The sequence below is a fragment of the Pseudoalteromonas sp. MQS005 genome (assembly GCF_001661605.1).
Classification (GTDB): Bacteria; Pseudomonadota; Gammaproteobacteria; order Enterobacterales; family Alteromonadaceae; genus Pseudoalteromonas; species Pseudoalteromonas tetraodonis.
In genome coordinates this window covers 1-50,824 of sequence record NZ_LYRQ01000032.1, presented here as the reverse complement: position 1 = coordinate 50,824, position 50,824 = coordinate 1, and the positions used below count along the sequence as shown (strand labels likewise).

At 38.1% G+C, this 50,824-nt stretch carries 46 protein-coding genes, 2 pseudogenes and 1 riboswitch; of the genes and pseudogenes, 13 read left to right on the top strand and 35 right to left on the bottom strand.

All coding sequences use genetic code 11. From position 1 onward, the window contains the following. Positions 1–136: 136 nt before the first annotated feature. Positions 137–1,231: an NADH:flavin oxidoreductase/NADH oxidase gene (locus A9479_RS12295; protein ID WP_064663561.1), complete on the top strand. Its 1,095-nt coding sequence runs from the start codon at positions 137–139 to the stop codon at positions 1,229–1,231. Positions 1,232–1,307: 76 nt separating this feature from the next. Here the strand turns inward: A9479_RS12295 and A9479_RS12290 are convergent, their stop codons facing one another. The 3 genes from A9479_RS12290 to A9479_RS12280 all read right to left on the bottom strand — a co-directional run bounded on the left by A9479_RS12290 (position 1,308) and on the right by A9479_RS12280 (position 4,411). Then, positions 1,308–2,177 (bottom strand): DMT family transporter, encoded by an 870-nt coding sequence (locus A9479_RS12290; RefSeq protein WP_016899600.1) that lies wholly within the window; start codon positions 2,175–2,177, stop codon positions 1,308–1,310. Between the two features lie 193 nt (positions 2,178–2,370). After that, the gene (locus tag A9479_RS12285; RefSeq protein WP_064663560.1) at positions 2,371–3,372 is read right to left on the bottom strand and encodes a Gfo/Idh/MocA family protein; all 1,002 of its coding nucleotides are present in this window, start codon (positions 3,370–3,372) and stop codon (positions 2,371–2,373) included. A 37-nt stretch (positions 3,373–3,409) separates the two neighbouring features. Continuing rightward, positions 3,410–4,411: an AraC family transcriptional regulator ligand-binding domain-containing protein gene (locus A9479_RS12280; RefSeq protein WP_033103062.1), complete on the bottom strand. Its 1,002-nt coding sequence runs from the start codon at positions 4,409–4,411 to the stop codon at positions 3,410–3,412. A gap of 89 nt (positions 4,412–4,500) precedes the next feature. Between A9479_RS12280 and A9479_RS12275 the strand changes: the two genes are divergently transcribed. Next, on the top strand, positions 4,501–6,111 hold the full coding sequence (locus A9479_RS12275; RefSeq protein WP_064663559.1) for a GMC family oxidoreductase: 1,611 nt from the start codon (positions 4,501–4,503) through the stop codon (positions 6,109–6,111). Here the strand turns inward: A9479_RS12275 and A9479_RS12270 are convergent. The 3 genes from A9479_RS12270 to A9479_RS12260 all read right to left on the bottom strand — a co-directional run bounded on the left by A9479_RS12270 (position 6,108) and on the right by A9479_RS12260 (position 7,809). Further along, positions 6,108–6,917: a class I SAM-dependent methyltransferase gene (locus A9479_RS12270; RefSeq protein ID WP_064663558.1), complete on the bottom strand. Its 810-nt coding sequence runs from the start codon at positions 6,915–6,917 to the stop codon at positions 6,108–6,110. The two genes, A9479_RS12275 and A9479_RS12270, sit on opposite strands and share 4 nt — an antisense overlap. 6 nt (positions 6,918–6,923) lie before the next feature. Further along, positions 6,924–7,322 carry a hypothetical protein gene (locus A9479_RS12265; RefSeq protein WP_028834167.1) on the bottom strand — a complete coding sequence of 133 codons (399 nt, stop codon included), beginning with the start codon at positions 7,320–7,322 and terminating at the stop codon, positions 6,924–6,926. 67 nt (positions 7,323–7,389) lie between these two features. After that, positions 7,390–7,809 carry a DUF3429 domain-containing protein gene (locus A9479_RS12260; protein WP_064663557.1) on the bottom strand — a complete coding sequence of 140 codons (420 nt, stop codon included), beginning with the start codon at positions 7,807–7,809 and terminating at the stop codon, positions 7,390–7,392. Between the two features lie 298 nt (positions 7,810–8,107). On the opposite strand from A9479_RS12260, the gene ahpC reads away from it, so the two are divergent. Both ahpC and ahpF read left to right on the top strand, forming a co-directional pair. Next, positions 8,108–8,677: an alkyl hydroperoxide reductase subunit C gene (gene ahpC / locus A9479_RS12255; RefSeq protein WP_008115650.1), complete on the top strand. Its 570-nt coding sequence runs from the start codon at positions 8,108–8,110 to the stop codon at positions 8,675–8,677. 164 nt (positions 8,678–8,841) lie between these two features. After that, complete coding sequence (gene ahpF / locus A9479_RS12250) at positions 8,842–10,419, top strand: alkyl hydroperoxide reductase subunit F (protein ID WP_064663556.1); 1,578 nt, start codon at positions 8,842–8,844, stop codon at positions 10,417–10,419. Between the two features lie 95 nt (positions 10,420–10,514). Here the strand turns inward: ahpF and A9479_RS12245 are convergent, their stop codons facing one another. From A9479_RS12245 to A9479_RS12230, 4 genes are all read right to left on the bottom strand, one after another. Then, positions 10,515–10,706, bottom strand: a complete 192-nt coding sequence (locus A9479_RS12245) for a DUF3185 family protein (RefSeq protein ID WP_013463077.1) — start codon at positions 10,704–10,706, stop codon at positions 10,515–10,517. 48 nt (positions 10,707–10,754) lie between these two features. Next, positions 10,755–12,779 (bottom strand): ATP-binding protein, encoded by a 2,025-nt coding sequence (locus A9479_RS12240; protein WP_064663555.1) that lies wholly within the window; start codon positions 12,777–12,779, stop codon positions 10,755–10,757. 206 nt (positions 12,780–12,985) lie between these two features. Next, the gene (locus A9479_RS12235; protein WP_082918331.1) at positions 12,986–13,843 is read right to left on the bottom strand and encodes a patatin family protein; all 858 of its coding nucleotides are present in this window, start codon (positions 13,841–13,843) and stop codon (positions 12,986–12,988) included. Between the two features lie 59 nt (positions 13,844–13,902). Continuing rightward, the gene (locus A9479_RS12230) at positions 13,903–14,877 is read right to left on the bottom strand and encodes a GlxA family transcriptional regulator (RefSeq protein ID WP_064663554.1); all 975 of its coding nucleotides are present in this window, start codon (positions 14,875–14,877) and stop codon (positions 13,903–13,905) included. 151 nt (positions 14,878–15,028) lie between these two features. Between A9479_RS12230 and A9479_RS12225 the strand changes: the two genes are divergently transcribed. After that, a complete protein-coding gene (locus A9479_RS12225) occupies positions 15,029–15,616 on the top strand; it encodes a cysteine hydrolase family protein (RefSeq protein ID WP_064663553.1) in 588 nt (195 codons plus the stop codon). Positions 15,617–15,685: 69 nt separating this feature from the next. On the opposite strand, the gene A9479_RS12220 is transcribed toward A9479_RS12225, so the two are convergent. Next, positions 15,686–16,138 (bottom strand): NfeD family protein, encoded by a 453-nt coding sequence (locus tag A9479_RS12220; RefSeq protein WP_036983833.1) that lies wholly within the window; start codon positions 16,136–16,138, stop codon positions 15,686–15,688. A gap of 17 nt (positions 16,139–16,155) precedes the next feature. Continuing rightward, positions 16,156–16,605: pseudogene (locus tag A9479_RS12215) on the bottom strand (band-7 C-terminal domain-containing protein); the annotation flags it as partial. Positions 16,606–17,203: 598 nt separating this feature from the next. Here A9479_RS12215 and A9479_RS12210 point away from each other — a divergent pair. Together A9479_RS12210 and A9479_RS12205 are read left to right on the top strand one after the other, a co-directional pair. Continuing rightward, the gene (locus tag A9479_RS12210; RefSeq protein ID WP_064663552.1) at positions 17,204–17,854 is read left to right on the top strand and encodes a hypothetical protein; all 651 of its coding nucleotides are present in this window, start codon (positions 17,204–17,206) and stop codon (positions 17,852–17,854) included. Positions 17,855–17,918: 64 nt separating this feature from the next. Next, positions 17,919–18,269, top strand: a complete 351-nt coding sequence (locus A9479_RS12205; protein ID WP_064663551.1) for a hypothetical protein — start codon at positions 17,919–17,921, stop codon at positions 18,267–18,269. On the opposite strand, the gene A9479_RS12200 is transcribed toward A9479_RS12205, so the two are convergent. The 8 genes from A9479_RS12200 to A9479_RS12165 are packed head-to-tail and all read right to left on the bottom strand — an operon-like array spanning position 18,266 to position 26,536. Further along, positions 18,266–18,739 (bottom strand): hypothetical protein, encoded by a 474-nt coding sequence (locus tag A9479_RS12200; protein ID WP_064663550.1) that lies wholly within the window; start codon positions 18,737–18,739, stop codon positions 18,266–18,268. The two genes, A9479_RS12205 and A9479_RS12200, sit on opposite strands and share 4 nt — an antisense overlap. Then, a complete protein-coding gene (locus A9479_RS20105; RefSeq protein WP_064663549.1) occupies positions 18,739–19,020 on the bottom strand; it encodes a hypothetical protein in 282 nt (93 codons plus the stop codon). Before A9479_RS20105 ends, A9479_RS12200 begins: the two co-directional genes overlap by 1 nt. Before the next feature lie 26 nt (positions 19,021–19,046). After that, on the bottom strand, positions 19,047–19,490 hold the full coding sequence (locus tag A9479_RS12190) for a hypothetical protein (protein ID WP_064663548.1): 444 nt from the start codon (positions 19,488–19,490) through the stop codon (positions 19,047–19,049). A 3-nt stretch (positions 19,491–19,493) separates the two neighbouring features. Continuing rightward, positions 19,494–19,979, bottom strand: coding sequence for a TIR domain-containing protein (locus A9479_RS12185; RefSeq protein ID WP_064663547.1), 486 nt, complete (start codon positions 19,977–19,979; stop codon positions 19,494–19,496). A 12-nt stretch (positions 19,980–19,991) separates the two neighbouring features. Further along, a complete protein-coding gene (locus tag A9479_RS12180; protein WP_064663546.1) occupies positions 19,992–20,519 on the bottom strand; it encodes a toll/interleukin-1 receptor domain-containing protein in 528 nt (175 codons plus the stop codon). 25 nt (positions 20,520–20,544) lie between these two features. Continuing rightward, positions 20,545–23,631 (bottom strand): type I restriction endonuclease subunit R, encoded by a 3,087-nt coding sequence (locus A9479_RS12175; protein WP_064663545.1) that lies wholly within the window; start codon positions 23,629–23,631, stop codon positions 20,545–20,547. Between the two features lie 36 nt (positions 23,632–23,667). After that, a complete protein-coding gene (locus tag A9479_RS12170; RefSeq protein ID WP_064663544.1) occupies positions 23,668–24,981 on the bottom strand; it encodes a restriction endonuclease subunit S in 1,314 nt (437 codons plus the stop codon). Beyond that, complete coding sequence (locus A9479_RS12165) at positions 24,971–26,536, bottom strand: type I restriction-modification system subunit M (protein ID WP_064663543.1); 1,566 nt, start codon at positions 26,534–26,536, stop codon at positions 24,971–24,973. The genes A9479_RS12170 and A9479_RS12165 overlap by 11 nt, the downstream gene beginning before the upstream one ends. 180 nt (positions 26,537–26,716) lie before the next feature. Here A9479_RS12165 and A9479_RS19960 point away from each other — a divergent pair, with 180 nt between their 5' ends. Beyond that, a complete protein-coding gene (locus A9479_RS19960; protein WP_197487254.1) occupies positions 26,717–26,881 on the top strand; it encodes a hypothetical protein in 165 nt (54 codons plus the stop codon). Between the two features lie 181 nt (positions 26,882–27,062). Here the strand turns inward: A9479_RS19960 and A9479_RS12155 are convergent, their stop codons facing one another. The 12 genes and pseudogenes from A9479_RS12155 to A9479_RS12105 all read right to left on the bottom strand — a co-directional run bounded on the left by A9479_RS12155 (position 27,063) and on the right by A9479_RS12105 (position 39,212). Then, positions 27,063–27,245, bottom strand: a complete 183-nt coding sequence (locus tag A9479_RS12155; RefSeq protein WP_064663541.1) for a hypothetical protein — start codon at positions 27,243–27,245, stop codon at positions 27,063–27,065. Positions 27,246–27,279: 34 nt separating this feature from the next. Then, positions 27,280–27,453, bottom strand: coding sequence for a hypothetical protein (locus A9479_RS19860; RefSeq protein ID WP_156520095.1), 174 nt, complete (start codon positions 27,451–27,453; stop codon positions 27,280–27,282). 4 nt (positions 27,454–27,457) lie between these two features. Continuing rightward, positions 27,458–27,676: a hypothetical protein gene (locus A9479_RS12150; RefSeq protein WP_064663540.1), complete on the bottom strand. Its 219-nt coding sequence runs from the start codon at positions 27,674–27,676 to the stop codon at positions 27,458–27,460. Positions 27,677–27,710: 34 nt separating this feature from the next. Beyond that, positions 27,711–28,100 (bottom strand): hypothetical protein, encoded by a 390-nt coding sequence (locus A9479_RS19855; protein WP_064663539.1) that lies wholly within the window; start codon positions 28,098–28,100, stop codon positions 27,711–27,713. Then, positions 28,097–28,744 (bottom strand): hypothetical protein, encoded by a 648-nt coding sequence (locus tag A9479_RS12140; protein ID WP_064663538.1) that lies wholly within the window; start codon positions 28,742–28,744, stop codon positions 28,097–28,099. The genes A9479_RS19855 and A9479_RS12140 overlap by 4 nt, the downstream gene beginning before the upstream one ends. A gap of 69 nt (positions 28,745–28,813) precedes the next feature. Further along, a complete protein-coding gene (locus A9479_RS12135; RefSeq protein WP_064663537.1) occupies positions 28,814–31,012 on the bottom strand; it encodes an ATP-dependent RecD-like DNA helicase in 2,199 nt (732 codons plus the stop codon). Beyond that, positions 31,009–31,449 (bottom strand): VPA1267 family protein, encoded by a 441-nt coding sequence (locus A9479_RS12130; protein WP_231893564.1) that lies wholly within the window; start codon positions 31,447–31,449, stop codon positions 31,009–31,011. The genes A9479_RS12135 and A9479_RS12130 overlap by 4 nt, the downstream gene beginning before the upstream one ends. Before the next feature lie 2 nt (positions 31,450–31,451). Then, a complete protein-coding gene (gmtX, locus tag A9479_RS12125; RefSeq protein ID WP_064663536.1) occupies positions 31,452–32,138 on the bottom strand; it encodes a gamma-mobile-trio protein GmtX in 687 nt (228 codons plus the stop codon). Further along, entirely contained in the window at positions 32,138–35,509 is a 3,372-nt protein-coding gene (locus tag A9479_RS12120; protein WP_064663535.1) for a VPA1269 family protein, read from the bottom strand. Before A9479_RS12120 ends, gmtX begins: the two co-directional genes overlap by 1 nt. A 73-nt stretch (positions 35,510–35,582) precedes the next feature. Beyond that, entirely contained in the window at positions 35,583–37,007 is a 1,425-nt protein-coding gene (gene gmtY, locus A9479_RS12115) for a gamma-mobile-trio recombinase GmtY (protein WP_064663534.1), read from the bottom strand. A 150-nt stretch (positions 37,008–37,157) separates the two neighbouring features. Beyond that, a pseudogene (locus tag A9479_RS12110) lies at positions 37,158–37,661 on the bottom strand (paraslipin); the annotation flags it as partial. Between the two features lie 126 nt (positions 37,662–37,787). Next, on the bottom strand, positions 37,788–39,212 hold the full coding sequence (locus tag A9479_RS12105) for a diguanylate cyclase (protein WP_064663533.1): 1,425 nt from the start codon (positions 39,210–39,212) through the stop codon (positions 37,788–37,790). 224 nt (positions 39,213–39,436) lie between these two features. On the opposite strand from A9479_RS12105, the gene A9479_RS12100 reads away from it, so the two are divergent. After that, a complete protein-coding gene (locus A9479_RS12100; protein ID WP_013463085.1) occupies positions 39,437–40,330 on the top strand; it encodes a cation diffusion facilitator family transporter in 894 nt (297 codons plus the stop codon). Positions 40,331–40,372: 42 nt separating this feature from the next. Here the strand turns inward: A9479_RS12100 and A9479_RS12095 are convergent, their stop codons facing one another. Then, positions 40,373–44,872 (bottom strand): EAL domain-containing protein, encoded by a 4,500-nt coding sequence (locus A9479_RS12095; RefSeq protein WP_082918332.1) that lies wholly within the window; start codon positions 44,870–44,872, stop codon positions 40,373–40,375. Positions 44,873–45,030: 158 nt separating this feature from the next. Here A9479_RS12095 and A9479_RS12090 point away from each other — a divergent pair, with 158 nt between their 5' ends. The 3 genes from A9479_RS12090 (at position 45,031) to A9479_RS12080 (ending at position 47,690) form a co-directional block, all read left to right on the top strand. Further along, the gene (locus tag A9479_RS12090; RefSeq protein WP_016899612.1) at positions 45,031–45,585 is read left to right on the top strand and encodes an isochorismatase family protein; all 555 of its coding nucleotides are present in this window, start codon (positions 45,031–45,033) and stop codon (positions 45,583–45,585) included. Between the two features lie 130 nt (positions 45,586–45,715). Further along, positions 45,716–47,182, top strand: a complete 1,467-nt coding sequence (locus A9479_RS12085) for a methyl-accepting chemotaxis protein (RefSeq protein ID WP_064663532.1) — start codon at positions 45,716–45,718, stop codon at positions 47,180–47,182. Next, the gene (locus A9479_RS12080) at positions 47,166–47,690 is read left to right on the top strand and encodes a DUF6436 domain-containing protein (protein ID WP_033104126.1); all 525 of its coding nucleotides are present in this window, start codon (positions 47,166–47,168) and stop codon (positions 47,688–47,690) included. Before A9479_RS12085 ends, A9479_RS12080 begins: the two co-directional genes overlap by 17 nt. Positions 47,691–47,796: 106 nt before the next feature. Here the strand turns inward: A9479_RS12080 and A9479_RS12075 are convergent, their stop codons facing one another. Further along, positions 47,797–48,354, bottom strand: coding sequence for a TMEM165/GDT1 family protein (locus A9479_RS12075; RefSeq protein ID WP_024601069.1), 558 nt, complete (start codon positions 48,352–48,354; stop codon positions 47,797–47,799). An 84-nt stretch (positions 48,355–48,438) separates the two neighbouring features. Continuing rightward, a riboswitch (yybP-ykoY riboswitch) is annotated at positions 48,439–48,540 on the bottom strand. 178 nt (positions 48,541–48,718) lie between these two features. Here A9479_RS12075 and A9479_RS12070 point away from each other — a divergent pair. Further along, positions 48,719–49,030, top strand: coding sequence for a hypothetical protein (locus A9479_RS12070; RefSeq protein WP_064663531.1), 312 nt, complete (start codon positions 48,719–48,721; stop codon positions 49,028–49,030). A 95-nt stretch (positions 49,031–49,125) separates the two neighbouring features. Here the strand turns inward: A9479_RS12070 and A9479_RS12065 are convergent, their stop codons facing one another. Then, a complete protein-coding gene (locus A9479_RS12065) occupies positions 49,126–50,751 on the bottom strand; it encodes a methyl-accepting chemotaxis protein (RefSeq protein ID WP_064663530.1) in 1,626 nt (541 codons plus the stop codon). Between the last annotated feature and the right edge of the window lie 73 nt (positions 50,752–50,824).

The window sequence follows — 50,824 nt, the reverse complement described above, 5'->3', positions numbered from 1 at the left end:
CATTACTTATATTTTTATAAACACTATAAAAATGAATATTCCCCCCCCATAACCTTTATAAATACATGTTTAATTATTGATAACAACAACAGCACAGTTTAGCTGTGGCTGTGAGTCAGTTATATGAGGATTTATAATGTCAAAGCTGTTTTCACCATTGTCACTTGGTAAATTAAGCCTAGAGAATAGAATTATTATTGCACCCATGTGCCAGTACTCGGCCAACAATGGGGCTGCAAGTGACTGGCATACCATTCATTTAGGGCAATTGAGTTTAAGTGGAGCGGGTTTACTTATTTTAGAAGCGACGGCCGTTAATCCCGAAGGGCGAATTAGTTACGCCGATTTAGGATTATGGGATGATACAACCCAAGCTGCATTAGCAAAAAGTTTAACGGCCGTAAGACAATACAGCCCAATGCCTATTGGTATTCAATTAGCCCATGCAGGTCGTAAAGCGTCAACCGATAAACCATGGGATGGCGGTGGGGCACTTATACCCGATCACCTCAATGGTTGGCAAACGGTTGCGCCATCAGCCATTGCCTATGATGAAAACAGCCCCATTCCCAAAGCGATGAACCAAGATGATATAGATTCGCTCATAAATGACTTTGTTAATGCGGCAAAGCGCGCTGACGAGTTAGGCCTTGATTTAATTGAAATACATGGCGCGCACGGTTATTTGCTACACCAGTTTTTATCGCCGCTGGCAAACAAACGTGATGATCAATACGGTGGTAGCCTAGAAAATAGAATGCGATTATTACTCGACGTATTTAAAGCTGTAAGAACGGCATTTCCAAGCAATAAAGCGGTGGGTGTACGTATTTCAGCAACCGATTGGGTAGATGGTGGTTGGGATTTACCGCAATCAATTGAACTGGCAAAAGCGCTTGACGCGTTAGGGTGTGACTTTATTCATGTAAGCACTGCGGGTTTAAGCCCTGAGCAAGATATACCTGTTGCTAAGAATTTTCAGGTGCCGTTTGCAACCGCCATTAAACAGGTTGTGAATATGCCAGTGATAGCAGTGGGTTTAATTACCGAGGCGCAGCAAGCTGAAAGTATTATTAGTGATGAACGTGCTGATGGTGTCGCTTTAGCGCGGGGGATTTTATATAACCCACATTGGCCTTGGCATGCTGCGGCCGAGTTGGGCGCGCAAGTGCAGGCACCAAAGCAATATTTGCGCTCAAGCCCACATGGCAAGCCATCCCCTATAAAATAGTGAATGACTTAACTACAAAACCCAAGCAAATAGCGTGGGTTTTGTGTGTCTCGGTAGTTTAATATTTAATTAAATATTAAGCAGGAACTGGCTGCTTTTTACTGTTTGACGTTGAGCTGCCAACCGAGGCAATAATAACTAATAAAATAGCGAGCCACTGCCAAATGCTAAGTAGTTCACCTAAAATAACTAAGCCAGCGAGTGCTGCAATAGCGGGTTCAAGGCTCATCATAATGCTAAACCCTTGCGGCGACATATTCCGCAATGTGATCATTTCTAAAGTGTAAGGTAGGGCACTTGAAAGTACCGCAATGGCAATACCTAACGGAATAATATCCCAAGTAAATGCGGCACTTTGTGATATGCCACCATAAGGTACAAGCACAATAGCTGAAATGGTCATGCCCATCGCTACCGTTGCGCCACCAGAGCTTTGGCTGCCGGTTTTTTTACCAAATAAAATATAACCTGCCCAACACGCACCCGCTGCAAGCGCTAAAATCACGCCAATTGGATCTAAACTTTCTTGGCCTTTCATATCGGGTAACAGTAATAATATTCCGGTAATTGCGCAAGCAACCCAAAATAAATCACGCTTTCGTCTTGATGAAAATAACGCAACGGCAAGTGGCCCGGTAAATTCAAGCGCAACACCAATACCCAGTGGAATACGTTCAATGGCGTAATAAAATAGAATGTTCATGCCGCCTAGGCTCAAACCATAAATTAAGATGGGTAAACGCTGGCTTGCAACCGGAAAGTGTCTCCAAGGTTTAAAAATTAAACAAAGAATAGCGGCAGAAAAACCTAAACGTAAGGCCGTTGTGCCCTCAGGGCCAACAATAGGGAAAAGCTGCTTAGCCAGTGAAGCCCCAGACTGAATAGTGATCATTGCAAGCAATATGCATAAAATAGCCAGTAATAGCTCTTTGGTTGATTTTTGCATGGTCGTCCTTAAATATTGCCATTTAATTGCGGCGCATATTACCTGCTTTTACCTACGCAGGTAAATGTAAATTAACGTTTTACATGGAGTCCCCAGTGATGAGAGGCTATCACTGGGCTGAATGAAAAATAAGCGTTACTCTTTTTTAAGATTGAGGTGGCAGGTAATGAGGGCTGACTGATTGAGTAAAAATTTATAGTTTAGCTTTACTATCTGCAGGGTATATAACGCCTAATTGTGCGCGGGCGGTATCGAGTACCGTCATCACATCGCGTGAAAGCTGGTGGTTGTTAATATGTGACTCTAATGCACTTTGCTCAATCATTTCAATAAAGTGCGCCACTTCATACTTCATAAAATGCTCATCAAAATCTGTACTTATTGTTTCTTTTTGGCCATTATTAGCGATGAATTCCACTTTTTTAAGTTGCGATACAGCTTCAATACGAATACGGCCTAACTCACCTTGTATTTCGGTTATGTTCTCGCCTTGCGATATTTTTGAATAACTAATTACCGCTTGTTTATCTGCATAATTTAAAAGTACATCGCCGGCACCATCAACACCGGTTTCTAGTAATACGCCACTGGCGTGCACACTGTTTGGTGCGCCCCACAGTGCTATAAGTAAATAAAGTGGGTAAATACCCAAGTCTACTAATGCGCCATTTGCAAATTCAGGCAAAAAGGTATTAGGGCGCTCGCCGTTTTTGAGCTTATCGTAACGAGACGAATATTGGCTAAATTGGCCAATAAATTTACGCGGTGTACCGATTCTTTTTAATGCGTTTTTTAAAACAGCAAAGTTAGGTAAATGCGTTGTCATCATCGCTTCCATGTACAAACGTTGATGTTTTTGAGCAGCCGTTAAAATAGCAGTAAGCTCATGACTATTTGCTGCTGAGGGTTTTTCGCCAAGTACGTGTTTGCCCGCAGCTAAACATTGCACAGCATAGTCTTTATGCAGGCTATTTGGTGCGGCAATATATACTGCCTCTACAAGCTCGTCTTGGCAAACAGCGTCAATGGAGGTAAATATTTTTGCTTGAGAATGAGTGGGGTGATTAGCTAAAAATCGCTCAGCGCTACTTTCTGCCCGAGAACACACACCGTATAAATTAAAATTACTCAGAGTACTTGCCGCATCAAGTAGGGTGTCGCTAATAAAATTGGTACCTACAATCACAAAATTCATGTTTAGCCTTTTTATGTATTTTACACAGCTCTGCAGTTTAACAATATTTTGCTCTAAATGCGCGGGCAGAGCAGTTAAACCAGCGTTTTACACTGGCACTTAATGTGGCTTGTTCTTGATAACCTAACAGCTCGGAAATATGTGAAATAGAAAATTGGTTTTGCATTAAATAGTGTTCACATAATGCGCGGCGAGTGGCATCTTTTAGTTTTACAAAGCTGGTGTTATGTTTTTTAAGTTCACGATGTAAGGTGCGAGGATGCATATTAAGTGCCGTTGCTATCGTTTGGTTTGAGCATTGAAAAAGGGGCAGCATGGGTCGAATAAGTGCACTTACTTGCGAAGGTAACGACTGAGTATGCGCATTATTAGCGGCTAAAAAGTTTAATGCAGCTTGTACTTTGTGTTGATCAGAAACATTAAGTGGCAATAATAAATCGTTTTTGGCGATTAAAATACCGGCGCTGTTTCTGTGTTCAATAACGTTGCAGCCAAAGTGCTGATGGTAAGCGCGCAGATTTGCATCAAGCTTTTGCGGTAAAAATACCTTAATGGGTTTACATTGATTTTGGCTCACTTTTTTTAAGGTGGCGAGCGCCAGTGCAATTGTTAATTCAATAACTTGATTTATAACAGGTAAAGGCTTGAGTTTTATTTCGAATGATAAAAATATATTTTGGTCATCTTCAAGTGTATGCGTGGTTAAATTAAGTGCGGGTGTATGTAAGTGCAGGTATTTAATTACCCATGTAAGCGCTTCACCTAAATCAGTTCCACTTTTAGCGGCGATAGCGATATGCCCTAAAATATCAAAACTTTGTTTGCTAGCGAGTTTAAGACCAAAACTTGGGCAGTTTAAGCTATGAGCGCAGTATTCTAAAAGTTCGGCATAATGGCGATAAGTTAAGCTTTGGGTTTCAAGGGAGTTTAACGTTACCTCAATGGCGCAATGGCGCATAATGCTTGCTGTATCACCACCTAGTTCGGTAATTAATGTATCAATTCCCTGTAAAGAAGTGGCTTTAATTAGGCTGCTCATAACAATTGCATTAGTGAAGAGGTGTCTAAAAATATCAAGTTTTTAGTAGATAATCCATGCAAAGTAGTTTTTTTAATGGGAGATATTTTATGCATACTACCTCATTTGATTACATTGTGATTGGCGCAGGCAGTGCCGGCTGTGTTGTTGCCTCGCGATTATCTGAAAATAAAAATGTGAGTGTGTGTTTAATTGAAGCCGGTGGCTGTGACCAAAGTGCTATGGTGCAAATGCCTGCGGGAGTTGCAGCTAGTGTGCCTTATGGCATTAATAGCTGGCATTACAATACGGTGCCACAAAAAGAGCTTAATAACCGCTGTGGGTTTATGCCCAGAGGTAAAGTGCTTGGTGGTTCAAGTTCAATCAATGCCATGGTGTACATAAGAGGGAATAAAAAAGACTACGACAACTGGGCCGCTATGGGAAATACCGGCTGGGATTATACCAGTTTGCTGCCTTATTTTATCAAAGCTGAAAACAACAAAACCTTTACCAACAGCCCATATCATGGTGTAAATGGCCCCTTACATGTGCAAGAGCTAAGTTTACCAAGCCCAGTTAATCAGCTGTTTTTAAAAGCATGCCAAGAGCAAGGCGTAGCCCTTAATGACGATATTAATGCGCAGCAACAGCTAGGTGCGCGGTTATCGCAGGTCACTCAACATAAAGGGGAGCGTTGCAGTGCGGCAAAAGCGTACTTAACACCTAATTTAGCTCGTAAAAACTTAACCGTGCTCACTGATGCGCAGGTAAATAAAATTAATTTTTGCGGGAGAGCTGCAACTGGTGTAACAGTTGCAGTTAATAATAAAAGCTATGTGCTAAATGCCCATAAAGAAGTTATTTTAAGTGCCGGTGCGATTAACTCTCCCCAACTTTTAATGTTATCGGGAGTGGGGCCTGCAGATCATTTAAAGCAGCATAACATTGAGCTTGTAACCCCATTAGAAGGTGTAGGCAGTAATTTGCACGATCACTTAACCGTTGTGCCATTATACAAAGCAAAATATTCGCAAGGCACATTTGGAATAAGTGCCAGCGGTGCGTTTAATATTGCAAAAGGATGCGTTGATTGGTTTGCCAAACGTGAAGGAAAGCTAACCAGTAACTTTGCCGAATCACATGCGTTTATAAACTTATTTACAGATTCTATTGTGCCCGATGTGCAACTTGAATTTGTTATTGGACTGGTGGACGATCACAGCCGTAAACTGCATTATGGCCATGGATACAGTATTCATAGCAGCATAATGCACCCTAAAAGCCGCGGCACTATTCGTTTAGCGGATGCCAACCCTTTAAGTGCGCCACTCATTGATCCTAATTATTTAAGCCACCCCGATGATTTACAGGTTATGCTACTTGGGCTTAAAAAAACATTAAGCATAATGCAAAGCAAAGCGTTTGATATTATTCGTGCAGATATGGTGTATCCGCTTGATATTAATGATGATGCGCAGCTTATTGAGTTTATTAGGCAAACAGCCGATACAGAATATCACCCCGTAGGAACCTGCAAAATGGGCCAAGATGATATGGCTGTGGTTGATAGCGAATTACGTGTTCACGGTGTGCAAAATTTACGGGTGGTAGACGCCTCTATTATGCCCAGTATTATTACCGGAAATACCAATGCTGGGGTAATAGCAATTGCAGAAAAAGCAGCTGACTTAATAAAGCAAGCTGCACTTTGTGATTAACTTGACTTATAAAACGCCGTTAACCATTGCTGCCAGTCTTGCTCTAGTTTGACCATTTGTAGGTGCTTTTTAGCGGCAAAATGTTTACTTTTATCCTCGTCAGCTAAAAACGGCCCCACACGGCAAAGCGGGCAATAATTATCAGTTAGATAATTAGGGGTTGTTAACATATCACTTAGTTCGGGTAGTGTATTTTCACTAAATACATAAGTAATACCGCTGGTGTCTTTGACGTGTTTGTCACGGTCGACATTGCGAATTTTATAGCCATCAAAGCGACTGATATCGAATGGCATTTGTCCTTGGCATGCCGCGTTTAAATGGGTATTTAAACTCCCCTCAATATTCCACTCACGATACGGTTTAACATCTTTTGAGGTTATATAACATAACCCAGGGCCTTGTGGGTTCAAGGCAAACTCATTGGCATATTTTATAAATTGATGCAGTAACGCACGGTTAAGCACGTTCATGCTGTTATTACGTGTATTTTTCTCAAATGCGTCGCGACCAATAAACGCAGGAATAAGTGGGAATTGAAAAATCACTACATCAAAGCTGTTTAGGTGCTCGGCTAGTTGTTGCCAACATTGTGTGTTGGTGACATCAAATTCATTAAGCACATCAATTTTATGTGCTTTAAGTGAGGCAAGCGCGTTATCGGGGTATTTTTCTGTAAGAGTTGCAGCTGCATCATAGGTTGAGGCAACTAACTTTTGCGGTTTAATGTGGTTGTAAAGCGCGTTTGAAAACGATAAGTCGCCATCACCTACCGTGAGTATGTTCCAATTTGGGTTTAAATACATATTAAATTATATGTTTTTATTAGTAACAGGCGATGTGTCAGGATGCGGTGTATTAATCAGCTGTTGATGCAACCTATACATAGCTAAACGCGTTTTTAACCCTTCAATGGCAACTTGTTTAAGAATTAAGTTAAAGGTAATCAAAATAGCAAACACAATATGAATAGGGCCATGAGTAAAACCGGCTTGAGGGTCGTAAATGGCTAAGCCAAATAAAACAAACAACACCACCATAAATATTTCAATGAGCTGATTTGAATAAAAAGAAAGACGCCCCTCACTTTTATGATCTTTTTTTATGCTAATAGCGCAAAAAAACGGGATAACTTTAATTTTAAAAGCCGCGTTTTTTTCTACAAAATTCTCACCAAGGTCAGTAAGCTGTTGGCGTAATTGGTCTATCATGGTGTGTCCTCTCAATACAGTGCGCGGATGTTACCCTATTACAGACCAATGGTTAAGCCATGGCGTGTTATTTAGGGTAAATACTCATACCAATAATTAAGATATGACACACAAATACCACTGATGTGAGCACAAAACGCATTTTTTGATAATCTTTATGATAACCCTGCCACTGTATTGTGGCCTTTTCAAAAGTCAGTACTAACCAAAAACTCGCGCCTAACCAAGCAAGCATCCACTCAATCGGCAAGAATGATAAAAACGGAATAGGAATGACCGGTAGCACTGCTTTAATCGCATCGGCAAAGCTTTGTTGGCCTGCATGCCATAAATTACCCGCCATAAACGCTAAAATAGCAATGCTGTAAAAACTAAAAAACTCTAAATTTACACTGTTACTGCCAACCATAAGTGGCCAGCCCACACAGCCTAAAAATGGCAATAAGCCCAAATAGCCAAGTTGAATGTGATTGACGAATTTTTCCATAAATGAAATGCCTTTGAAGGTTGTGTAATGTAAACCACGTTATTGTAGCAAGGATGTGCAGTGTAATCTTATTAAAATCAATATAGCGCAACTGACTATGAGTGGTAGCTGAGTTGTAACTGCTTTAACGCTTAAAAGTAAGCAGTAGATCACTCCTTGGATTTGTAATCTTAAAAATCGATTGTTTTAATCTAAACAATCAATTTTATTTAATTTCTCAATGGCCTTATTGTATTAATCAAGCCAACGCATACAGCGTTAACTTTTATAAATACACTAAACATAAATGAGGAATACTATGAGCACTTCATTGATTAACACAAAATTACAACCTTTCAATGCAACAGCTTACCACAATGGTGACTTTGTAGAACTCACTGAAAAAGACGTATTAGGTAAGTGGTCTATCTTTTTCTTTTACCCTGCAGATTTCACATTTGTATGCCCAACTGAATTAGGTGACCTTGCAGATCATTACGCACAGTTACAAGAAATGGGCGTTGAAGTTTATTCAGTATCAACAGATACACACTTTACGCACAAAGCATGGCATGACACGTCAGACACCATCGGTAAAATTACTTACCCAATGATTGGTGACCCAACAGGGCGCATTACACGTAACTTTGGTGTCATGATTGAAGATGATGGTTTAGCACTTCGCGGTACATTTGTAATGAACCCTGAGGGCGAAATTAAAGTTGTTGAAACACATGACTTAGGCATTGGTCGCAGTGCTAAAGAACTTGTTCGTAAAGTACAAGCAGCGCAATACATTGCAACACATGATGGCGAAGTTTGTCCTGCATCTTGGCAGCCAGGTGAAGACACATTAGCACCTTCACTAGACCTAGTTGGTAAGATTTAAACCTTACCACTATCTAAATTTAGAGTAGAACATGACTCTAATACCAGTGAGCCTGTATAGGTTCACTGGGCACTCTCCCACGCCATCACACGTTTCTAAAATTTCGCACATGCACTGATGGCATGGGAACCTTGCTGTTTTAATTTTCCTTAAGGGGCTAAGCCATGTTAGACAACAACATAAAGAACCAACTAAAAAGCCATTTTGAATCGCTGACTCAGCCTGTTGAGCTGCTTATCGCCTTGGACGACAGCAAAAAATCAACAGAAGTAGAAAGTCTAGCAAGCGATTTAGCGTCACTAAGCGATAAGTTTAGTGTAATAAATAATCCCGACACTAGCGCCCGCAGGCCTTCTATGGTGGTGCATTCACCAGAAAAAAACACCCATATTACCTTTGCAGGTGTACCTATGGGACACGAATTTACTAGTTTAGTGTTAGCGCTATTAAATACGGGTGGTCACCCTAGTAAAGCAAGTAAAGATGACATTGAACAAATACAAACACTTGAACAAACACTTAATTTTGAAGTGTATATTAGCTTGAGTTGCCAAACCTGCCCGCAAGTTGTGCAGGCACTTAATACTATGGCAGCAACAAATAGTAATATTAAAGCCACCATGATTGATGGGGCATTATTTCAAGATGAAGTTGAGCAAAGAAACATACTGGCTGTACCCGCTGTTTATTTAAATGGTGAACCTTTTAGCCAAGGGGCCATGAGCCTCACTGATATTTTAAATAAAGTGGATAGCAAAGGTGCACAGCGCCAAGCAGCATCACTCAATGAAAAGTCGGTGTTTGATGTACTTGTCGTCGGTGGTGGGCCAGCTGGTGCTTCGGCAGCTATTTATTCAGCACGTAAAGGGCTCAGTACTGGGGTTGTAGCAGAGCGATTTGGCGGTCAAGTTGCTGATACATTAGCGATTGAAAACTTTATTTCAATAAAAGCAACGCAAGGGCCAAAAATGGTGGCTCAGTTGGAAGAACACGTTAAAGAATACGATGTTGATGTTATGCACAACCAACGCGCGGCAAACCTGCAAAAAGGCAGTAATGGGTATGATATTACGCTAGAAAATGGCGCTGTATTAAAAGCAAAATCACTCGTACTAGCAACCGGTGCACGCTGGCGCGAAATGAATGTAGCCGGTGAGCAACAGTATAAAGGCCATGGCGTTGCATACTGCCCGCACTGTGATGGGCCTCTATTTAAAGGTAAACCGGTTGCGGTTATTGGTGGTGGTAATTCAGGTATTGAGGCGGCAATTGATTTAGCCAATATAGTTGAACACGTTACTGTACTTGAATTTGCTGATACGTTACGCGCCGATGAGGTACTTATTCGTAAAGCTAATAGCTTAAAAAACATCACTATTATTAAAAACGCCCAAACCACGGAAGTACTAGGTGATGGCAAAAAAGTAACGGGGTTAAGTTATACCGACCGCCTTAGCGGCGTGAGTAAACAGTTGAACTTAGCCGGTATATTTGTACAAATTGGTTTAATACCTAATACCGAATGGTTGAAAGACAGCGACCTTGAACTGAGCCAATTTGGTGAAATACTCATTGATGCCAAAGGCGCAACATCGTTACAAGGCGTTTATGCTGCAGGTGATGCAACCACTACGCCATTTAAGCAAATTATTATTGCGATGGGGGCGGGCGCAACAGCAAGCCTAGGTGCGTTTGACTATTTAATTCGTCAAACGCCCGATGCAGAGCAAAGCGCTGCTTAATAGTGTTTTAGCTTAAAGTCTCTTGATATAACAGCTCTCACCCATAGCTGTTTGTTCACCCAAGCCGCCCTCTCCAAAGGCGGCTTTTTTGAGCGCTATTTAAGTCGGGTAATACCCACTAAAATACAGACTGCGCCACCAATAAAGCCAAGCCAGGCTTCCATAGGTGTTTCGCCGTTTAATGCGCGGGTAACCTGAGAGGCTGCTGAGTCATAAACGTCATAGCCCCATATTGCCAGTGCGATACCAATAACAATAAGTACAATACCAATAATTTTATTTGTCATAATGATCCTTTGTTTTCTAGTGCAAGTTAATCTGAGCGACACTCGTTATTATAATGTGGCTACGCTCAGCCTTTTTAATGTATTTGTAATTGCTTCTTCTATTGCTGGAAGCTTAAATGGTTTGGCTATAAACATATCCATGCCCGCTTGTTTACAGCTTAGTTTATCTTGGGAAGAAGCATTAGCCGTCAGAGCGACGATATATGTGCTTTTGGGGCTACAAATGTTATTAGATCTTAATTGTTTGGTAGCCTCAAAACCATCAAGTATTGGCATAATACAATCCATAAAAATAAGATCGTAATGCTTTTGTTTGCACTTTAAAATTGCGTCTTGGCCGTCTATGGAAAAGTCTGATTTTATATTAAACTTATCCAGCGCAGCTTCTAATACAAGGCGGTTTATTTCGTTATCATCAACCACCAGTACTGATAATTTGGCACCATGATTATTAATCAATTTAAGACTCGGTGTCTGTATTTGTTGTTTGCCAAGTTCAATCGGGATAGTTAAGGTAAAACACGTACCCACATTAACCTCACTCGTTACTTCAATTTTGCCATTCATAAAACCAACGAGTTCTTTAACAATTGCTAAACCTAATCCGGTGCCGCCTTTATTGTTGTTAGCATCAACTTCTTGGGTAAAAGGCTTAAATAATGAGTTTAAATACGCTTTACTCATGCCGCGACCCGTGTCGGTTATTTTAATGGTAAGTAAAGGGTGTTTTGTGTCTAATGCTAATTGCGAATAGAGAGAAACAGATCCATGCTCTGTAAATTTTAACGCGTTACTTAGTAAATTAGAGACAATTTGGCTTAATCGAGAGGTGTCGCAGTATACCCAAACATCATTAGGAATGAGATTAGTGGCTAGCAGTTCAATGTGTTTATTACTAAACAATACCGAATATAAAGAAACCAAATCGGTAAATACCGTTTTAAGTAGAGAGTGGTGAGGCTCCAGTTTTAACTCACCATGATTTATTTTTGAAAAATCGAGTACTTCATTAATAATACTTAATAAAATGTCAGCACTTCGAAGGGCGACTTTAATTTTTTCTGCCCGCTTGTCATAATCGTGTTCATCAATGAGAGTCGCTAACATTCCCGTAATACCATTAAGCGGGGTTCTAAGCTCATGACTAATTTTGGCAAACAGCATACTACGGTCTTGGAGGAGTTGTTCTGCAAGTGCTTTTTTTTGTTTTAACTCTTCGCGTAACTTAACGGCTTCAGTTATATCTTGAAAAGTACCAAATAATCGCACACATTTGCCGTTGTTAAACTCGGCCTCTCCAAAAGTCGACACCCAAATATTTTGCTGCTTTGCGGTAACTATTTCCAGCTCTAAATGCCATTTTTCACCCTTAGATACCGCATTTTCTACCGCTTTATTAATGCTATCTCGACTTTTACCCGCTTTATAAAATTCAATGGCTGTTTCCATGTTTGGAGTATAGCCTTCTTCGGCTTGATGAATACGTCGAGTTTGCTGGCTCCAAAAAATGCTATTGTCTATTAGGTCGACTTCCCATGTGCCTATATTTGCAACGCTTTCAAGTTTCAATAAGGTGTCACTATTTTTAGTGAGATTAACTTTATCCTGATTGCGCGCAAATTCTGAGCCCAACCACTGAGCTAATAATTCAATATAATCATAAGCTTCATCGCTAAAAGGGGCGCATTCTTGAGCTGATGAAAAGTTAACAGTTCCAAATACGTCAGTACCTATTCGTATAGGCGCTCCAATATACGCCTCCAATTGGAAATTAATATAGCAAGGATGATTTGCAATACTACTTTGCGACGCATTATGAAACGCCAGTGCAGAGTTGGCCAACAAAGTATGTGTACAATAGGTGCCGTTTAACTCAAACTCAGTACCAATAGCAAGAGAATTGTCAGGGGTAATAGCATGTAAAACAGTGTAAGAATTATTTTTTACGCGGCTGATAATAGCCAAATCGAGCTGAAAAACATCGAGCCCAAAAGCAAGTAAGTCTGCAATTTTTTGATCAAAGCTTAGCTGCTGATCTGAGACTATATTATGAAAGCATCGAAGAAAATTCACAAAAACCCTTAATTTATTTGGTGTGTACACAAAATTTAATGCAAAAAACACGCCTAAATTTAATCTGTTTTTTTGCAATAGGACGACGAACACATCGTTCTTTATTACATTACCCCGTTGGTTTAAAAATTAATAGCTGGAGTAAGCTGTAAATTCAAAGGTTATATCACTGTATACTTCTTATAGGTTGATTTTATAGCTTATGTTCATTTCTCACGCAACCTAGGGCTACCTAGGTAAGTTTTAGCTTCATTTATGCCCATTTGATAGCCTGAATTGAGTATAGCTCGATTTTTAGTGGTGCGGCCGACTTTAAACCCTGTTGGTGGCGCAATAATATTTATTTTGCAATCTGACGGAGCATTGTGCAAAAAATCAATACTGTCATTATAATTTTTAGAACGCTGTATGGCGGCCTCTGCAAGCGCAGGGCTCTGTTTATAGAGTTGTTTAGTTAACCACGGTACTTTGTTGTCTTTTTTACGATAGCCTAAAGGTTGGGAAAGGATAACTGTTATTTCTGATGCACCCATTTCATAGGCTTTTCTTACCGGAATAGAATCGGCAACGCCACCATCGGTCATTGCGATCCCGTTTATTGTTGGGTAATCCCGATAAGCGATTGGGATGGCGCAAGAGGCTTTTAATTGCTCAACCATTTCATTGCCCGTTGCTTGCAAATAGTGAGCTTTACCTGAATCTATTGCTGTTGCAACAATATAAAAATCGTAACGAGATTGCGAGAATTCGTCGGTATTCAAGGGGATTTCACGAACTGTTTCTTGCCACAGCCAATCTAAATCAAATAGATGGCCGCCTTTGATAAAACGTGCGAGATTAATAAATTCTGGCCTGCAGGAGTAATCGGTGATCACTTTGTAGTTGCGTGTTGGCTGCTTACATAAATAGGCTGCCACATTTGTAGCACCAGCTGATACTCCAAAATACCGATTAAAGGGTTGATATCCTTGCTCTAAAAACTCATCAAGCACACCTGCAGCAAAAATACCGCGCATTGCACCACCTTCAACGACTAACGTATGATTATTGTTCGTCATGCTCATTTCCATCCTTTGATAATACCTCATGCTAACAAGTGATTTGCGCATGTGCGAGTAACTTTTTATTGCGGCTCGCTACTTTTAAATTGCTTTCTGTAAGCGGAAGGTGAAATAGAGAAAGCGGCTAAAAACTGCTGTCGAAAGTTAACACTCGATGAAAACCCAGATTGATTAGCAATTCTATCTATATTGTGGTTACTTGTTTCTAATAGCTGCTGCGCGATGGTTAGACGTTGACTCAGCAGCCATTGTGTAAATGTAGTGCCCATTGCTTTTTTAAAAAGTCGAGAAAAATTACGGCGACTCATACTTGCTTTACTGGCGAGTTCATCGATTGTTAAAGGTTTAGTTAAATTTTTTAGTGCCCAAGTGATAGCCGGCTCTAAACGGTTACTATCGATGTGTCGAGGAATGGGTTTTTCTATGTACTGTACTTGTCCTCCACTGCGGTGAGGCGCCACAACCATGCGTCTGGCCACGCTGTTGGCAATATCTGCTCCGTGATCACGACGTAATAAATGCAGGCAACAATCAATTGCGGCAGCGGCGCCTGCTGAGGTAAAAACATTTCCTTCATCAATGTACAGTACATCGTTATCAAAGTTTACTTTTGGGTATTTTTTTGCGAAGTCGTTAGCCCATACCCAGTGGGTTGATGCTGTTTTGCCATCCAATATACCTGCTTCAGCAAGCACAAAAGCGCCTAAACATAAACCTACCATTCTTGCTCCACGAGCATGTGCACGGCGAAGTGCATTAAGTAAAGCTGTTGAGGCGGGTATATCAGGATCGCACCACGCGGGTACTATGACAGTATCAGCAGTTTCAAGTATTGACAGGTCTTGTTTTATTTCTATGGGAAAGCCAGAAAGTGTTGGCACCAGACCTACAGTTTCTGTACATACTGTAACTTTATATGGACGAGCGCCCACGCGGTCTAAGTCTTCACCAAAAATACTACACGGAATAGATAGGTGAAATAAACTGATATTGTTATAAGCAACAATCGCAACGGTATGTTCATAGAGTAATGTCATTTTGGCCTAATATCATCGACTACCGTCCTTTAGGACACTATTTGCAACCGACTATAAAGTATAAGCTGTCACGGTGCAAACGCAGCAACACGGCTGTCACAGCCGTGATAGCTTATAAACTTAAATTTAACTCGGTATTAAAGGATAAATTATGACGACGACACTTCGTGAACTTAATGGGCTTGACTCAACACCCGCTTCACTTAAAAACACCACACTTATATTTGTTGATTATCAAAATACTTATACACAAGGTGTTATGGAGTTAGAAGGGTGGCAAGATGCTCTTAATAATGCGGCAATTTTACTGGCTGATGCACGTGCTGCTGGTTCTAAAATTATTCATATTATGCATGATGGTGGTGAAGGCTCGCCTTACGATATTAATGCCGAAATAGGCCAAATACACTCAAGTGTCGCGCCAATTGCGGATGAAAAAGTTATCGTTAAAACAGCTCCCGATAGTTTTGTAGGAACAGACTTAGGCGAACAAGTAGATGTAATTGGTAATAATAAATTGATCATTGTTGGGTTTATGACCCACATGTGTGTGACATTTACAGCGCAAGGTGCATTTTTAAGAGGTAACCACGCAACGGTAGTCGCTGACGCATGCGCTACAAGGTCATTACAAACTTCAGTGGGTGATGTGTTGGCATCTGATCTACATAAAAGTGCCTTAGCAACCATTAATGACTTATATGGCGTGGTTATCCCAAGTGCTGATGACTTAAGCTAATAAATAAAAAATTTTAAGGGCAGTAATAGTGATATTACAGCCCTTAAAATCTAATGTGATTCTAGTTGGCTAAATGGCTTCAACCCACATAGTGCCTACTTCTTTTTTTACGACCTTAACATGTGTACCTGCAGAAAGTGGCTGTTTACTTTTTAACTTCCAACTAATTCCAGAGTAAAGATGCATTGTGAGACCGTTTTCATCAACATCGTCAGCTAAAACAAAATCAAGCTCAGCAAAGTCGCTTTGTACACCTTTTTTGTCCACATTGTTTTGCATACGCTTTAATGGTTTCCATAAAAATAGCGCAAACCCAGCTGTAATAAGTGTGTTACTCCACAATGCGGTAGTTAAAGAGTCATCTAACAAGTTAAAGTTCATCATTAAACCGCTAGTAAACAAAGACATACCTAAAAATAATAATATAAAGGTAGACATACCTAACACAGCCACTTCGATAATGAGCGCAAGCACACCTAAAATCATCAGTGCTTCAGGTAAGTTGTTAGTAATAAGCGTCATTATTTATCCTCAACAGATTAAAGTTTTTGCTTTTGATTTAGTGAGTTAATAATTGACATGCCTTGTGCAACTAATGAGCTTGCATCAGTGGCGCTATCGGGTAATAAAACAACAGACGACTCTTTCGCAATAGCTTCTTTAGCGGCAATGGCTTTGGTTGCTAAATCGAGTTGAATCGCTTTTTGGCCTTGCTCAGTATCTGCAGCTTCACCTACTTTACGCAGCGCATCAGCTTGCGCTTCTGCAACAGCAATAATAGCTTTAGCTTCACCCTCTGCGCGCAAGATTTGTTCAGCTTTTTCACCTTCAGCACCTAAAACTTGAGCCTGTTTTTTACCCTCGGCAACATTGATGTTTGCTTGACGATCACCCTCTGATTCTAAAATTTGCGCACGTTTAACACGTTCGGCTTTCATTTGCGCTTCCATCGCTTCCATCACGGATTGTGGTGGTACAATGTCTTTTATATTCAAAGTAACCCCCTATTTTTTACCAACTAACGAGTGAGTGAGTGAGTAATTCAGTAAAACTAACACTTTCCAACACCTCTATATAAAACTCCGATCTGGTAATATACCACTTTGATTACCAGTTTAACTTTTCTTTGCGCAGAATCCCTTCTGCGATATACATTCATCCCTGAATTTAATCTCAGTGTTAAACATACCTTTTGAGTGTGACTTGTTCCAACAAGTCATAGTAGCTTTGCAATTTAAAGGTTTAGCAAGGTTATTTAATAAAAATATTCACCACTGTGCAGTAGACGCATCCATACGTCTATTTATAAACCCAATTTATCCCTTACGCATTGCGTATACAAGTTCTACTGAGATCGTTATTGTAACTTTAATTATCGTTACCAGATAACAATAATTTAAGTGCAAAAATTTTTGGTCAGCGTTGTGAACACTAATTCACAATTACGCATTATAAATCCTTTATAAATATGCAGTTAACTATTCGCTACTCATTTCTCACGGTAAAATGATGCTCATTGTGTATTATTTACATTTAAAATCAGTAGGTTAGTATTGAGTTATAGTTTCAAAATAATTAGATCGAAATATGACAGAAAATCAATTACCAGTTCAATCTATTGAAGAGTTGAACAAAGAATTTAGATCATTTCCCGAGCCAGATTACACTTTGAAAATGCCCCGAAATGCCAAGGCTTACACAGTCATCGGTAATACTAAGGGATCTAACGAGCTGCATTTAATAAATGAAATAATAAGTAAAATCCCGACCGACAAAAAAGTATTCATTGTTAATGAACAGCCTTTTCAAGCAACTCCTAAATTCATTCAAGAAATCTATGGCAGTCGAATAGAAAGAGTTGTTTCTTTGGATGAACTTAATTTAGTCAAGGGCGGTATTATTAATTTGGACTGGACTATACCGTCACGCGTTAAAATGCTTTTGATGCTAATTGAAACTATCCGTGATGATTGTTTCGTTTTATTCGCAACTGGCTCTAATGCAAATGGGCAAGTAAAAGAGCGAATAAACTTGGTAGCTCATCTAAGCAATAAAATAGTTGTTTCTGTAAATAAACAAGATGATTGGTCTCTTTGTCCAGCTTATCACTTAGCTCATAATCCAGATATGCAGCAAGTACACTTCGCGCTGTGGGAAAAAATAAACTTAGACGATGGGTATAAATATAATTTCGCTATTTTGTCATGTGATGAAATGAAGAAAATCGATATCTCCTAAATATACCATTTATTGTTACTAGGTAACTAAAAATGAATTCAATGAACATTTTGAAGGACGTTAGTTGAACATATTATTTCTATGCACTGCTAATGTTCAGCGTAGCAAAACAGCACAAGAATTATTTCAAGCCATCAACACTAGCAATAACTACAAATCGGCTGGTTTGAGCAAAAAATATGTTGATAAAGCTGGCACAACTCTTTGCACTGAAGAGTTACTAAACTGGTCTGACAAAATTTATGTTTTTGAAGATTTACATATAGAAAGAATTACTCGGTACACATACAAAAAGCACCTTCATAAGATTACAAATCTAAAAATTGAAGACAAATATCAGTATTTTCAACGAGAGTTAGTATTGTTGCTGCTAAAAAAGTTTCCCAAATCAATTGAATTGAAAATCTGCACTTAAAGCGTAGGATATGACAACTTTTCGTTATGATGTTGAGCATCGTCTTCCCATATGAGGCGAACAACATGTTTACGTTTTGTCTGCGCATGAACAGAGGCGATCAATTCGACTGATTGGTGCTTCTCTAGACTTTCCATTGGAAACTTATCATTAAGTTCAGAATCAACAATTACATCATTTCCTTCTGGAAATTCAATTTTTACATTTCTAGCTGTAGCAGAGCCTTTGTTCCATATTTTTAAACGATATTTACTGCTGCCCAATTTAATGAAAGATGTCCCTAGGTCAGCTCTTTTTTCTCTTACTGCATCTTCATTTTCTTTTTCCAAAAGTAGGTTATTAAGCTTTTCTTGGCTTTCAACAAGCGTTTTTTGTTTCTTGTTAAAGCTAACTGTTTGCCAAGTTGCATAACTTGATAACAAAAATGCCAAACCAGCAATAATATCTCCAGCATCAATCGTCAAAGACATCACTTGAACCTTATATTTTTGTTACCAGAGAATGCTTTTTTAAGCGATTTACGAATTTCGTCAGTGAAATCTTTAGTAACCTCTTTCTTTATTTCTGAAAGGTGTTCGTCAATATTTTCGCTATTCTCGTGGATTAGCTCATCTTTATTAAATGCTCTCTCGCATGAAGCACAAGTCATTATCTGAATTGTTTCGTCTACACCTTCATCATATGAAAAATCAGGACATCCACACGTTGGGCACATTAATCTTATTGTTCTGCTATATTTTTCAGGGTTCATCCAATACCTCCAATCTAAATAAAGAGTTACCCCAGCGCTACCATCTTAGTTATCGCTATTAGAGCAATCAATGACAAGTAGAACCCCCATACTGAAAAAGATTTACATGCCTCTATTTGTAACTTATTCATATCGCCAGAAGGGTTTACTGAAAATAGATCAGCCTCTTTAAGCTTTTTTTTATGCACTTTTGAAATAAATTCGTTGTACGAATTTCTAAACGCTTTTTCTAAAGCTAAGTAGTAAGCATCCAATGCACCAAATACAAAGGTAGGGAGTAATGCTATCCATGCATATTCTGGCTTTCCTTTATCAGCTACAATTACTAACACTGCTGACACTAGAGTAACGCACCAAGCCTTACAACTGCCACTATTGGCAGACATTCTTTGAATCACATTTTGTATAATATTTAGATGAGCCTGAATTGATACTGATTCTGGTTCTATGTTGATATATTCATCAGGCATGTATTAATTCCTTTTATTCGCAATAGCTGAATTTATCCATCCACTAATATTGGCTGCAATATCAGCGTATGCAGTGATAGGACTTGGATCATAACAAGGAATTACAGAAGATAATCGACTTCCATCGTTGAAAGTAAAATTGTCAAAAGGATTAGCCCCCTTCCTCGATGTACCAGTTCTTGGACATCTGAGATTGTGAATATAAATACCTAGTAATGCTTTGCCGTCCGCCCAAGCTTTTTTGATTTCATACTCAACCCAAGGGCGTGTAGATGTATCGGAACCTATCAGAACAATGACACAGCGTTTGTATTTCATGTTATTGTCAATCCAAGTTTTGACTGCACTGTCACCCGTTCTTTTTAATCGCTCCCATTCATTAGGAGTGGTTGGCGAGTTCCCTTCAATTGAACCTATATTCCTAACTTGTTGAACGCGCATTACGTCATTATTAAAATGAAAACTGTAAAATACTGGTATTTTCGCCATGTTAATTGCCCTTTATAAATATTTAATCCATTTCCCTGAATCTGTCCCGGCCTCGAAAACGCCAACCTTGTCTAGTCCAGTCAGTTGATGTCTACCTTCATCTAAGCGCTTATATAATTGAAGATATTCATTCCCATACCAACTGCCGTTATCTTCCATTGTGGGGACAATTATTATGTTTTCATAACCCTTTAACTGATCAGCAACTCCAATCTCCCACGGACACCAACGAGAACGCGTTGAGTTGTTAGTTGCTAAAAATAAAAATAAATCACTTTCATTAATTTTATTTTTTATTTGATCTGCCGTAGCTTTGTTCGGTTCGCTCGGCATAGTTGAATCCTCCCAGTCTATGTAAAGCTCTAAGCCCTGTTCCTTAAGAAAAATTTGAAGTCCTTTTGCTAATTCTTGATCAAGATGACTATGGCATAAAAACGCAGTTTTTAACTTCTTGTCTGAAGCTTCGTTAAACGATTTTGCAATAGCAACACTACCTGACCGCTTGGCTGCCTGTTTAAGCTCTCTAATTTTTATTGTCATCGTTTTGCATCCTTTCAATACGAGCCTAAGCCATCACCTCTGCCTGTCTTAATATCGCCTCAACAGCTTCGGCTTGTTGATCAGGCGGATAGCCTGTGCGCTTAAGAATTTTTTTAATATTTCTACGCATTTTTGAGCGAAGATTAGGACGCTTTTCCCAATCCGGCTGCGAACTACTTCTAATTTCTTGAACTAGTGCTTTAGCAATTAAAACGATATCTTCGTCCTTCATTGCTTCCTTAGTCGTTTCATTTTCAAGGAGTGCATCATAGAAGGCTAATTCTTCTTTCGTTAACCCAATTTCTTCACCTCGGTCTGCTGATTCCCTAAGCTCTTTAGCCAACCTAATCAGCTCTTCAATTACTTGGCTTGTATGCACTGCTTTGTTTTTATATTTAGCGACAGAAGCTGACAACATATCCATGAACGATCTTTGGCTAGCTGCATTCTTGGCTGTTCTGACTCTTATCTCGTCTTCAATAAGCTTTTGCAGCATTTCAACGGCTAAATTCTTATGCTCCATTTTCTTAACGTCGTCTAAGAATTGATCATCTAAAATACTGATTTCAGGCTTGTTAAGCCCAGCAGATTTAAATACATCAACAACTTCACCCGTCACAATAGCTTTAGACACAACCTGTCTCAAGGCGTGTTGGACGGTATCTGCATCGAGCTTTTTCTTAGCCATAGTTGATTTTTTTATTGCTGCTCTAACCGTTTCAAAAAAAGCGACTTCTTCTTTGTAATCATTCGCTTCATCATGTGTACTGCACAAGCTAAAAGCCTTGCTTAAAGCCAAGGCAGCCCGGTCAAAGCGTTTCTTACCATCATCACCTTTAAGAACATGGTTCATCGCCCCAGCTAATAACTTGAGCGTACTTTTCTCGAAATCGGAGTAGTCAAAACCATGCATAATGCTACGGCATACATCTAGTTTCGTTTTAAATACTGACATTGCTTCGTCAATATCTACTGTTGGTCTGCCTTTACCATCATTAGCCGTATAATTTGCTAATGCATTTTTAAGGTCTTCTGCAATACCAAGATAATCAACAATTAGACCGCCTTCTTTATCCCTAAATACTCGATTAACACGAGCAATAGACTGCATGAGGTTGTGGCCTTTAAGTGGCTTGTCGATATACATGGTATTAAGGCAAGGTGCATCAAACCCGGTTAGCCACATGTCACAAACAATAATTAGCTTCAGATCACTATCAGGATCACGTACTCGCTCTGCGATTTTGCGCTGAATAGGCTTTTTATGAATATGCTTTTGGAAGGACTCTTTATCAGACGAGCTTCCCGTCATAATCACTTTCATTGAACCTTTAAGTGGATCGTCATCATGCCAATCTGGACGAAGTTTTCTTATGGCATCATAAACTTTCACACACGCTTCACGACTGATGCAAACCATCATTCCTTTACTGAGCATAACTTGCTCACGCTTTTCGAAATGCTGAATAAAGTCTGCTGCTAATGTCTCAATTCGTTTATCTTCAGTAACTAGGGCTTCGAGCGCAGCATTTTTTGACTTCAAGCGGCTTTGATCAAATTCATCATATCCATCTGTCGCATCATAAACTTCATCTTCGATATCTTCTTCATTCACTAGTGAACTAAGATCTATCTTAATTAAGCGGCTTTCGTAATATAACGGCTTGGTTGCTTCATCTTTTTGTGCTTGTTCGATATCGTAAATTGAAACGTAAGAACCGAATACATGCTGAGTATCTTTATCTTCTGTTTCTATTGGCGTGCCTGTAAAACCAATAAAGCCAGCATTAGGTAAAGCAGTACGAAGGTGATGGGCATAGCCGTATTTCATTTGACCTGTTTTTTGGTCAACTCTCGCTTTCATACCGTATTGAGAACGATGCGCTTCATCAGCACCAACAATAATATTATGGCGATTTGACAATGCCTTAAATTCCGTTTCACCTTTCTTTGGTTGAAACTTCTGCATTGTGGTGAAGAAAATACCACCCGCTGGCTTATTATTTAGATGCAGATGGATATCGTCTCTATCCATACACTGAATAGGCTTTTGCCTTAATAAATCTTCACTTGCTAAGAAGGTTTCAAAAAGCTGGTCATCGAGGTCGTTTCTATCAGTAACGATAACGATAGTAGGGTTTTCTAGTTCAGGCGTAGCCATTAGCTTCGCACTGTAATACACCATTGATAATGATTTACCAGAGCCTTGCGTATGCCAGAAAACACCACAACGCTGATCGCCATCAGGTCTTGTTGCCTTTACCGTATTTACTACTGCATCTCGAACACCGTGGAATTGGTGATAGCCAGCTTGTTTTTTAATAAATGAGTCTTTCGTTGCTTCATAGGTAACGAAGAATTGAAGGTAATCGAGCAGTAAATCTTTATCAAAGAAACCACGGATCATTACTTCAAGCTCTAGCATGGTCTCTGTATCGTCTTTTGAACCATCAATAGTACGCCAGTGCATGAATCGTTCACGATCTGCCGTTAGAGAGCCTATACGGGCCACTGTGCCATCAGAGATGATCATCGCCTCGTTACATACAAAGAGATCTTTAATCGTGTTCTTGTACGTTTGAAGCTGGTTATACGCTGCCCATACATCAGCATCTTCGTCTTTTGGATTCTTAAGCTCGATTACTGATATGGGTAAGCCATTAATGAATACCACTATATCAGGTCTGCGGTTATCTTTTTCACCGTGAGTTACACCATCGACAGAGTATTGCTGAACAGCTAACCAGTCGTTTTTATGTTTGTTTTTGAAGTCAATGAGGTAAACGCGATCACCAACAAGTTCGCCTTTGTCATTATGATATTCAACCTGAATGCCTTCGATTAATTGACGATGAAATGTTTTGTTAGCAACAGCAGTATTGGCGTGATACTGCCTTAACTTCGTTATGGCATCCTCACGAGCCGACTCAGGTATCCCTGAGTTAATGTCTTCTATTGCTTTTCTTAGTCTGCCTAATAGCATGACTTCACTAAGCGAATCACGCTCTGGTGATGCACTTGCTGGGTCTATTTTAGAGCCATGAAGGGTTTGATAGCCGATACTATCAAACCACTCCATGCATTCTGTTTCTAATTGATCTTCGTTTACCATTTTTACACCTTATTATTCTTTTTATTTCCCTGTGCATTAACTCGCTTCTTCGAGTAGTTCCTCTGCTTTTTGGATTGTGATCTTACCTGAGATTAAACGTGGTAGTAGTTTATCTCGGATTTTAGTTAATGTTTCTATTTGTGCTTCATTAGTACTAATTCTTTCAAGTATTGGCTTAATAGTCTCATTGTACTTATTTAATAATTTTTCATCTGGAAAAACGGTTTTTATTTCACCGAAGTCGGATTTTCTAAAAAACTCTCTGGCGCTCCCTGAAGCCATACCTAGTCTTGATTCAACCAAACTATCAAGTAAATATTTAATATAATATTGAGATAAAATGGACTCGGACTTGGCTCGAAAACACCACATGTTCTGATTTCTTAATGCTGGAAGTTGATGCTCAAATATTAATCCTCTGTCACCAATGCTGGCACCAACCATAACAAGGTGGTAATCAAAAGGCTTACAAAGATATTTTTCATGACTCATGGAAAATTCATTTGGTAAAAGTACATCGTCTGCTCTTTTTTTAACAATGCCTGATTCAAAGTTTTTTGTTCTTAAAACAAAAATCCCTTCATTTGAATAATCTTTACTTTTAAAGGCATACCCGTTAAGAATGTCAATTTGTGATTGCAAGGTATCAACCTCCCACCCCTTCGGAATCATCCCCAACTCCGACTCTTCAAACTCATTTGGGAACAAAGCTTGTATTTCAGGTGAAAGCCCGTCAAAAGGTAAACCTTCTGCGTTTGCTTTAACAGGATCGAAATCAACAAACCATGATTTAAAGATGCGTTGGGCGATCTTTTCTAATGTGGCGTTCATGGCGGTGTTGTTGGAGATTTTAGAATCAAGACAAGTAATTATTCTGACTATCTCATTTTGAGCTTCTAACTCAGGCAAAGGAATTTCGAATTTGCCAAAATCTGTTTTATTCAAAATTGGCATCGTGGTGCCGCCTGCTGCATTCTTCAACTCATTTTTTAAAGGTAGAAGCGCATAATAAACATATTCTGGATTATGATTTTCGGTATCTACTATAATCGAGTTAATTTGTTGATTTGTAACAGCGTCAGATTTTATCAGCGCGACCTTCCCCATGTCTGAGCCTATGCAAGAAACAAGTACTGAATTAGCTGGAACAACATTCTTTTTAACAGAATCAACACCAACAGAACTAAGTTCTCGTTCAGTTGAGGTTACATATTTTCTTGAGTCTAAGTCTCTAGGCGTTACAAATAAAGTTCCAGCACCAAAGGCTCCATCTACCTTGGATGAAGGAGTTTTCCCTGTGATAATTTTTCCACAATCACTTAAGGGTCGCAGGGGGACTTCATACATCATACCCAACCTCCTTCAAAGAGGCTTTAATCTCAACATCAAGTTTAACTGACTTAACTATTTGACCAGACAAAGCTTCTGTTAATAATGCCATTTCTTCTTCAAATTCGGCTTCATCTTCTTCAACTTCAGCAGCACCGACATAACGGCCCGGTGATAAGTTATAACCTTGAGCTGCAATTTCTGATTTATCTACAGCTTTACAAAAACCCGGAATGCATTCGTAGGTTTTATCAGTTTCTCCTGTTTCAGCCCACGCATGGTAGGTTTCTGCAATATCCTTAATATCACTATCATCAAAAACGCGTTGTGCTGCCGTTTCCAACCGACCTTTGTGTCGTGCATCAATGAATAGTGTTTTGCCTTTATGCTTCTTATTTTTATTTAAGAAGAATAAGCATGATGGGATCTGAGTATTAATAAAAAGTTTTGGCGGCAAAGCGACCATACACTCAACTAAATCATCTTCTACGATACCAGCACGAATAACGTTTTCATTGTTATTGTTAGAAGTCATAGCGCCATTAGCCATAACGATACCCGCTTTACCAGTATCATTTAAATGGTGGATCATATGTTGAATCCATGCATAGTTGGCATTGCCGTTAGATGGCTCACCATATTTCCAACGAACATCGCCACGAACTTTCTCCGCGCCCCAATCATCTTGGTTGAACGGTGGATTCGCCATACAATAATCGGCTCTTAAATCTTTGTGTAAGTCGTTTAGAAGGGTATCACCGTTTGATTCGCCTAAGTCGAAGTCGATACCACGGATGATCAAGTTCATCGCAGCCAGCTTCCAAGTGGTGTGTGTGTATTCCTGACCGTATACTGAAATATCACCGCGTTGACCACCATGCGATTCCATGAACTTTTCAGACCATACAACCATACCAGCCGAACCGATAGCTGGCTCATATAACTGGCCTTTATGTGGTGCGACTATCTCAACAAGTACTTTCACGATTGAGTCAACGGTATAGAACGCACCAGCGCCTTTACCTTCTGCTAATGCAAACTTACCTAAAAAGTACTCGTAAGCTTGACCTAGCACGTCAGCCGCTTTGTGATCTTTGCTGTTGAAGCCAATTTTTGAGAATAACTCGATTAACTCACCGAATTTGGCAGGAGGAAGCTTTAATAGACTGAAACCTCTGTATAATAAGCCCTTTACCTTAGGATTTGCTTTTTCGATTTCACCCATAGCTTCATCAAGAATTTTAGCAATGTTGGTATCTTTAGCTTGCTTGGCGACATGTTCCCAGCGAGCATTTTCAGGGACCCAAAATACGTTTTCAGCGTTGTATTCATCACGATCATTAATGATGGCTAGACGGTCTTCTTCATCTTCTTCGTAATAATCTTCATTATTTGGATCTGCTGTCCACTGCTTTAAGTTTTCTTGCATTTCAACGAAAGAATCTGAAACGTATTTTAAGAAAAGAAGACCTAAAACGGGGTGCTTGTATTCGCCCGGTTCTAATGCACCGCGCAGTTTAACGGCTGATTGCCAGAGCATTTCGAAGAAATCTTTACCGCCTATATTTTTTACCATAAGAAACTTTACCTTTTGTTTGTGCTATGACATTAAATCCGATTTAATCTTATTAAGTCACAGTAACTTAAATTCTTTTTTACTGCCAATTACATTACAAAATTAAGCTTGTTATGTCAAGTAATGTTATGTAACATAGAAAATGTATTTAATAAAATTAATAATATTGGAAATCTTATTATGGCTGTTGGTAAATCAGGTCGCGTAGTTGTCGAAATTGACCCTGAACTAAAAGAGCAATTGCATAAAGCAATAAAGATGCAGGGCAAGACTTTAAAAGAGTGGTTTGAAGAAAAGGTTAAGCAAGACTTTCCAAATTTAAAGTCGAGTACAGATAAAGAGTAAAACTATCTCGGAATTAAATGTTACGTGGTAACAATAATTTCAATTCAGAAACTTTTATAAGTATGAATAAATTCAATTAATGGCTAGGGCTGTATAAAATCCATAGCAAAATTGAAGCTTGGCTCCAAAGGCCAAGCGAGGAATGATAATAACATTTAATGTTACCACCTAACGTTAATTGTTATTGAAAGCCTGTGCTAATGTTATGACTATTCAAAAACTTTATAGTTTCTTTATACTCTTCAGCAGAAATCATAACAGCAACACGTTTACCATCTTCTACAATTTGAACATGCCCATCGTGTATTTTAGATAGCGTGTCATCAAAATCATCTTCCACATTTTTAACATCTAAGGTCTGCATGTGTCCTCCCTCTATTAATGTTAGCTGGTAACGTTTAATTTATCTTTTTCTCACTACTATCAATCTCAACATCAACACGCATAAATACTTTACCATCCACAATAGTTGTTTCACCTAGCTCCAATTCTTCTAACTCTTCAGGAAGTCGTGGCATTACTACTGACGAAAGTGACTTATTTTTTAAATCTTCTCTATCTCTTCTAGCCATATAATTAACTCACTTTATTAATAGTTTCATTTACTTTTTCAGCCGATTGCTGCGGCAAAGCGACAACTGCATCACAATTATTGCAAACAGCTACTAGTAGATTCTCTACTATAGCTGAATTATCACTTAGTGCTACGTCACGTATCATAAATGTAGTCTCAACAACACATTGGCATTCATGACATATTGCTTTGCTTTTATCACCAGCTTTAACAGTTTTCATAATTACTCAAATTATTTTTTGTTACATGGTAACGTTAATTTACACTTAAACTATTCAGTTCAGATTTAAGCTTTTGAATCGCTCTAATCTTATTAAACGACTGATACTTTTCATTATTGTAGCTAACAGTTGTGCCTGTTGACTTGTGAATTACAGCCACACCTTTTCTTGCGCTGCCAACAGTATCGTGTGGTGACGGACATGTATCAAACTGTAAATCATCTACTTTCACATTCATTGATTTCAGTAAGCTTAAATACTCCATTTCATCGGTATCACAATTAATGTGACCTTCACAGCGAAAGAAGATAGCTTTTCTGATGTGACCGGGCTTACTATCTAAGGGCGGAGTAATAATTTCTGTTCGGGTGTCAATATGTTTATTGTGACAAGCAGAGCATTCTTCGTCTTCAAAATTTATCACTTTTTATTACTCCGCAGTTGTAGCATTTCATTTATTTTCATTGACGCAGCATTAAGATTACTAACTTGCAATGAATCACAGATGCTTCGTATTAATTTGTAATCATTTTCTAATTGAAATGGCAAGTCATTCCATGTCTTAGCATTTAAAGAGTCCTTCAGGACTTTAAGTTCTAGATAAGCATCCTCTCTAAATTCAATTTGCCTCGACCAACGATTATTTTTTTTGTACGACTGCTGCCTTAAACGACTGTTATATCGCTTCCAAAGTCGATCTGGAATCTTGTTGATGACTGATTGAAATTCTTCGATGTCTTCGTCTTTTATAACAGGTATATCACCTTTGAAATTTTCAATCATCTCTTGAGCTTCTGAGTCATTCTTAGACGAATCTTTAATGGATTCTATTTTTTGATCTAAATCTGTAGCGCTCTTTAAGAAATTGGTCTTATTAGCGGTTTTTCCCGAAAGCTTTTTATGCATATCAATTAGAAAAGAAGTGAAGAATTCTTCTTCTTGATAAGTATCTAACAAGCCAAATAACTTTCTGAAATAATCTGGATTACGATAAAAATCCATTACAATCTGGATGATTTTATCTTCACTCATCTGGCGTGATGGGCGACCACGTTTGCTACTACTCATGAGTATTCCTTTTTTGAAATTTACAAAAGCATTATAGTCCATTATTTATTGTTACCAAGTAACAACAATTTAATTTTTTAACAGATTTAAAAGATAGCTATTTCTGGAGTGTGACTTACTTGGCTCTTTTACGTGATTCTTGAATACATCTGAAGTGCAAACAATGTGAACTTCCGCCTCAGCACGTGTGATTGCCGTATAAAGCCAAGCCCTGTCTGCAACGGTTCCAATACTAGGCAATGCAATAATGACTCTTTTAAATTGTGAACCCTGAGCTTTATGCAACGTTATCGCATACCCCAGATTCATGCATTCAAAAATAGTGTCATCTATTTTAATTTGACTATTAGTGTCTAGTGTAACTTCACCGTAATATCCATCTTGTGATTGAACGCTTGTTAAAGTGCCCAGTGTACCGTTCCTGATGCCTTTATCGTAATGGTTCTTATCAAACATGATCTCATCATTACGTCTAAATTTTACGAATTGAAATTGACCACTTAAATTGACTTGCAATAGGTCTGCGTCTGGATTAACAAATTCCTGAACCTTGTCATTAATCTCTTTAACTAGTGCTTTTTGAGGTGCGATAATACGACTATCAAAAGGGGCTTGTGCGAATAATTCACTACAGGCATCAATAATATCTTTGTCTTGTGTTTCATGAAAATATATACCACCAACACTCAAATTTTCTGGGACAATTCCTTGGTTTATTAATACTGAATACTCTGGTATTCCAGTGCTTGCTTCCTGACGTTTCGGGATGTCTAATTTTGTATTTGCTATCGCCTCAGAATCAACAATATCAGCTAATACTTTACCAGCTCCAATGGGCGGCAATTGATCGGGATCACCCGTAAAAATAATGCGAACACTGGGTGCAATATGGGTTACGATACGATACATTGTTGGTATATCAATCATTGACGCTTCATCAATTACGAGAACATGTTTTTGTGATGCTAAATCGGTTTGAATTGGTGTGCTGTATAAAAATTTTGCAATTGTTGAAGTTTCAAAACCAATAGATTCGTGAAGTCGCATAGCGGCTCTGCCAGATAGCGCTACTGCATGTATATCAAAGTCTAACTGATGATAAGCTCTAAGCACTGCTCTTAATACAGTGGTTTTTCCCGTCCCAGCTCCGCCAGTAATGCAACTCACTGCATTATCAAGACATGCGGTGATCGCTTCAGATTGCATTTTGGTTAATGGGTAAGGTATTTCGTCAACAGCAGAGCAATATGCATTATTTGCATTTTCGTCATAGAGATTATTTTCTTTTGCTAACAGCTTGAGTCTTTTAGCAACAACGTTCTCCATGAGAAGCTGAGCGGTAGGATGATAGTAGCCAGCCTCTGGGTTTAAGACATATTGAGCATTGCTGTATCCGGCTCTAAAGGTTGCTGACACTAACTCTTTGTCATCGTTAAACAGCCTCATAAGAGTAGGTCTAAGCTCTTTTTGAGTCGTAAACGTATCGCCAGCCTTGATTCTTTTTCTTAATGCAAATTCGAGTGCGGCACTAAGTCTTCTGTGATCGTAATCTGTTATTTCAGATTTGAAGTTACTATTTGAGACAAGATGATCAACCTCTTGAAATGTCATACCAAATGATACAAGGATATAAGGATTTTTCTTTATCGCTGTAATCGCTTTTTCATCATGATATTTGAGTAAACGATGTTGAATTTTCCTTGGGATTTTATGATCGGACATCCAGTTGCAGTGGGCGAGATTTTTATATTTTGCGTATCCTGAGAATAAAATATTGATAGAATGCTCGGTTAGTTCACTTTGATTAGACTTCCTAAATCGCTCTCTGAGCTGCTCTCTCGATTTCAAGTTATCATTGGATAGAATCTTGTGAAAATCCCTCCCCAGCGCTATACAGAGCTTTCTAGCTTTATCAGGGCCAATACCTTGAAACTCTTTTTCATTTGCAATGAAATTAATCAGTTCTTCATTAGATGAAGGCAAGCTACATTCAATATGCTCAAAAGATTTGTAGACATGCTCTTGAATGACGTATCCATCATTATCCTGCTCTTGAATTTTTCTAGGTCCAGTCACTTTCCAGTGTTGCCCTAAAGCTGGTGAAACTGGAAGTAACTCAGCAGAGGATTTAATGGTCACATAATATTTACCATCGTTAATGCTAAATGATTTTTTATCAATTGGTACACCGCAGAAAATGGCATAATTAGGTGTACTGTATTTGATGCTTGTTACTCGCAAATGCTCTTCATGTATTGCTTCAATCATCGTGGCATAAATCCCATATCTGCCATTGCTTCGGATAACTCTGTATATCGCTGAAGTTGAGACTCAAGCGCTGAAACTCTTGCTTTTAGTTCAAGGTTTTCAGCTTCTAGCTCTGACAAGTGCTTAGCATCAACATCATTCCTTTTGGTCTTGTGTTCTTTTGGATTGTCAGAGTTTTTTTCTGTTGAAGGACTTAAAAGAGGCAGTATTCCGCGCTCTCTTAAGTCTTCTTCTAGGTTCTTAAGGGATTCTTTTACTAATGGGTTTTGACGAAAAACGGCAGTCTGAGAGCCTATTGCTTTAGCCATATCTTTACGAGAAAGCTGGCCTCGATATATTATTTGCCTGAAATCATCATCTGATAGAGTCTGTTTCCAAGATTCAAAAGCGTTGAAATAGTACTCTTTTAGCTGTTGTCCGTTCATACCAGTGGTCATGGCTAGCTATCCTTTACATTAAGAACAGTTAACACTTTTTCAATGGCACTTTTAAGCTTTCTGTCTGATATTTGAATTTCCCCGTCAAGCTCAGTTGTAATGAATAACGCTCCTTTTTTGTTGTAATGAAGCCCTTTTCGACTAAGGTGTTTTTCATCTAAAAGCTGATTTAATGTCTCAATTTCAGAAGTTAATAACGTGGGTAATCCTTTAGTTTCTTCCTTTTGATTATTGATAAGTTCAAGGTCATTTGAAGCATCATAATTAGGTACTTCAATTACAATGTCTGACTGAAGGTTTTTCAACATATCATGCTCACGTTTCAGCTTTTTGAGGTCGGCCTGAAGACGCTTAACTTTGTATTGAGAAGCTGTATCTGTAATTTCATCAATCCAGCTATCTTCTGATTTAACAACCAACTTTTGACGTTTGACCCCATATACCTCAACGTACTTATCAAAGAGTGTTTTGTATCGTTTGCCAGCTTTATTTACGATAGATTGATACGCTGGTCCTCCGCGCTGAGTCGCTAATTCAGCGACATACGGTAAGCTAAAGTCTTTTACTTTATTTTCAACTTGCTCATCCAAAATCTCTTTCAGTTTTTCCAACTTAGTCCTTGTATCTTGGCGTGTACAATCAGACAAAAGGTTTTGATATAACTCTTCAATGTCACTTTGGTCTGTCATTATGCTGCTCCAATTCTTATATTATTTGATAGCTTATTTGCTTCAGTAGTTATCTGCTTAAGCTCTGATAGATTAAGATAATCACGAAGCATATTTCTTTGCTCTGCAACATTATCTAGCTGCTCCCAACCACCGAGTTTATTAACCAAATCCGTTACCATGTAATTGCCGAGCTTCTGCTGTTGTTCGAGTGACAAGGTGAAAAATTTCGAATTAATATCATTGTCAGATAGCAACTTATCAATCTTTTGAGAGCGTTCTATAACGGCATGTTTGGAGTCGGAGAACAGATACACATCTGCGTTTTGACAGACTTCATGCAAATGTTCGAACTTAGAAACTTCACGTAAATCTACAGATAAAATTGAGTCATTTAGAACTATCGGAAGATTGTTATCATTACCGTCATTAGAGCCACTGTTTAGAAGTTGAATCGCTGCGTCAGCTAAGCGATATGTAGCAATAACATCTGACATTGCAGAGTCTAATTCTGATACTGCTGTTTCATAAACCGATTGCAATCTTGATAACTCAAACGCTTTCTCAAATCGCTCACCAGCCATTTCACATTCGTCACGTAAGTCCTTTAAATCTTCAAGCTCTTCACTGACAGTATCAATACGTTCTTTGGCATCATTGATTTTTAGGGTTAGCGCATCAGAAAGGGATTTCAGACTGCTCAAATGAATAGGTGATGTCATGAAAAAGCGACAGCGTACACAATTTGTTTTACCTATTACTAAAGATGTTGGAACAGGAAGACGATAGCTTGCTTTTTCAGCTACCTTTTCACCGCCTTCATGACAGCTTTGACCACCGACAGGACATAATCCAATGCCTTTATCTATCACTGAACTGCCATTAAAATCTTCAATGCTCTTTAATAACAAACCACTTTCGTTATCCACGTATTTTGGAATTAAATCTTTGAATTTTTGTTCAAAAATTGCATCTTGAATAGAGCGCTCACCATTCGCTATCGCTTCAAGTTCAGCTTTTTCAAAGGCTCTTCGCATTTTAGGAGCAGTGACTTTTGAATAGTAAATCGTCATAACAACGCTAGCGTGACCAACCAGTTTAGCAACTAATGTAGGTGATAGGTTATGGTCAACCAAATAAGCAGTAATAAGACTTGCGCGTAATGAATGGGGAGTATAATCAGAACTGTAACGATTCAGAGTCCTTTCTACATCAGCTTTACCATCAACTTCTCCCGCATATTCAGATAACTTTAAACGGTTGTCTTGAACGAAATATAGTAATATTGGCAAACCATTTTTTAAAACCCTTGCGCTTATAGGCAAGGAGCGCAGTTTTTTGTCTTTTGCAGATGGATCACGAAAAAGGAAGCATTGTTTACCTTCGTAACCTCTTCGTTTAATTCTAGATTTATTTACATAACTAGATTTCGGAATAAAACTATTTGACCAATTGGCAGGGGTTTCAATAGGGTTGTACTTAATTTGCCATTCCCTTAATTGAATAAGCCATTTTGCCAAATGTAGAGGCATGTACGGAGCAGAGTAACCTCCTTCACCGTTCTTTGTTTTATTGGTCGTGCAGTAAAAACCTGCGCTGTCTTTATCATATTGTTTAATAAAGCCTTGCGGATTTTTGAATGTACCCGCCAATGGGTTTGGGTTTTCTTTCCAAACTATTTGATTATTTTCAATGTAAGGCAAATGGGAGTCTGCTTCCCCTGAATCATTCCACATTATTTGTTGACCACGTATAGTTAGCTCAAACAGTGTGAGCATTGCAATAGTGCGTACTGGCGACCACATTTCATAAATTATTTGTTTCTTGCGTCCTAGTTTTCTATGGCTAATCTCACGTGTACGCCACACGCAATTAGGATCATCTTTGTCAATTTGAGATTCATCAACTTCAAAGTAGTCAGCGTGATAAATATCAATAGCATCTTTCAAATCAGAAAATGTATTTGCTTCGTCTGGGCAAAGAAACTTACGTCCTTTCTCCACATAAGCAAAAGGGATAATAGGCTTTACAGTTTCATTCGGTTTATTTGCTGGCACCTCTCCGTCCAAAGAATAATTGGCGTAAGGGTTACGAAATTCAGGGAGCCACTCAATTTCCCCGTTTTCCCCTTCATCTGTGCAATATTCTTTTAACAATTTATGTAGATATTCATTAATAATGTTTACGGTATTGTTGGACTGTTCTTGCTTAGAAAGAGTCCCTATAAAATTCGAAAGATTTGGAAATTTCGATTCAACATGAAAAAACTTAAAAGGTTCAGTGGGAACATTGTTTTTTGTAAGCCATTGAAGAAACTTTTCAATAAGTTTGGTTCTTTTCGCTATATTAGAGCCTTTTTCTAAAAGCTCTTTAGCTGTATCAACCCAACTAATATACTCTGGGTGATCGCCAAGAAAGATATCAAAGTCTTTTGGCTTCCAATAATGTAACTCACCTACAAAACCTTCTATTTTATTGGGGTGAGCGCGTAAATATGGATGTCTTTTAGCATGTTTAATATATTGTGATGAATTTTTAATTCGATGTTTATTGATATATTCAACCGTTTTAATCAAGTCAAAATATTCAAACTTAATTAATTCAGCAAAACTTTTGCAATCAAAGTGCTTTACTGGATCTTTTGGGTAGTTAGGGGATATGTGAACGATTGTCTCATCATATTCAACTTTCTTAGTGATTCCTTTGTTCACCATAAGCTCTATGAAGTCATCAACTGTAAGCTCTTTTGGGAAAAATTCCAGACTCTCATATTCATCATAATAAACCCAAGGTTTTTCGGGCGCTCTAAGCTTCCCTACTTTCCACGTTGCATACTTTTTAACACCAGTAATGTTATCTTTATGAACTTTTTTCAATAATTCATAATAAGTCCAATATCCTTCCTTGTTAAAAAACTTCTCATTGTCGTATTCAGTGTAATACAGGCGAGGATTTGATGGCGCTTTAGGTTTGTCTTTTTGCCATACTGCGTATTCACTTAAGTCACCAATATTTTCATGATGAACTTTTTCCATTAGTTCAGAATAAGTCCAATATCCTTCCTTGTTAAAAAACTTCTCATTGTCGTATTCAGAGTAATAAATCCAAGGGTTTGATGGCGCTTTAGGTTTGTCTTTTTGCCATGCTGCGTATTCTTCTAAATTAGCAATCTTATCATTATGGATTTCTTCCATTAATTCAGAATAAGTCCATTTTATTGTCTTATTAAAAAAAATCTTATGGTTGAACTCTGGGTAATAACGCCACGGACTTGATGGTGCTTTAGGTTTGTCTTTTTGCCATACTGCGTACTTTCTTAAACTAAGAATATTATCATCATGCACTAGCTCCATTAATTCTTCATAACTGTAAAAATCTTTTTTTCTTCCCATCTTGATCTCCTTTATCTACTTCGTAGAGATTCTAAATATTCATTTGAAAGTGAAGGTCGATAGAATTCTTCTATCAATTACTTTTGAACACTTCGTTCATGTAGTTAAACTCATTTATAAAGTCATCAGTGTTGACATGATGATTATCACTACCTTCATTTCGCCTTTTTTCCGCTTCCAATAAAGCTTCTGCTACCTTCCTTTTTTGCTCTTCTTCCGTGTATCTGTCCTTTGAGGTGCGACTTTTATGGTGCATGGCTCTTGTAATCAAGATCTCATTTATATCCGCTCTTGTTAGCTCTGTACCATACCTATGTCGCCCTCCGTGAGGGTTGTTGCCCGAATATTTAGATGGGTCATGACCAAGTTTGATTAGAGACTTTTCACGAGCTTTACGATACTGCTTTATAGTAGCTGGATGGCCTTTTTCATCAGTGAACAGGTAGGGATGAGGGTATAATGGATCAGTTTTTCTCTGATGAGATATATAGTAGTTAAGAAGAACTGTGAACCACTGCCAAATAGCGGTTGGAAACATTTCTACTTCTATTGTCATGCCTTTAGATTTGTATCCTGCGAATTGTTGATCTTTAAGCTGGGTGCGTGGTTTAAGACCATATTTCTTCTTTAAGTATGTCTTAATATTATCGTGTTTATTACCCGGCTGCTTTCGCCAATATTCAGGGGCTTTTCCAACATCAGGGTCTTGAATTTTGATATTGACGCGATCTTTATCTACAGGATCAAATGAAATATCTGAAATAAAAATATGGAAAGGTTCACTGATTCTTAACCCCGCATAATGAATGAGCATTGATATTAAAACATTCTTAACATTTAAGAATGATGCATGATCCCGCTTATGCTTGTATCGCCAGAAACCATTGCATATAAGATCATTCGCCACGAACTCTTCTGTAACCTTGGTTTCTTTTTGAACTTGAGATGTTTTATATCTTTTTATCAGTCTTGATGATTTAGCTTTTTCATTTGCTTCTTGATCATTCCAAGTATGAGAGAGAAACGAATTGTTTTTTTTATGGTGATATGCTGCAAGGGACATTAAGCGTTCACTTTTAGATGCTTCTACTGGGGGGTTAAGTAGAAGATTTTCATCACCAGTTTGATTATAAACAAAGTCAGAAAACTTGGTGATATGTTCAATTATTGAATTAGCATGTTCTGCTGTAATCGGCTCCCAATAAAGGCCAAGAGGGTCATATCCATTTTCATCTATCGTTCCATCAGGCAAGATTTCAGCAAAAGCTTCAAACATTACACGAGAATTTCGATACACTCCTTCATGTGCTTCCGCAAAATCAAGTAGCTTTACAATCGAAGACGATGACTTACTTAACCAGCTTTGAGATTTCTTTCTATGCTTAATTAGATAATTAATATGAGCAGGAAAAATGCCAGCAGAAGTTACCACAACACGGGCATGAAATGGCTCCAAGTTTGAGGCTGCAATATTCATAATTTGTGTCAAGTTTGGCATTTATAACCTCATTACAAAGTGGTAATGTGGTATATTATAGGGGGTTTCAACTGAGGTTCAAATTTTATTTTTAATAGTCTGCGAGTAGAAGATAAGAGTAATTTGATTAGATTATATGTGAAGTGGTATCTATATTTAGGGGTATACATTTTCGTAACGTAAAACCTGGATACCCCAGGGCTCAGCTGCTTGGTTGATAGAGGTTACGATATTAGTATTGAGGACATCACGTTCTTCAAAGGTTTTATCAAGCTCCATTTTACCCAGTTCAGAACGCATGGTGGTTTGTGATAGCTGCGTTACTGCAAATACGTAATCGTCAACCCCATAAGTGGCTTTGTATGGGTCAAGCACACGAAAGTACAGTACACCATCAACAGATAACGAAATATTGTCTTTGGTAATAGCTGACTGTGAGGGGACATCTTGGGCTTGCTCTTTTAAGCTACGGTCGGCAGCAATCCGATCAATAAAGGGAACAATAAAATTTAAGCCCGCTTCTTTGGTTGATTGGTATTTACCAAAACGCTCAATCAGCCATGCACGGTTTTGTGGTACAAATTTAACGCTACTCTTTAGCAGCACTAAAACAAAAATCAGTAAAAACGCTTCAACAGTAAAAACAATATTTATAATTTCTGCGATGGGATCCATAGGGTTTTTCCTTGTTAATTACGTTCAGTCCTAAAACTGCACGATGTTTATAATTTCAACAAGCTACAGATTATCATTAGTTTTTAATTTGTACTATAAAAACAGCAGGTAGGTTTTATAGATAGATTATTCAAAAATACATATTTGATTTCTGCCAGCTTTCTTTGCTTTATATAAAGCAATGTCAGCGCTTTTTATTAGGGTTTCTGTGTGCGTATCTGCATTTGGATAACTACAAAAGCAACCAAAGCTAAGTGTTATGTAAGGGGCAATAGGAGAGAACTCATGCGTAATATTAAGAGCTTTTATTTTTTGCTCAATTAACAAAGCAAATTTATGGCATTGCTCTATATTCGTAGCAGGTAAAATGATTGCGAATTCTTCACCGCCATAGCGAGCTGCTATGTCACCCTCACGCTTACATAAACTTTTTAAAGCACGAGCAACGTGTTTTAACGTTTCATCGCCTTTGTGGTGGCCATAATTGTCGTTATAGGGCTTAAAAAAGTCGATATCACACATAATTAAACTAATTGGTTGGTGTTGTCTTGCAGAGCGTTTAATTTCGCTCTTCAGGGAAGTATCAAAAAATCGGCGGTTGGCAATGTCAGTAAGTGCATCGGTGTTTGCTAACTTATTTAATTTTGTATTAGCGTTAATTAATTGTTCTTGGGCTAACTGCAGCTTTTTTTTATAGTTTATGTTTTTGAGTGCGTTATTAATAATTTCGCCTACGAGCTTGATTCTTATTAAATCTATTTTGCTCCAGTGGCGTTTTGTATTAACACAGTCACAGCCAATAAAACCAACAAGCTCTTTGTCAAAGCGCAGGCCAACACATAAAACAGACTGAATACTCTGCGCTTCAAACTCTGCTTTTTCTGAATTCGCTTCCGGTGGTAACTGAGCAACATCATTAACTTTAAATAGGTGTGTTAAGTTCATTACATCAAAAAAGTAGGGTAGTTCGGCTTTAGGGACGTTTTGCAACCTATCTTTGTAGGCAGTTATGCCGGTGTTCACCCATTCATGCGTATTGGTTAAAGTTTCACTATCGGTATTAAATTCAAATAAGTAGCTTCTATCTGCTTTACAAACGGTGCCTATGGCTTTGAGTGCAAAGTTAATTTGTTGATCAATATTGTCATTTTGAATATCAATTAGTTTGGTGGATATTTTTGAAATAATATGGTCAAAATTATATTGCTCTGCGTGACTATGGTCTTGCTCTAAAGTGATCATAGAAACAGAGTCATCAATGATTGAGTGGTTCACATTTAAAAGCTGAGGCGTGAATTCACACTCTAATAAAACAGCTGTTATAGTAGATGTGAATAATTGCTCAACGGTAACAACCGTATCATCATTAAAGTCGCGAAGCGTAATACTGTTAAAAACATCGCTGCTAAGCGCGTCGTCACTATTTATGTTAAGTAACGTTTTGGCATGTTGGTTTAAGATGTAATTATGTGTTTTATTGTCATAAACAATCACCGCTAAATTAATTAGATTAAAAACCTGCCAAATTGTATTGTTTGAGTCATGGCTCACGGGTTTCTCCGCATTAAAATATGATAACTGACCATATTTATGAATTAATTATTATTTTTGTATCTGCTTAGTTATTTTTAGTACAGTTTTTTGTGTTTTACTAAGTTTTTAGTGCGTTTATTTGGCCTACGTATTACAATTGTGACTGTATATCATTACGTATTTGCCCAATTTGCTTTATTTCATAAGCTTACTTTATTTTTAGTGAAGGTCTATTATATTTCATGACAGAAATAACCACACATCACGCTTCTCGTCGCCGTTTGTTAATTGCACTTGCAATTACCTGCTCATTTATGGTGATTCAATTAGTGGGTGCGTATTACGCAAACTCACTTGCAGTACTTGCTGATGCAGGGCATTTATTTGTTCATAATAGCTCTTTGTTCATTGCTCTCATTGCGTCTAGCTTTGCTATTCATTTAGCTAAAACCTATAACGATGGCCATCAAAAAGCAGAGCTAATAGGAGGGTTGATCAACGGCGTTTTATACCTAGCCATTAGTTCACTTATTTTATATGAGGGCACTGAGCGCTTTATGCATCATAAAGGGGGACATGAGCTGGTTATTAATAGTTACTTGATGTCGGTAATTGCTGCTATTGGTTTTTTATTTCATGGCGCAGCGGCATGGGTGCTTTATAAAGGCCGTAAGGCGAGCATTAATGTGTATGCCGTGTTTTTACACTCGTTTTTTGATTTAATATCAACGGTTTCTACTTTTGCTGCTGGTGTACTTATATACATAACAGGCTGGAATGTAATTGATATTTTATCGAGCATGTTAATTGCGTCTTTTGTCTTGTTTACCGGTATTAAGGTCATAATTAGCTGTCTCAAGGGGTTGCGTTCAAATAAAGCTAAGTTACCTAAAGTGGCCGATATTGAAACAGAAATAACTACCATGGAACATGTTGCAAATGTGCACAATGTCACTGTTGTTCGTAAAAACAAAAAGGTTATTGTTGGTGCTCATGTTGTGCTAAAACAACACTGTACTATAGAAAAACATGATGAAGAGTGCCGCTTAAAGGTAATTAAACTGCTTGCAGATAAATTTAATGTGCGCAACAGCGTATTACAAATAGAAAGCTACGAATGCAAGCATATACACTAATGCGTTAAACCTAAAAGCGTCTTAACTAAGTCGCTTTTAGTTTCATATCAAATCAATAATTTTTTCGAAGCACTTCGGGCTCATTAAATCGTTAGCACTCATAGGGCGAGCAAGGTAGTAACCTTGTAGCTGATGACAGCCAATATTTTTTAAAAACTCTAGCTGCTCCCGCGTCTCTACCCCTTCGGCAATGCAATATAACTCTAAATTTTCAGCGAGTGAGTAAATCGTTTTAATAATAGATTCATCCCCTTTATCAATACCAATACTATTAACAAAGCTTTGATCTATTTTTATCACATTAATTGGAAATTGACTCAAATAAGTTAACGATGAATAGCCAGTGCCAAAATCATCAAGAAACAGTTTGAACCCAGCAGCCTGTAAGCTTTTTAGTTGCATAGCTGCTTTGTATTTATCTTCTAATAGCGTGTTTTCTGTAATTTCTAAACGAAGTTGTTGTGGTTTTATCTGTGCTTTTTCTAGTATGGAGCTGAGCTGCTGCGTTATGTTGGCCTTTAAAATATGTTTTGGAGACAAATTTAACGATATGTAAAACAACGGGTTAATGTTCAAAAGTGGAGCAAGCTCAGTAATTGCACGCTGTAATGCTTGCTCAGTTAGCATATCAATTAAGCCAGTCTCTTCAGCAATAGGTATAAATAAAGCGGGAGAAACCGGTTTGCCTTGGTTTTCCCAGCGCATGAGTAATTCAACCCCACTTATTGTTTTATCTAGTGTATTAACAATAGGCTGATAGTGATTAAAAAACAGATTGTCCCTAGCAGCATCTTTTAAGTCGTTTTCAAGAATAAGCTTTTGTTTAATTTGCTCATTCATTTTTTCATTAAAAAACTGAAATCCATTTCTGCCTGCTTGTTTAGCATGCATCATGGCAATATCTGCGTTACGTATGAGGGCATCGGTCGATGTTGCATCGTATGGGTACAATGCAATACCAATACTGGCTGATATATTAATAGCGAAGTCTTCAATAATAACCTTGTTAGCCAGCTCTTTGCTCATTTCGTTGAGAGTGTGTTGTAAAGAGGCCATTGAGGTAACGTTTTCAACTAACACTAAAAATTCATCACCACTTTGGCGGCCAAATGTAGCGTCATCACCTAAGTATTGGCTCACTCGCTCGGTAATATTGCACAATAGTTTGTCACCCACTGCATGGCCAAAAGAGTCATTGACGGGTTTAAATTTATCTAAATCTATAAATATAACAGCGCATTGCGAATCGTCTTTAGCGGCGCTTGTAATGGCATTTTCGATTTTTTGATTCATTAAACTACGATTAGGTAAGCCCGTTAACGCATCGTAATTAGCAAGGTAGCGTAACTCATTTTCAGCGCGTTTCTGCTCTGTTAAATCGGTAATAACAATAACATAATAACTGACTTTATCTTTTTCATTAGCAACGGCTGTGGCACTTAAATGAATAGGGTGTTTTTCAGCTTTTGTGGTCTTTACATAAGCATTTGTTCGCCAGTTTTCTTTTGGTTTAAGTGCTTTTAAAATTGTTGCAAACTCTCTACACTTAGCTTGCCCAATGGCATTAATAAATAATTTTGAGGTAACACCCCCCTCTCTGCCTTCATCAGAAAACACATCCATAAAGCTGTTATTGGCTGAAAATGGCACGAGGTCTTCATCTAAAATAAGTAAAAAGTCATTTATTTGACTAAATGCTTCGCCTAATATTTTGGCTTGTTGTTCGTTTGCCAGCTGCTCGGTAATATTAGTAAAAATACCCGACACATAAAGAGGCTCTTTAGTGTCTTCATTATAAATAGTTTGCCCCAAATCATGAAACCATAACCAGTGCCCATCTTTGTGCCGTAAACGATAAGTAGCTTGCCAATGTTTTTGCTTAGTTTGGTTTGTAAAAGTATTCCATTTACTTTGTAGCCTGCGACGCTCATCAGGATGCATAATATTAAAAAAACTACTTATATCGATGCGTTCAGGTAAGTTCTCGTAGCCAAGCTCTGCGCCTCTATCTGTATTTACTGAGTTATCTGCAAAGCTATAGTTCCATACACCGCTTTTATTACTTTTTAGTGCCAGCTCAGTTTGTGTTTTAGAGTGCACAGCGGCGCGGTGAGCTTGTTCAATTGCAATTTTACGGCTTCGGTATTGCCAGAAAAATAAAAACAAAATAACAACAATAGCAATAAAATATAAAGTATATGCAATAGGAGACTGCCAAGGGGCGTAAGCTACACTAAATTTTAACTGTATGGGGTCACTTGTGATCACTCCATTTCGCTGTTGAGTAGACACAGACAAAATATAATCACCAGGTTGTAATTTAGTAAAAAACACCTGGTTAGATTTTAAATCGTTGTAGCTCAAAGACGAAGGGCCTGTAAGCTCAACTTTGTAGTAGGTTTTATTAATATTTTTATAATCAAAATTTGAAAACCGAACCGTTAAGCCCATATCGTCGTGCTTAAGCATTAATGGATCAGTGCTGTATTTTGAAGGGGAGTAATTAAGGGCTTGTGAAAACAAACTAATATTAGTAATTGCTAAGTTATTATTGATTTTTCGCTGTTCATTATCAAATTGCTCTGGGTCAAACATTAGCACGCCGCTACGGTTACCAAACGCTAACTCGTTGTTGTGTAACCTTAATGCTGCTAGTGCTGTAAAGTGATTGTTACTTAAGCCATCTTTTATTGTGTACGTAGTGATGTTAAGCGTATCTAAATTAAGTTGATAAAGACCGTTATCAGTACTTATCCATAAAAAGTCTTTATTATCTGCAATAAGTTTAAAAATAGAGTTAGTATTTAATGAGTTGTGTTTATCAAATACATGCACTTGCTGATATGTTTCAGCGTTTACTGCAATTAAGCCTTCTTGGGTGGTGGCTAACCACAGCAGCTCTCGCTTAGCATCGTAATAATAATTCTCTACTGTATGGTAAAGATTGTTTTTTGCTGTTTTAGATTTAAAAATAGTAATTAAAGTCGCTGTTTCTTCGTTGTATCGATAAAGCGTGTCAGAGGTACTTAACAGTAATTCGCCAGGGAAAGCCTCAGAGGGGGTATGAAACGTATATGCAAGCATGGGCGATACCTGCTCTTTTAGTCCATTAATAACTCGGTTTTCGCCTGTGTTACCATTAAATATATAAAAGTTATCATTGTTTATATAAGCAAAAGTATCGGGTGCAACTTGTGCAATGCCGAACGTATAGTCGGTATTTAACTTGTACTGAGTAATGTATTTGTTTTTTTCAAATGTTGTTGTTTCTTTATTAAAGAGATCGAGCCCGGAAAAAGTTGCTAGCCATAGGTAGTTATCGCCTTTGCCATATGCAGGGAAGATATCACCTATAGCCGATAGGCCATAGACCGCTTTGCTATCTTTAGATTGTAGATATAAGTCACTCTTTTGGGTTTCTAAGTTATACTGAACAAGCCCATCGTCAGTGCCTATCCACAGTAATTTACTATTATCTTGGTAAATTGTGTTTACAACATTATTTTCAGGTAAGGTTATTTTTTTAAACTTTTTTGTTTGTGCTGCCCAAGTAAATATTCCATGTGTTCTAGAGCCTAACCAAAGTAAGCCCGACTCATCAAACATAATATCGTTTATCGTGTTCTCTGTTACGTTGTAGTTACTATCTTTGAAGTTTAAAATAAGGCTAATGCTTGTGTTTTTTCTATCGAATTCAAATAACCCACTTTCTGTGGCAATAAACTCACCATACGGTGTGTTTATATAATCCCAAATATTATAGTCACTTATCAAAGTTGTTAATGCTGAAGGGTTTATATTTTTAATTTCATCAAAAGCAATCCGATACATTCCTTCAACCGTACCAATTAACAAACCGAGCTCATCATCTATGGATAAAAATTTAACATTGTTGCTATCGTTTGTAACTTCTTGAATGTCGTTAAGTGTTATTTGTTGTAGGTCGTTATTGGCAAAGCTATAAACATATAGCCCCTGATCGGCACCAATATACAATGTGTTTTGGTATAATGATAATGCTCTAATAAACATATTTTCATCGGGCAAAGATGAGATGAGTGTTAGGTCTTTTGATGTTTTACCATATCGGTAGATGTGCGAATCAATAGAAAAATAAAAATGCGCCGGTTGTTCAGCAACAGCCTGAACAGGAGAGAACTTTTCTTGATTTTGGTTTAAGTGCCCTGAATATATTAGCTCTGCTTGCAAGGTATTAGGGTTAATCAAATAACTTCCTGCAAGTTGAGTATTAACCAGAATTTGGCCGTCAATTGCTTTATAAATACTATTAATGTAGTTATTTTTTAAACCCAATTCGCTCTCGTAAGGCGTGACTTGGTATCCGTCGAATCGGTATAAACCTTCAGTTGTAGCAATCCATACATAGCCCATGTCATCTTGGAGTGATTTCACTATAAAGCTTTGCGACAATTGTTCGTTGTTAGTGATACGTTGTAATTGTTCTGAATAAGTTTGTGAAGCAAAGCTATGCTGCGAGCAAACAAATAAAAACATATAAACAATAAAGAAAAACTTACTCAAAAGCACTTACCCTTACAACGAACAAGGTTGGTATTAAATATTGGCGTAATATAACATGAGTTTAATTCAAAAATTACAAAAAGCATTAAATGTAAACTGTTTGTTGTGTTTTTGTTGTTTGTTACAAGGTTAATCTAGTTATAACGTAAGGACATAGTATGAATTACGCAGGAAATATTAAAGCAGAGCACAGTATACTTTTAGTTATCGACTTACAAAGTAAGTTAGCACCAGCGATTGCTTCGTTTAATGACACGCTAGATTGTGCTTTGCAGTTAGCAAAAGCAAGTGCTATTCATCAAATTCCTTCAATAATTACAGAACATTATAAAAAAGGACTAGGTGAAAGTGATGAGAAAATAAAATCTGTGTTACCTAATGCTCGCTATTTTGAAAAAATTAACTTTAGTGCCTGTGCACAAGAGGGGTTTTTAGATACTCTTGCGCAATTAAATCGCCCACATATAGTTGTAATTGGCACTGAAGCGCACGTTTGTGTGTTACAAACATGCTTAGATTTATTACAGCAGGGTTATGCGGTCACTGTGGCAGCTGATGCAGTAGCATCAAGAAACACAGAGCACAAAGCTATTGCACTAGAACAGCTTCGTCAAGCCGGTGCTATAGTCTCTTGTGTAGAGACCATCATATTTCAATGGACAACAAAAGCAGGGACGTCTACCTTTAAACAAATACTACCAATTGTTAAGTAGCGCATTAAAAACGGTTTTAAATCAAATAATTTGTACTTTGTTTGATTTGAAATAATAAATAGCTAGCTGTTTTGAGTTTAAATATCAGCTGAACGTGTTTAAATTAGAACACAATTAATTTAAGGTTTTTATGTCTAGTGTAAGTCGGTTATTCACAATTATTTTTAGTCTTTTGTTTATTGAGTCTATAGGTATTGGTCTTTATTTTGGCACCCTGACAGAAGTATTTCTTGTCGGCTTACCGTTATGTTTGCTCCCCATTTGGCTTTTAAAAACCCAACCCGATAGCAAAATGACACCGCATGTTGTTGCGGCTGCAATTATGATGTTTTCATTTTTACATATTCAACAAGCCTATGGCCTTATTGAAGTGCATTTCGAAATATTCATTTTCTTAGCCATGCTAATAATGTTCATAGAGTGGCGAGTGTTTATTACCGCTATTGTGTTTGTAGCTATACACCATTTATCTTTTTACTATTTGCAAACACAAAATACTGGTTTTTACGTATTTGATCCAGACCGACTCGCCTTTTCAACAGTGCTTATTCACGCAGCGTATGCCATTGTGGAAGCGCTTGTAGCTGGTTTTATTGCCGTAACATTAAATCGCGAACGCCGTGCGGGTCTATCGTTAAGTTATGCCACAGAGCAAATAATGCAAGATCCAAATCAAGTTAAGCTTTCTATGCGAGCAGATGACACAACAAGCAAAGCGGTAGTTGGTTTTAATACTTTGCTTGAGTACTTATCAGATGTGATTAAGCAAGTTCAAGTTCAGTCAGACTCTTTAAAAAATAACTCTAAAGAGCTTATTCATGTTCATGATGAGTTAGCCAATAGCGCGCAGCAACGAAACGCGCAAACAGATGATATTGCTAATTCAGGCGCACAAGTTGCGCATGGTTTTAAGTTAGTTGAACAAGAAAGCGATACTTTAAAACAACAAGTTAATAGCATTACTGAATCAGCCAATGTTGCGCTGGAAGAAGTATTACAAACCGACAGAAAAAGCACCGAGCTACTCACCTTGTTAACAAACACTGAAGAGCAGTTAAGCCATTTAGTGGCCGCTGGGGATGTTATTACTAGTTTACTCAATGAAATTTCAGGCATAGCCGACCAAACTAATTTATTAGCCCTTAATGCTGCAATAGAGGCCGCACGAGCGGGTGAGCATGGCCGAGGGTTTGCTGTTGTTGCCGATGAAGTACGCTCGCTTGCAAATAGCAGCCAAGCAACAACAACCAAAATAGCGTCTACGCTTACTGATCTGGTAAATAATAGTCGCACGTCAACTCAGTCGATGAATCAATGTGTAGAATTTGTGGTTGATTTAACAAAAATAAGCGCAACGATGAAAGAGAATATTTCGTCAATGAGTGATCAAATTCAAGCGGTATCTGCCAGCACTAACTCAGTAGCTCAAGTGGTTGCCGAACAGGCTGGAAATACAGAGCAAATAGCAATGAGTACAGATCAAATGCGCCAAAACCAGTATCAAGAGACTAAAATAGTTGAGCAGTTAACGGCTAAAGTGCAGCTGATAGACGTAAGTATTGATGTATTAGAGCAAAGTATTGCAAAATTTAAGTAAGTCTCGTTATTTCACCATTAGCTTAGTTTGTATATGGCTTGCTTTTGTTGTGTCGGCACTTGTTTACTTTCAGCTAGGGCAGCTAAAGCCCTTTGATGAGGGTAATATGCTTAAACAGCAAAACTGGTTTTCGCAATTTAAAAACCAAGTACTGTGGCAAAACAAAGACAGTGCTCAACTTGTGATTATTACGCAAGAAAATTGCGGCTGTACAATTCAAGCACAGCCTCATTTATCAGCCCTGCAACGCTTTGCTACAAACCAAGGTGTTGAAGTGCAAAATTTTGTATTAAATAATGAGTTAAAGTCAGTGGTCCCTGCCACACCTGCCGCCGTTTTAATTGATAAAAATGGTGAGTTTGTTTATGCAGGGCCTTTATCTGAAGGGCTGGCATGCTCTCAAGGTAGTGGCTTTGTGGAAACCGTTATTAGTAATTTACAGGCCGGATTTAACTCATCATTATTAATAGCGGATACAAAAGGCTGCTATTGTGTAAATAACGCCTAAATCATATACCCTTATATAAAAAGCGCTTACAACTAACTTGTATAAAAGTAGGTAAGCGCTTTTTATTGTTTAACGATTAAAGAGTGATTTAAACGTTATTTAATCATTATATAGTCACTAAACCATAAATACCCAACAGTACAAAAACACTGGCTGCTATCGCTCTTACGGTATTTAATGGAATTCTTTTTAGTAACGCCTTACCGGCATAAATAACAGGGACATTGGCAATTAACATGCCTACTGTAGTACCCAGCGTAACCCAAAGTACTGATTGATATTGTGCACCGAGCAACACGGTTGCAATTTGTGTTTTGTCCCCAATTTCAGCAATAAAAAATAAGATTAAGGCCACTAAAAATGCACCATAGCGGTCGTATTTATGGCTCACTTCTTCATCTTTATCTGGAATAAGTAGCCACAGCCCTACCACAATAAAGCTTATATTGACTATCCAAGGTAAGTATTCGACGGCAAAGTTCCCGCTTAGCCAATCACCAAACCATGCAGATAAACCATGATTAATAATAGTAGCAGCGAGAATGCCTAAAATAAGTGCAATTTTATTATGAAAGCGAGCAGCTAATAGTAAAGATAAAAGCTGAGTTTTATCGCCTATTTCAGCAAGGGCAACAGTGACGGTAGAGGTTAAAAAAATATCCATTAATATAATCTTCAGGCGGGAATACTAAACCAAGGCAAACAGCTATCTCCCGCCATGAGGATAGTGTCTACCTAGGTCTCGCCGATAACGCTTGCTACAACATTACAAACTTACCATGCACATGAGGTGCAATTATGTTGATAAGTTTACTCATTACTGAGCGGGCTACTCCCCTAAGAGGGCAGCGATTATCCCACAAAGTTTAAAGCAGGTAAATATATGCGGGTAACTTTTAAATTTAAAAGGTGGCTTTGTGGCGTTAGTGCACAAATAAACTTGCTTTTGGCTATCAAGTTAGCTGTAATAATAAACAGAAGGAAGTTGAACAATTTGAAATTATATGCACGTGTAAAGGAATTTAAATATGCAATCAACTGTGGTTAAATCAACAATGGCAACCATTCAAAATGGAGTTATGAAAGCGGACGGAAAGTTTTGGATTACGCAAACCGACTTAAATTTTGAACCTTTTAATGAAAAATTAGGGTTAGAACCATATACAATTGCCCGTGATACAATTTTAAAAGTGGTTGAATGTAAAGGCAAAGGCGCAGGCCTTGTTCCAATAACAGCTGATGCGATGGAGGTTTTCACGCAAGATGGCAGCTCGTATCAGTTTATACTCTCAAACCCCAGTGATTGGATAAATATATTGTCAAATCAAACTAGTGCTTAAAGTAACAAGCATGCCATCAATTAATAATTTTAAATGATGGCAAATAAGGCTTTCATTTAAGGTATAACTCCTAACATGCGGCAAAATGAAAGTACCTAAACTTTAAATACATTAACTTGCCCTTGTAGCATTGCCGCAAGCTGTGCAAGTTCTTGCGATGCCTGTGCATTTTGCTGTGAGCTTTCGCTAACCGACGTGATACTCGCGCTAAACTCATTAATATTACTGCTTAGCTCATTTGCGACCATTTTTTGCTCCTGAGTTGCGGTTGATATTTGAGTATTCATATCTGCAATTTCAGTAACTTCACGGTTAATTTCGCTGAGCACCTGCGAAGAATAATTAGCATGGTCAACACTCTCTTTAGCGCTGCTTTCAGCGTTACCCATGGCATTAACAGCTTGCTGAGCCATGCCTTGTAGTTTAGTGATCATTTCATTAATGCTAGCGGTTGCCTTTTGAGTATTGTGGGCAAGTTGCCTTACTTCATCGGCTACAACGGCAAAACCACGACCAGAATCGCCAGCTCTTGCTGCTTCAATAGCTGCATTTAAAGCTAACAAGTTAGTTTGCTCAGCAACGCTTTGAATCATCATAACAACTTGGTTTATATCATTGGTTTGTGTATTTAGATCTGTAATGAGCTGCGTATTAGTATTAACTAAAGTTGAAAGCGTATTTATTGACTCTATATTATCAGCAACAGCTTGTTGCCCTTGGCCTGCCTTAATGTCGGCACTTGTTGCCTTGTCGGAGGTTGTTTGCGCGTTTTGAGCAACTTGTTCTATTGCACTGCTCATTTGAGTAATTGCAGTTGCAATCATAGCCGATTGTTGCTCTTGCTGCGTTGCTGTACTGGCAACCTGAATACTAATAGAGTTCATTTCTTCAGCTGCAGAGGCAAGTGTCAGCGTTGCGCCTGCCATATCTTTTACTAAACCTTGGATCCGAAGTAGCATATCATTAAAGTTAGATGCGGTATCTGCAATCTCATCTTTGCCCTGAACCTCAGCACGAGCTGTTAAATCAGCATTGGTCGCAATGTGCGTTATGGTATCGCGTAATGACATTAATGGATTTTGTATCGAGGAATAAATAAAGTAAGCAACAATCAGTAACAGTAAAATCAATATCGCGATTGTCACACTCATTATCAATTTTATAAATTGATAATTCTCATCGGCTTTAACTTTAAAATCACTCGCTTCTTTAAGCTGTAAATCAATTAAAGCTTGGTAGCTGGCACTCAGCGGATCAAAGAGTTGGTAAAGCTCATAAACAAATTGCTTTTGTGGTAGTGATAAAAATTCACCACTATTAATGCTTAAAATTAAATTATTTAAGTGCGTAAGCACGGGCTTTAGTTTGCTTTCAACGTTATCTACTAAGCGCTTTTCTTCAGCTGTTAGCTGTGTGCTCAGGTAGGCTTTCCATTCATTATCAGCCGTATTTCTAGCATCATTAATATTCGCTAAAAGCTCTGATTTGGTAATAGACTCAGCACGATACTTGTGAAGTAAGTCAACAATATTTACAGCGTAATTATCAGACACATGTTTAATTTGCTTAAGTGGTACGACACGATCGTCGTATAAACTATCAATCCCTGCTACTAACCTTCCCATTGTGTTTATTGAAAAAAACGATGTAATTAAAAAAATCATAATTGGTAGCAATGCAAGCACGGCTAAACGGGTACGCACAGAATAATTGTTTAACATAGTTATCCAAAATTACAGCAATAATAAAAAAGTATAATATGGATAAAAAATTTTACTGAATTTTTATATGAAA

Coding starts and splice junctions, on each gene's coding strand:
- gmtY (WP_064663534.1), bottom strand. CDS start 37,007: ATGCCAAACTTGACACAAATTATGAATATTGCAGCCTCAAACTTGGAG.
- ahpF (WP_064663556.1), top strand. CDS start 8,842: ATGTTAGACAACAACATAAAGAACCAACTAAAAAGCCATTTTGAATCG.
- A9479_RS12135 (WP_064663537.1), bottom strand. CDS start 31,012: ATGATTGAAGCAATACATGAAGAGCATTTGCGAGTAACAAGCATCAAA.
- A9479_RS12245 (WP_013463077.1), bottom strand. CDS start 10,706: ATGACAAATAAAATTATTGGTATTGTACTTATTGTTATTGGTATCGCA.
- A9479_RS12280 (WP_033103062.1), bottom strand. CDS start 4,411: ATGAGCAGCCTAATTAAAGCCACTTCTTTACAGGGAATTGATACATTA.
- A9479_RS12265 (WP_028834167.1), bottom strand. CDS start 7,322: ATGATAGACCAATTACGCCAACAGCTTACTGACCTTGGTGAGAATTTT.
- A9479_RS12220 (WP_036983833.1), bottom strand. CDS start 16,138: ATGACGCTTATTACTAACAACTTACCTGAAGCACTGATGATTTTAGGT.
- A9479_RS12285 (WP_064663560.1), bottom strand. CDS start 3,372: ATGAATTTTGTGATTGTAGGTACCAATTTTATTAGCGACACCCTACTT.
- A9479_RS19960 (WP_197487254.1), top strand. CDS start 26,717: ATGGCTGTTGGTAAATCAGGTCGCGTAGTTGTCGAAATTGACCCTGAA.
- A9479_RS12190 (WP_064663548.1), bottom strand. CDS start 19,490: ATGCCTGATGAATATATCAACATAGAACCAGAATCAGTATCAATTCAG.
- A9479_RS12230 (WP_064663554.1), bottom strand. CDS start 14,877: ATGACATTACTCTATGAACATACCGTTGCGATTGTTGCTTATAACAAT.
- A9479_RS12170 (WP_064663544.1), bottom strand. CDS start 24,981: ATGATGTATGAAGTCCCCCTGCGACCCTTAAGTGATTGTGGAAAAATT.
- A9479_RS12150 (WP_064663540.1), bottom strand. CDS start 27,676: ATGAAAACTGTTAAAGCTGGTGATAAAAGCAAAGCAATATGTCATGAA.
- A9479_RS12270 (WP_064663558.1), bottom strand. CDS start 6,917: ATGTATTTAAACCCAAATTGGAACATACTCACGGTAGGTGATGGCGAC.
- A9479_RS12085 (WP_064663532.1), top strand. CDS start 45,716: ATGTCTAGTGTAAGTCGGTTATTCACAATTATTTTTAGTCTTTTGTTT.
- A9479_RS12070 (WP_064663531.1), top strand. CDS start 48,719: ATGCAATCAACTGTGGTTAAATCAACAATGGCAACCATTCAAAATGGA.
- A9479_RS12130 (WP_231893564.1), bottom strand. CDS start 31,449: ATGACCACTGGTATGAACGGACAACAGCTAAAAGAGTACTATTTCAAC.
- A9479_RS12275 (WP_064663559.1), top strand. CDS start 4,501: ATGCATACTACCTCATTTGATTACATTGTGATTGGCGCAGGCAGTGCC.
- A9479_RS12225 (WP_064663553.1), top strand. CDS start 15,029: ATGACGACGACACTTCGTGAACTTAATGGGCTTGACTCAACACCCGCT.
- A9479_RS12235 (WP_082918331.1), bottom strand. CDS start 13,843: ATGAGCATGACGAACAATAATCATACGTTAGTCGTTGAAGGTGGTGCA.
- A9479_RS12155 (WP_064663541.1), bottom strand. CDS start 27,245: ATGCAGACCTTAGATGTTAAAAATGTGGAAGATGATTTTGATGACACG.
- A9479_RS12065 (WP_064663530.1), bottom strand. CDS start 50,751: ATGTTAAACAATTATTCTGTGCGTACCCGTTTAGCCGTGCTTGCATTG.
- A9479_RS12165 (WP_064663543.1), bottom strand. CDS start 26,536: ATGGTAAAAAATATAGGCGGTAAAGATTTCTTCGAAATGCTCTGGCAA.
- A9479_RS12175 (WP_064663545.1), bottom strand. CDS start 23,631: ATGGTAAACGAAGATCAATTAGAAACAGAATGCATGGAGTGGTTTGAT.
- A9479_RS12185 (WP_064663547.1), bottom strand. CDS start 19,979: ATGGCGAAAATACCAGTATTTTACAGTTTTCATTTTAATAATGACGTA.
- A9479_RS12140 (WP_064663538.1), bottom strand. CDS start 28,744: ATGAGTAGTAGCAAACGTGGTCGCCCATCACGCCAGATGAGTGAAGAT.
- A9479_RS12200 (WP_064663550.1), bottom strand. CDS start 18,739: ATGTCTTTGACGATTGATGCTGGAGATATTATTGCTGGTTTGGCATTT.
- gmtX (WP_064663536.1), bottom strand. CDS start 32,138: ATGACAGACCAAAGTGACATTGAAGAGTTATATCAAAACCTTTTGTCT.
- A9479_RS19860 (WP_156520095.1), bottom strand. CDS start 27,453: ATGGCTAGAAGAGATAGAGAAGATTTAAAAAATAAGTCACTTTCGTCA.
- A9479_RS12180 (WP_064663546.1), bottom strand. CDS start 20,519: ATGACAATAAAAATTAGAGAGCTTAAACAGGCAGCCAAGCGGTCAGGT.
- A9479_RS12100 (WP_013463085.1), top strand. CDS start 39,437: ATGACAGAAATAACCACACATCACGCTTCTCGTCGCCGTTTGTTAATT.
- A9479_RS12075 (WP_024601069.1), bottom strand. CDS start 48,354: ATGGATATTTTTTTAACCTCTACCGTCACTGTTGCCCTTGCTGAAATA.
- A9479_RS12210 (WP_064663552.1), top strand. CDS start 17,204: ATGACAGAAAATCAATTACCAGTTCAATCTATTGAAGAGTTGAACAAA.
- A9479_RS12290 (WP_016899600.1), bottom strand. CDS start 2,177: ATGCAAAAATCAACCAAAGAGCTATTACTGGCTATTTTATGCATATTG.
- A9479_RS12090 (WP_016899612.1), top strand. CDS start 45,031: ATGAATTACGCAGGAAATATTAAAGCAGAGCACAGTATACTTTTAGTT.
- A9479_RS12295 (WP_064663561.1), top strand. CDS start 137: ATGTCAAAGCTGTTTTCACCATTGTCACTTGGTAAATTAAGCCTAGAG.
- A9479_RS12260 (WP_064663557.1), bottom strand. CDS start 7,809: ATGGAAAAATTCGTCAATCACATTCAACTTGGCTATTTGGGCTTATTG.
- ahpC (WP_008115650.1), top strand. CDS start 8,108: ATGAGCACTTCATTGATTAACACAAAATTACAACCTTTCAATGCAACA.
- A9479_RS12120 (WP_064663535.1), bottom strand. CDS start 35,509: ATGGGAAGAAAAAAAGATTTTTACAGTTATGAAGAATTAATGGAGCTA.
- A9479_RS20105 (WP_064663549.1), bottom strand. CDS start 19,020: ATGAACCCTGAAAAATATAGCAGAACAATAAGATTAATGTGCCCAACG.